Source organism: Varibaculum vaginae, assembly GCF_900604285.1.
Lineage (GTDB): Bacteria > Actinomycetota > Actinomycetes > Actinomycetales > Actinomycetaceae > Varibaculum > Varibaculum vaginae.
In genome coordinates, this window is record NZ_UWNY01000001.1 from 1,209,932 (window position 1) to 1,267,602 (window position 57,671).

Here is a 57,671-nt window from a genome sequence, read left to right on the forward strand (position 1 = left end):
GCCGGGCTTCGCCTCCGAGAGCGGTATGCGCCTGAGCTCCTCGTACTGGGAACCCGTGTAGTGGCTTATGCGGATGCCCGCCTGCGCGTAGCAGTACTGCGTGAGCCCGCTGCAGTCGAGCGCCTTGCCGGGGGTCGAGCCTCCCCACACGTAGGGCACGCCGAGCTGGCTGTACGCCGCCTCGACGATCGCGTTCCCGTTCGCGGCCGGGTACTTCAGGTCCTCGACCGTCATGGAGTCGAGCCGGTAGAGGCCCCATTGCGCCATGATCGACTTCAGGGACTCGACGTAGGACGAGTCGGTCGCCCAGCCGGCGTCCTTGAGCCCCTCGGCCATCCTGTCCGAGTCGTGCCTCTCGATCGCCTCCCGGATGAGGGCGTTGCCCGAGTAGCGCTCCGCCTGCAGGAAGACCCTGCTGCGGAAGCGGATGCACTCGGCGTCGCCGGTGAAGCGGATGAAGCTCGCCGTGATCTGGGTGTGCTCGCCGGGCACGTACTCCTCGCTGGTGGCCCAGTTCGCCTTGCCGGCCACCTCGGGGCAGCCCGCGTAGCCCGACCACCACTTCATGCCGAAGAGGTTGTGGTCGCGCTCTGCGAGCTGGCTCATGCGGTCGCCCTGGCCGGACTCCTGGATGATCTGCGCGATGGTGCAGCCCGCCGGGTGCCCGTACTCCTCCTGGCACTCGAGCGCCGCCTCGACCATCTCGTAGGTGATGTAGGGCGGCAGCCCCTCGAGGCCCTGCTTGGAGGCCGCGTCGTCCCAGAAGCCGAACAGCGCGCTCAGCAGCTGCGCGACGGCGAGCGCGCAGGCGACGAAGGCCACGATGCCGGCCACCGCCCCGAGCAGGGCGGGCGCTGCGCCCGAGACCGCGCCCGCGATCGCGGAGGCGGCGCCCTTCGACCCCGCGGCTCGGGCCGCCTCGCCCGACGCCTGCGCGGCCGCCTGGGCCGCCTGGTGCTTGGCCGGGGCGGTCGCGCCGGCTGCCTCGGGGCCGCGCGCGCCTCCCTTTGGGGCGCCGAGCGCGGTTGCCGCCTTGCGGCTGCCTTGGGCTGCTTTCTTCGCCTTCCTCTGCCGCAGCCTTCCCGCGGCCTTCTTGGCCGCACGCCCCGCGTCGTACATGCCCGAGGCGCCCTCGAGCTCCTCCGAGTCGTCGAGCTGGGAGACGGCCTCCCGGGCGATCGCCAGCTTCGCCGCATCGACGCGCGAGCGCATCGCGGCCGCCGCGCGCCGGTCGCCGGCTGGTTGGGACAATTTGTCCCCGAGCCCGCCTTCCGGCGCGTCGGGCCTGGAAGGGCGCCCCTTCGCCGTTGCGGCGGGGCCTCCCGCCTCGTCGAGCGGGCCGGCGCCCTCCGAGACGTTTCCCAGGGCGTCGCGCTCGGTCTCCGCGACGTCGCCCGCGGTGAGCACGTCGCGGCGCTGCGCCCCGACCACCTCGAGCATCCCGCCGCCCTCGCTCGGGCCGGCCATTCCTATTCCTCCGCCTCTCGCGCCGCCCGGCGCATCTCGCGCTCGGCGACCTCTGCGGGCTTGGTGTTCCACAGGTCGTAGAGCGGGCCTTTCGGGAAGTCGTCGGTGATGGGCACGCGGATCCCGGCGCTGATGAGCAGGCCCTCGCCGGGCTTGACGGCGTCGCCGATGTAGCCGCGCTCCGTGGCGGAGAGCTGGAGCATCTCCGCCCATGCGTCGAGGTCGGCGGTGGACTGCTTGTGCAGCAGGAAGAACTCGGAGTTGAGCACCATGTCGCGGGCCTCGGCGTTGGCCAGCATGTGGCTCGTGTTCTGGCTGATGCCGGTGCAGATGAGGCCGAACTTGCGCCCCTCGCGCCACAGGCGGGCGAAGTACTCGACCACCGTCGGGTGCGCGAAGAGGCTCTGCACCTCGTCGATGTAGAGCCAGGTGTAGTTGGGGCGCGGCGGCGTTACCATCACGCGGTTGCGCACCATCTCGAGCGCCGTGATCATGCCGAACACGCGCATGTTCTGGCCGAGGCCGTGCATGTCGATGTTGGTGATGCGGTTGTCGAGCGCCACGTTGCTCTGGCCGTTGAAGAAGGAGAACGCGCCCTTCACGTAGCGCTCGTAGCGCAGCGCGATGTCGGCGGCCTCGGGCTCGGGCTGAGCGAGCAGCGCCGCGTGGAAGTCGCCGAGCGTGGGCAGGCGGCCGTCCCTCGCGCACTCCCGGTACGCCTCGCCGACGCAGCGGGCGATGATCGAGCGGTCGCGCTCCGGCAGGCCCTCGCGGCCCTCGGCCATGAGCGCGCTCGAGAGCGCGAGCACCGCGTCGGTCTTGTACGCGAGCTTGGCGGCGTCGGCGCGGTCCGCGACGTCGGCGGTGTCGAGGGGGTTGAGCACCGCCGAGCATCCCGGGGCGAGCTCGACGTTCGCGCCGCCGAGCGCGCCGACGAGGTTGCCGTACTCGCCGGCCGGGTCGAAGATCACGACCTCGTCCTCGGGGTGCGCGAGCACGGTGTTGGTTATCTCGCGCTTCACCGAGAAGCTCTTGCCCGATCCGGGCTTGCCGCACACGAAGCCCATGGGGCTCGCCAGGCGCTTGCGGTCGCACAGCACCAGGTTCCCGCTCTCCCTGGACTGCCCGTAGTAGCCTCCGCCCGCCTCGTCGAGGCTCTGGCTGGCGAAGGGCATCTGCATGGCCACCTGCCCCGTGGTGAGGTAGCGGCTCACGGTGACGTGGTTGTCCCCGAGCGGGAGCACCGAGTTGAGAGCCTGGCGCTGCCGGAAGTGGAGCGGCTCGAGGCCGATCGTGCAGCCCTGCGCGACGCTCGTCACCTGCTGGACGCGGCGGTCGAGCTCCTCGAGGCTGTCGGCCCAGGTGTAGACGAGGCCCGTGTAGACGAACAGGCGCTCGGACTTGTTGCGCAGGAAGTCGAGCAGCTCCTCGGCCTCCTCCTTCGAGAAGCGCAGCTCGGGCGGCAGGATCTGGTAGTCGTAGCCCTTCTTCACGGCGCTCATCTGCTCGTCGATGATCTCCTTGTCCATCCAGTCGATCTGGCGCTTCACGAGCGCGAGCGCCTCGCTCTGCGCGATGGGCTGCACGTGCAGCGTCACGTTGAGCGGCAGCGGCAGGTCGATGATGGAGGCGAGGTAGGTCTCCTCGATGACCGACCCGAAGCTGCGCACCGCGAGCACCGCGCCGTAGCGCCCGTCGCTGCGGAAGCAGTCGGACCTGCCCTCGGGCTTGAAGTCGAGCGTGGAGGGCATGACGAAGTCCTTCGTGCGCGCTCCCGACGTCGGGGACAATTTGTCCCAGGAGAACTCGAAGCGCGACCCCGGGCGCAGCTGCCCCTGCAAAAGCTCGAGCCTCTCGACGCCGTCGAGGGCGCGCGACGAGCAGCGTATGCGCGCGAGCGTCTGCTCCACGTCGCCCCGGATGCGCGCGAGCTTGGGCACCGCGGCGTCGACGTCGTCGGCGCCCACGGCGTAGGTCAGGTAGCGGTGGCGCACGAGGTTCGAGACGCCCTCGCGCATCTTGTCGTTGAGGATCCGGTTGTACTCTTCGGCGAGCCCGGCGGTGGCGCGCTCCCCGGGCTCGAAGAAGACCTTGCGGCCGACCTCGTCGGCGGGGATGGGCGCGTTCACTACCTGGAGCTGCACGTGGGAGTCCGCCGGGAAGTAGTTGAACAGCGAGCTCATCACGGTGAAGGCCGTCTCGCGCGCCTCCTTGCGCGCGGACTGGTAGCTGATGTCGGAGAACTCGACCGTCTGGCTGAACACCCCGGGCATCACCTGGGCGATGCCGTCCCTGTACATGGCGTCGTAGCCGACGTAGGCGGCCATCTCGCGCGAGCGGTCGCGCTCCCGGCGGCGCCTCTGCCGCTCGGCCTCCGCGCCCTTCGAGGCGTCCTTGCGCCCGCCCGTGCCGCCGAGGAGCAGCCCGAGGGTGCTCGGGCGCTTCGGCCTATTCTCCTTGTTGCTTCTTGCTCGGCTCATAGAGCTCGGCTCCTTTCTTCCTTGCCCTGCGCCTCGCGCGACGTCCCGGGCGGCCCGGGCGCGGCGAGCCCTCGGGGAGGCTCCCGGCGAGGCAGGGCTCGTACGCGAGCAGCTGCGGGGAGAGCTCGTGTGCCGCCAAAAGCGGCAGCAGCTCCTCGGCGCGCATGCCGAAGGGCCGCCAGAACCCGGCGAGCCAGAACGGCATGCTGCAGAGCATGATCGGGAAGGCCGCGTCCGCGACGTCGGCGTGCAGGCCCAGGTGGACGAAGGCCGCCGCCCCGACCGCGCTGCCGAAGCCGAGCGACACGCATGCGAGCGTGCGCAGGCTCATCTTCCCGACGATCTTCTCCTCGTACTCGCCGATGTCCTTCTGCACCGGTATCCGGAGCGCCATCCGCGACGCCCCCTATGCCGGCAGCCAGGACGTGTCCAGCTGCCCGAAGTAGACCGACGCGGCGATGATGATCGCGCCGCCGGCGATGGTGGAAATGGCGGTCGCGATCTGCGGGCCGCCCTGCTGCTCCCTGATGGCCAGGCCGAGCGAGACCGCTCCCCACACGACCAGGAAGCCGCCGAGGAAGGTCACGCAGCCCGACACGAGCTTGATGACGTTTGCGAGCATGCTGTTCTCCTTTGCTTTCGGTTGACGATGTTCCTTGCTGTTCCTCCCCCGCGGCGGGGGAGGCCCGCGTCGTCGCGGCCCCGTCACGAGGCGCCGTCCTTCCGCCTGCGGTACTCCGCGAAGTCAAACGGGCCGCGGCGCGCGGCCTCCTCGAGCAGGCTCGAGCGCGGGTGGCGCTCGAGCCGGTACTTCCGGTCCATGAGCGGCATGCACCCGTTCACGAGCACGAGCGCGTCCTCGCGCGGCATGCGCGCCACCTCGGCGGGCTGTATGAGGTCGCGCTCGGAGATGCCGCGGTTCACGGTCCGGGTCCAGCCGGCGCCCCGCGAGTCGCTCTGCGTCTCGCTCGCCACCGTCTGCTTGCCGGCCATCTTGCTGATCTCCTCGTTGGTCTCGTTCGCCTTGCCGCCCAGGTAGAGCAGCGTGTCGCAGGCGTTCACGATGGTCTCGGCGTTGTTGTCGCCGTAGGTCTCCTTCAGCTGCGAGAGCGACTGGACGATCATCGAGACGGCGATGTTCCTGCTGCGGGTGACGGCGATGGTCCGCTCGAAGTCTGGTATGCGCCCGATGTTGGCGAACTCGTCGAAGACGAAGTGCACCGTCGTGGGCAGCGAGCCGCCGTGCGCCTCGAGCGCCTCGGCGCAAAGCGCGCTCACGGCTGTGTCCATGAGCAGGGCGAACAGGAAGTCGAAGGTCGAGTCGGTGTCGCTCATAGACGCGAAGAGCGCGACCTTCGCGCCCTCGTCGCCCATGTGGGCGAGGTCGAGCTCGTCTTTGGAGGTGAGGTCGCGCACGGCGCGGATGGAAAGCGGCTTCAGGCGGACGTTGCAGCTCGAGAGCATCGACTTCATGGTGTCGCCGGCGGCCACGCGGAACTCGCGGTAGCTCGCGAGCGCGAAGTCGTCGGGGGGCGCGGGCTCGCGGACCTTGACCCACTCCCACGCGCCGTCCTCCTCGGCGAAGCCGCGCAGCGAACCGCCCTCCGCCGAGGCGCCGCCGCGCCTGACGTAGCGCTCGCCGGTCTCCAGCTCGCGGAACACCATGTCGAGCGGGCTCATGTAGCCCGGGTCGTCGCGGGCGTCGGCGAGCGAGAGCAGCGTGAGCAGCCCGTCGAGGTTCCGGTCGGCGGGCTCGCAGTGCATGACGAGGTAGGCCGTGAGCGCGGTGTAGACCAGGCGCTCGGCCTTCTCCCAGTAGGGGTCGCCCTTGTGGTCGGCCTCGCCCTCGGTGTTGGCGACGATGCCGCGGGCGAAGCGGATGACTCCCGCCTCGTCGCTTATGTAGGCTATGGGGTTGAAGCGCATGGAGCGCGTGAAGTCGATGGTGTCGAACGCGCGGATCTCGTAGCCGAGCTCCGCCAGCGCGCCGCCCATCTCGCGGATGAGCGTGCCCTTCGGGTCGGTCACGAAGAAGCTGGCGTTGGCCTGCAGGAGGTTCGGCTTGACGTAGTAGCGCGTCTTGCCGGTGCCGGGTCCTCCAACCACGAGCACGTTGTCGTTGGTGTCGGTGGAGAGGTCGAACCTGCGGCTCACGAGGCGGATGCGCGCGTTGTCGGTGAGGATGATGTTGTTGTCGGGGTCCTTGGGGTCGCCGAAGGGCGCGATGTCCTTGCGCGTGGCCCACCTGGAGCTACCGTGCTCCTCGCCGTCGCGCCGGGCCCCCTTGGTCCCCAGTGAGCGGGCCCAGGCGAAAAGTGCGCCGCACGCGCAGGCGGTCCCGGCGCACAGGGGAAGCGCCTCCGCGGAGAAGACGTGTCCCGCGCGGAGCGCTGCCGGGATCGCCGCCATGGCGGCCTCCGGGTCGAGGATCGGGTTCGCGCCCGACGCCGCTATTGCCGCGGCCGCTGCGTCTCCCATGGCGAACGCGGCTGCGGCCAGCGCGGCCGCCGCCTGCCACCTCATCTCTCGGGCCCCTCGATCTGGCGCGGGCCGCGGTCCCGGCCGATGTCCTGGCTGTGGGCCCTCGACGCCTCGCGCGCACGCTCCGCGCGCTCCGCCAGCCGCTCGGGCTCCTGGCGCCTCTCGGCGATCTCGGCTAGCCGCTCCCTCGCGCGGTCAGCGGCCTTGCCCGTCTCTTGCTCCAGCTGGCGGAAGGCCTCGTCGACCTCGGGGGCGTCCTCCACCTTGAAGAGCAGCCAGTCGCGGCCCTCGCCGGGGATGATGTGGTGCTCGACCGACGCGGCGCGCAGCTTGTCGGAGACGACCTCCTTGATCGTCGCGTACTCGGGAAGCCCAGAGAGCTCCTCGAGGCTGAGCTTCGCGTAGGTCGGCACGCCGTCGGCCGCGATGGCCTCGGCGCGCCCGCCGGCGATGGTCCCGCGGATTCCCGCGAGGCGCTCGGAGAGCTCCCTCGCGCTGCGCGCCATTGCCTCGGCGCCGGCCTCCTGGCCGATCCTCAGCATCCAGTCGAGCAGCTTGCCGCCCGCCTCGTCCCCGTAGTCGCTCGCCATCCCGCGCCTCCCTTCCAGTCGAGATGAAAAAGGGGCGCCTTCGCGCCCCGGTCGTCCCTATTCGGCCCCGACGGCCCTCTCGCGCGCCATTGGGGCGCGGGCTTCCTGCCCGGCGTGCGCGCGGCTCGCCTCGCGGGCGGACGCGGCGCGCTGCGCCAGCGGCTCGGGAGACTTCTCGTGCAGATGGGCCCACTCGCCGCTGCGGCACTGCTCCGGCGTCGCCTCGCACATGTCGCGCATGGCGCGCTCGAACCGCTCGGGCTCCTGGGCGATGGCGCCGAAGCTCCAGCTCTCGAAGCCGGTCCACGCGTCGCCGTCGCGCTTGAGCGTCCACCACTCGTCGCCGCCGTTCACCTGCTGGATGAACGCGAGGTCGCGGTAGCAGAACCCCTGGCGTATGGCCCAGTTGCCCGAGCCCAGCGCCTCGCGGAGCCTGTCGACGCTGTCCGTGCGGGAGAACTCGTAGGGGTACTCCTCGAGGAACGGGTCGTCCTGCCAGTCGAAGCCGCCGACCTTGAGCCAGCCGTTCTCCTGGCACTTCTCCACGAGCCCGTCGTGCTCGCGGCCGGTTATCCTCTCGAAGCCGTCCATGGGCCCTCCGCCTTTCGTTTGTTGCTTGGCGGGCGGCGTCCTCGCGATGGGGGCACGGTGCGAGTCGGAGCAGACGTGCGTGCTGGCGCGTCGGCGCCGCCCAAGACGTGTATAGCGATTTCAATTGCGTCGGAGGGCGGGGCCGCCCGCGATGGGTCGAGCTGGGTCGAGCCGTCCGCGCCTCCACGGGAAGCGCACAGGTCAGCCGCGCCGGCGCCTGTCCCTTCCGCCCAGGTAGACGGGCCTGCAGGTCTGGGAGATCCTGCTCGCGATGGCCTCTGCCGTGACGCGCTCGCCGCGCCTCGCGAGCCTGTCCGCCAGCGCGCCGGGCGCGTAGTTCGACGTGACGATGGTCGGGCGCATGTCCTCGTAGCGCGCATCGAGCACGCTGAACACGGTGCCGACGGACCATTCGGTCGCGTCCTCCTTGCCGAGGTCGTCGAGCACGAGGACGTCGCACTTGGCGTACCGCGCGACGGCGGCCTCGGTGCCGCCCTCGTCGAACGTCGCCTTCACGCGCTCGAGCATGCCCTTGGCGGTCGTGAAGGCGACCTCGTAGCCCGCCTCGGCGAACAGCCTGGCCATGGCGGAGGCGGCGTGCGTCTTGCCGGCACCGACGCCCCCGTGTATGTAGAGCCCGGCGCCACCGTTGCCCGCGAACGAGGCGATGTACTCGGCGAACTCGGGGCGGTCTGCCTCGGCGGCCCAGTAGCGCCTGGGGATGCCCGCGCGCGCGAGCACCTTCTCCCGGCGGGCCTCCTCCTCCTTGGCGGCGAGGTTGGCGCGCCTTCGCGCCTCGGCCTCCCGCTCGCTGACCGCGCCCTCGCACGGGCAGGGGGCGGCGGAGACCCAGGCGACCCTGCCTGCTAGCGCCGCGCCGAGCGGCTCGAGGGCGGCGCCGCAGTGCGGGCACGCCCTCGGCTCCGGCTCGTCGAAGGAGAGCCCGGCCGCACGGGCCTGCTCCAGGGTGATGAGTCCCGCTCGGTCCATCGGGCGCCCCTTCCTTATCTTCTGAAGTCCTTGTTGTCCCTTTTGCTTATTGGGTGGCATATCGTCAGGGGTTTCCCTGTCATCTCGTCAGGGGTTCGGGCTGCGAACCCTGACGGTTCGTCATCCTTGTTCGCGGTGAACCCTGTCATCTCGTCACCCTTTCGCGCCGGGAACCCTGACGAATCGTCAGGGGTTGCCAGCGCTCCGGGCGGCAGCCTCTCGCGCACGATGCGGTACCGCTTGGTTGCGTGCCCGCGCGCCGGGGCGTGCACGCCGCATTCCTCGATGAGGCCCTGCTCGAGCAGGTCGCGGATGGCGCGGTATGCGCTGCGCTCCTGCACGTTGAGGAACCGGGCCAGGCCGCCCTTGCTCTCGAAGTAGCCGCACCCGGCATCGCAGAAGCCGAAGATGCGCGCGTAGACGAGCAGGGGAAGGCCGGAGAGGCCCAGGTCCGCCATCATGAAGTGCCGTACCGTCGTGAACTCGCGCGGGGAGGGGCCGTCGCGCCCCCTCGGGCCTGCGGCCGCCATCGGCGCTAGCCCCTTCTGGGCGAGCCGACGACGCTGTTGCGCTCGACCCATGCGACGAGCTCGTCGTGCAGCACGATGCCGTCGCGCGTCTTGCCGCCGATGTAGCGGATTGGGAACGGGTCGTCGGGGTCTTTTGCGAGCCGGTACATGGCGTCGCGGCTGATGCGCAGCATCGCGCACGCCTCGTCGGCGCCGAATATCGCGTTGGTCGATGCGATGAGCCTCACCTGGCTCCTGCTAGTGCTCTTGGTCATGGTCGTCCTCGAGCTCCTTTCGTCTCGAGGCTCCCTCGCGTGCCCGGCCGCGGGCGGCTCCCGGGGCGGTCGCCGCCGTCATTTCCTGCCGCTCCTCGATTCGATGTAGGCGTCCACGGACGCCCTCGAAACCAGGAGCTTCCTTCCGAGCCTGTACGAGTCGATCTCTCCCGACCAGATGAGGTCGTACGCCTTGTTTCTGCTCGCCCTCATGTACTCCTGCATCTCGATCACCGTCATCCATTCGTCGCGGTCCTGGCTTCCCTCGGGCGCGGCGCATTCGGCTGCGCGTGCCATGGTTCCTCCAATCTTCCCGTGCGGCACCGCGCGGGCACGCCGCGCGACACCGTGTGCCTCTTCGTCTGCGCGACGATTGAACCGCCTGATGGCGATCTGCGCGCCCGACGGGAACGGAGACGGGTCGAGGTGGGTCGAGCTGGTCGGGCCTCCACGAAACGGCCATGAGCCACGTGCCTTAGCTCTCAGCTAAGTCCCTGAAAAGAAAAAGGCGCCCATGCGGGCGCCTGCCTAGGATCGAAGATTGTTCGGTTGTGGTCGGAATGCTCGTCTTCCGCGGTGCTGTCGTCCGGGGTCCGGCATCTGTCGTTCGCCTCTTCTGTCGTGTTTGATGTTGCGTGTTCTGCGAGCGACCTTGCGCGGGCCTGCCGGCCCGTTGCCCCAGGTGCACCCGGATAAATGGTACCCATCCGTTGGGACATGGCCTGTTGCGGTTGGCGATTCGGCTGAGCGGGAGCAGACGAACGGCGAAGGTATGCGCAAGGACGCCCCGTAAGGCTCGGTGGCCTTTGCGTTGCTTTTTTGGAACCCATCTGCAATACAAGAATTCCCTTGCTAGGCTGGGTTCTTCTCCGCCATTGCTAGATGGCGAATCCCCAAAGCCGGCGCGTCACGCCGCGAGCGGACCTTCTTATCGAGCGGAACAGAGAAAGAATGGGCTCGTAGCTCTTCTCGGAAGAGCCGCTTCTCGTCCCCCTAAGCAGGACGGCATCGTCAGTCCCGAGGATGTAGCTCCAGTAGAAACCGTCGTAGATCATCCACGGGCTTTCCCCGCGCTCGCCATAGTGGACGCCTTCGCCGATGGTGGCATAGGGCGCGAGCTTGGCCGCGGCAACCCTGAATCTGGCGGCGGGAAGGTCGCGTTTCCTGGAGACGTACTCGATTTCGCACCAACCCGTGACCAGATCGCAGCTCATGTCTATGTTGTCCTCGAGGGCAGGTCCCCACGTCCAGAACCGCGCCCACGTCGCCTTCTTGCCGACGCCTCCCGCAAGGGGCTCCTCACGGGAGACGGGCGCGGGGAGAAAGCCCACCTTGGGTTCGCCGTCGGCACCGTTGTACCATCGGGCGTAGGCGAAGCGGGTCCCGTAGAGCTTTGCGACCTGCTCGTCTTCGCGTGCCGCGAAAAGGCGCTCGAACGGTTCCGACTCCTCCTGCGGGATCAGATAGCCCCAAAGGTTGGGGCAGGCGATGTCCGTGTGGCCCTCCGGCCCGTATTCGGCCGGGTAGAACGTGCCGTCTGCCTGGTCCTGAAGCGTCTCGATTGCGTCGAGGATTGCGTCGTCTTCCCAAAACCAGCTGTCGCGCAGGCCCAGATACGCGCCCATGGCTATTTTCCCTGTTGCTTGGCGGGGAGGGGCTTGTCCCACTTTGCGGTATCGGGATTCCAAGCGGCTGTGAAATCGTCGTCCATTCCCTCGCAGGTGAGGCTTACGTTCCCTGCGGAGGGTTCAGGCTCCAGCTCGAGGAGAACTCGGTTGCCGCCCCTGCCGGTATTGAGCTCGAAATCCAGGGAGAACGAGAGCCCCGCGGCTTCGAACCCGCAGTATACGCTTAGAATCTCGGCGTCGAGGGCGGGTACGTTCTCATAGCTGAACCTGAGCTTCGGCGGGATGGTATGTGCCGGCAGCGCCTTGAAGAGGATGCCGGCAATGGTGTCGGCGATGATACCATCGTGCTCGTCTCGCCAGTCGCGGTTCTCCGGTGAGGCCTCGTCGTCGAACATCCCGTTTGCAGCGGCGTCTTTGCGGTGCCAGACGTCGTAGTCGAGGACGAACGGCAGCCCTTCTTCCTTATAGTCGTGGCGGCTCATGTCGAGCTTGAGGCCATGGGCCTCGGAGAGCAGCATGATGGCCGCGTGCAGGTCGAACAGGTAACGTTCGGCAACATCGACATGGCATCCAAGCTGCGCTTCCAACTGGCGGTAGGTCGTGGTATTGAAACCGTCGGGCGCCTGCTCGAGCGCGAAAAGGATCGTCTCCGCATCCCTGCGCGTCTCAAGGTCGATGGACATCAGCTCATCCAGTCCTTCTCTGTCCATGTGCGTCCTCCTTGCGATTGTCGCTATCGGTTCGAGCCATGCCAGTTGCTTCTCTGCTACGGGCATTCTTATCTTTCTTGCTGGTATTATCTCACCGCGTTGCAGCTGCCGCCACATCGTGCGATGGCCAAGACGGGCCCGAAGTCCAGACGACGGAGATGCCTCGGCTGCGCGCCGAATCGCGGTGTCGATTCAACTCATGGGCAAGCCACCCGAGACTACTCACTTTGTTCACCGATGGTGAGTGCCAGCGACCTGCGGTTTTGCGAAACGCCTGCAAGCCACCTGCGTTGATTCACTTGCGATTGCAGCTGGCGGCTTGCGGGCTAAAGGGCGGTTGAGTTTCAAAACGGGCGTTTTCGGCGCTATCGAGCCTCCAAAGGCGGCCAATCGCGGCCTTTGGGACAAAAACAAAAACTCAAAGCCCTGAGTTTGAAAAAAGTTTCTGAAATTGTCCCGACTTTTGTCCCCAGAGCCGACGAAACACGACATGGTGTTACTTGGCGGCACTCTGTTCGAGTCGGCAGCGAAAACTGGGCGCAACTGGAATGACGAGGCGGCAGAACCGAAGCCATCGAGTGGGAATAGCCGAGTCTCTAATCGACTACTGCGTTTCTTGGGAATTATTTGTCTCATCGGGGCTCATCGGGGCGGATTTCAAAATGAAGGTCTTCCCCGCTGATTCCAATTTTTTCAAACACTGCTTCCAGCACCCGAATTTTTGAGGCGGTCGGTGTTGATAGGAATGCATAAAGGTTCCTGCCGATATTGACCCATCCTTCCTGTGGGGCGTCCATAGTGGTAATGAAGGAAGCAGGGAAGTCGTCTTGGGATGCGATGCGGTAAATTTCGGCAGTGTTTGATTCAAATATTTGTCTTAAGACCCCTGCTGTAGCATCTTTCCAAGTAGTGACATTATGTTTTCCCTCCCTAAATGTGTAGGAAGAAATTTTAGTGCCGGTGAAGTCATAGTCGTCATCTAGGGAATAATCGGGATTATTCTCCACCATGGGTTGGAAATCGATTTCTGGAAATGGCCATAATTCGAGGAACCGCTCCGCCAGGAAGTCACTGCGGGCTTTCAACTCATGCAGAGTCCACTTTTCCTGCTGGCCTATCCATTTATTCAAAGGTAGCGGAGAATCAATAAAACCATCTTTCATGGTGAGTTTTTCTTGGAAGGCGCGATTGCTGTACTCGCTGTTATAGGCAGTGAGCGCGAGGTTAGCGATGCGGTTTTTCCAAGTTTTGTGAATATCTGCGAAATCTTTTCCGAGCTCTTTTTTCCAGGTTTCGGTAAGAGTTTGAGGCATGATGTGCTCTACTGACAGGTTGTGTTCTTTAGCTACCATCGCTTCCGGGACATTGATAGTTTCATACGAGTCGCCGTTTTCTAACCGGTTAAAATAATAGATTTTATTTTTTGTTCGCATGTTGTAGAAGTCGCGGCTACGTACACTGGCCCCGAATTCCTGGTTATTTGGGAACCTACCCGAAACGGTTTTCTGTTGGAGGACGTAAATAACAGAATTTGCATAGTCTTCCTCGTCGTGAAGTAGCCGGATGGCATCATTCTTTAGGGTCGCGAAAATCTTGTTGAGGGAGTTGGTGGGAACTTCGCAAACCAGCCGTCTAAACAAGTAGCTTTCGATGGTCTTGAGGACTAAGCAGGTCTGGATTTCATTTATCTTGCCGTCATGAAATCTACCTAGCAATGCGAATAAAAAGGGATTCACTACCGTCATCTCTAGTAGTCCTAGCCTCTTCAAGATCACGTCCAGACGGCAAACGCCGGTGGAGGCATTCATTATTTGTGCATAAAATCTGGCGTGCGCCAGCAGATCTGTTAATAGCTCCTCAATTTCTATCTTTAAGCCGGTTACATACTGTTTGAAAGTATGGTAAACCCCGTTGATCTTAGGCCATTTACCATGCTTATAGGTAAGGTATTGTCGGACGAACTCGCTAACTTGGTAACCGGTTAGTTCTTCAATCTTGTTCCAATATTTCTCGTATAGCTCTTCTTGCTCTCGCTGATCAAGCCCCATTAGGATATAGTTTCTGATCTTGTCAGCCTCGTTTAAGTCCAGGCCAGTTGAGTTAAGGCTTTCGAATATCAACTGGGGATCGTCTCCGCGTTCAAGCGTAATGTCAATTACCACTAGCTTCCGCAATGCTCTAAAAAGCTCGTCAGCATCTACAGATGAACCTGGAATTGCTTCGTAAAAGAATAGATAGTTTTGCGTAATGTTTGAATCAGGAAGGTAGTCAGCTTTTTGATTGAAAAGACTATTGAAAGCTTTCATATCATTCTTTACAGGTTTCAGTTTAATTTTTCGTTCCTCGGGCTGCCATTTATCGATCAGGTAGTCCTCTCTGATTTTTTCATTGAGACGCTCTACAGTACAGGGAAGTTTCTTCTCTTCGATGAGATTCATCAGTGCCAGCAGTAACAATGAAACAGTGGTAAGACGTTGTTGTCCATCGATAATCAGGTAGTCGTCACCTTAAGTTTTGGAGACAATAGAACCAAAGAAGTGAGATGACCGCTGGGTTTTAGCCACATCTATGAGATCGCTGAGTAGTTGCTGGCAGTTCTCTTTTTTCCAATCATAGTTTCGTTGATACACGGGGATTACAAAACGTTTATCCGATCCCTCCATAAATTTGAGGAGTTCCTTAGAAGTGCCTTTCATTATGCTGCTCTCTGTAGATACTAGGTTTGCGGTACGAATGCCAAAATTATAGAGGCGTCAGGTCTTGAATAGTTAAAAATAATATTGCGAGAGCAAAGCCGGGGAATGAGTAGGATAAGGGCAGGCTTTGGGGAGCTTGGACGAATATTTCAAGTGTTCTGCTCAATAAAATTTACGATGCTAGAATTTGTGTATAGCAATAGTTTGAAAGGAAATACATTGAGTAATTCACCCCATTTCCAGCCTGATGAAGAAGCTCAGAAGCTTGAGGGATCGGAAACTCAGCTAGCTTCCAGTGACAGCTCTGGTGCCGCAAAAAGCTCGCTTTCTCCCTCGGCTAGCTCCTCACAGCAATCTGTCCCGGCTAACGGAGTAAATCCTCCATTTCCGCCTGCTCCGACAATGGGGATGAATCCGCCATATCCGTCAGCGGGCTACCCGCAACCGATGCCTCCCGCTGGCTATCCGCCTTATCCACCGCAAGGGACAACTGGAATGCCGCACCCCCTTATTCCTGCAGGTTCTGGTCCCCGGGCAGAAGCGAGTTTCCCTCAGGCAGGCTATCCACCGGTAAATCCGGCAGCGATGCAATCTCCTTACGCCGCTAGCCTCCCTGGTTATCCGCAACCCCCAAAATCAGCTAACGATTTTGTACTTGCCTTAAAAGCTATTTGGCCTACTTTTGTGGGACTGCACAAATCTGAAGGCCAAGTGAGGGTGAAAGCCAACTCCCAGTTGAAACACTGGTGGTGGGTAATGATGCTGGTATTTTCACTGATGACTGGACTTAGTTCGTCGGTGGTGCTCGCCCGTAGCGCGGATATTTTCTCCGGGGGATTGCTCGGTGGCTCTGGGTATGGGGCTTACAGTGTGCTTTATTTCGGTTACTGGTTCCTTTGCTTTTTCGTATTCACTCTGGTGGCATTCGCGGCAGTTATCCTGAGGGCAGCGTTAGCATTAGCTGCTGCGCGCACCAAGCAAAGTGCCATCACCTTTACTCAGGTAGCTTCCATAGTTGCTACGGGGCTGGTTATGCCTTCCTTTGCGTTGGCATTAATGTTTTTGGTTTCCCTGCTTCCGATTCCGGTTTTGCCACTGATATTTATAGCTATCCTACAAATATTGTTATCGGCCTCCTTCTTGATTATGGAGCTATTGATTTTCGGAGGCTTAAAAGAGCTCTATCCGAAAGATAAAAGCCCGGAGATGCGCCATACCATTTTCTTTATTATTTGGACACTATGTGCTTCCCTAGTAATTGGGATAGTTGCGGTTCCTACCGGAACTTATGCCGTCGCCTCCAGTGCCAAAGCTGCGGTAGAAGATACAGTGCAAAGGCAATTTGATGATATGCAGGATCTAAAGCGGCTTTTTGATAACTAACCCGTTAGTTATCCAGTAATTAGCAGATAGCCTCACCTACCAGGACAGCAGAATGCTAGCGTTTAGTTGTATTCGGAATAATTGGTGATTTCAAATCCTTGTATCGACATTTCCGATATTAATTCTGGGCTTCCTGACCCGGTCATGGGATCAGATCCGTAGATATTCACCCTGCCGGGGCTAACTATTTTCACTAGCCCCGCTTCCATAGCTGGTCCGATGACTGACAAATAGGGGTGATTGGGGTCGCCGGGATCGAAAATTGCTAGGGTGAACTCGGTCGCTTCATAGTCGTTTAAAACTAGAAGTGCGTCTAAGTATCCATCGGCATTAGCGTCCCCATATCCAACTGCATAAGATTTTGTGGGATCCGGTTTGAAGCTTGCAGAATCGAAAAGATCGCTAATTTGCGGGTTTGCTAGTTTTATCGCGTCGAGCTCGGTCTCTGGGTGCTGAGGGGAGAAACGAAACTTCTCCACCGAATTCCCGTTTTTCATAGTTGCCCAACATTTACTAGTTCCTTCAGGCATTTTATTGGCAATCGGAGTTCTATCCGATTCTTGCCAGAAATTTTTGTTCGGACACTTTGGGTCATTAAAGAGGCGGCACCAGTGGGTTTGCTGGGGGATGGGCTCCCGGGGATATAAACGTTCCGGCAGAATATTGCGGATAAGTTTGTGTATGAGCTGAACCCTGCGGGGAGGGAGAATGGAACGTGCCACTACTAAGGGACATCCCCTTAGGGTTACCTGCCCGCTGAGGAGCTAACCCGGAATCAGGAATTCGAGCGGGCTCAGCAGATCCGTCATTTACGCCTTCATCAGGGGAAAACTTAGACATAATTCCACTCTAACAAGCCGAAGCCGTCCTCTACATGAAATCTGAACAGTTAACTAAAAGGCACTAATCTCGCGAGGGCAATCCCTGTTTAGCTGAATCGGTATAGCAGCGGTGAACTAGCTAAAACTTCTAGGCAAACCACGCTAAGAAGCAATCGTTTAGCCAGCAAATATTCTGAGAAAATTCAGCTGCTATCCTGCTTTGGGTTCGTGGTTTACATAGTTGGTGATTTCGTATCCACTAATCGATATTTCTGAGAGTACTTGCTTAGTTTTTGAGGGAGTTATAGCTGCTGGATAGAAAATAGTAATTTTTCCCGGGCTCTCAATCCTTACCGTTTTTGGTTCTTGCGTACCCCCGATTATCGAAATATAGGGATGTTCGGGATCTTCGGGATCAAAAAGAGCCAACTGGAATTCAACCGCCTCTAAATCATGGGTGATGAGCAGTGCGTCGAGGTAGCCATCACCGTTTGCATCTCCATATCCAACGGTATAGAGCTTGGAAGCATCTGCACTAAAACTCTCGGAATCGAAAAAACTGGAACCATTTCCTTCATTGTCTGACAGCTTGAGTGCAGTAAACTGTTCTCTCGCATCCCAGGGAACAGTGACTTTTTCGATTGATTCTCCGTTTTGCATAGTGGCCCAACAGGGGGTGGTTTCGCTGGGCATTTTTCTAGATATGGGAGTGCCATTGCTTTCACGCCAGAAATTTTTATCTGAACAGTCTTCAAGTCCATATACGGGCAGGTAGGCCTTGGCGAAGTCAATGTTTTTGATAGCGTCCTTGGCTACTTGAGGTTCACCTGCTTTGCTCTGGCCAGGGCTTAACTCTTTTTCGGGATTTTGTTGTGGATTAGAACTGCCGGTCAACGTCATGACTTCCAGCTCGGTCGCTTCCTTTTCTGTCGGAGAATTAGATTCTTCAGATTCTCTATTTTCGTTACTGTCTGCGGACTTTAGGGTAGGTTCTGAGGGCGAATCTCCAACGGTACTGGTGGTATAGACTTCTTTACCGTCACAGGTGACGGAGGCGGGCTTTTTCAAGTTCTGCACCCACAATAGCTTGTTACTTTCGGGGTTATATGCCACGATTTGCTCCGCATTTGTGGCGGAGGGACTAGCTCCAACTAGCAGGTGTTTATCGGCATAGATTTGTTCTTTGAACTGGTATTTCTTATTCTGATTGGCTTTTACGGTGTCTTTCTTGGCACATGCGATTTTTCCGCTCACAGTCAAGAAGGGCTGTTGAAAGGCGTTATCGCATTTTGGCAAGGCGATGAGTTTACCGATTTTAGCTCCAGTTTTAGGGTCTAGAAATTGTCCTACGCCACTGCCATCTTTGAATGGTTGCAGCAAAAGCAGCTTGTCTTTTTCCGGCTCGTAAAGCGTATATGCTTGCCTGGGTTCTTTTTTATTTCTATCACTACTTTTGACGGTTTACCCCACGCTGGGTTTACCCCCACTGCGAGAGAGCCCTCTCCGGTGAATACTTTGAAGAGAGTTATTCCCAGGACGCACAACGCGAGCACTAAGATCACGCAGAGAGTAACTATTAAACCCCGCCGTGACTTACCCTTTCCACCAGCAGCCGGTTGCCCCGGAATGTTAGGAGACATCGATTGCAATACAGGATAAGCAGGAGGCAACGGTTGCGATCCTCCGGGCATCGTTTGCCTCGGGTAGGTAGGGGGCGTCGGTACAGATCCCACTGTAATTGGTTGTGCCGGAAAGTTAGGAGCTAGCGGCTGTCCCGGATAGCTAGCAGGTGTCGGTTGCCCCGGGGAAACCGCAGGCACAGGCGGGGTAGCCAGGATATTGGCATTAGGAGATCCGTAGGAGCTACCAGCATGATTACTATCGTCAGGGGAAAACTTCGACATATCTCCACTTTAACAAGCCAACAAACCGCAATATTCAAAATTCGTAAATCCAGCCTAAGAGACGGGTAGAGCTATCGGTAATCTCAAAACAAAATAAACTGCTCAACGCTGGTAGCGATATTTTGCAGGAAGTCCTGCATCTTGGAAAAAGCCTGGCTACCATGGAAAGTAAGATTTTCGAAGGCGAGTAAGAAAGGAAAATCATCATGGCAGTGCATGACAATGGACCGGAGCCCTATAGCTTCGATTTGGAAACCGAAACCAAAGAAAACACCAATTATCGCACCACCGCCTGGACCGGGAAATACCTGCAAGTAACGCTAATGTCTATTCCGGTAGGTGAATCTATCGGGCTGGAAGTTCACCCGGACAACGACCAGTTCCTGCGTCTGGATGCCGGTAAAGGCAAAGTAGTAATGGGGGATGCGAAAGATAACCTGACCTTTGAGCAAGAGGTTAGTGACGGCTGGGCAGTAATGGTACCGGCTGGCAAATGGCACGACATTATCAATGTCGGGGATGAACCGATGAAGGTATATGCGATTTACTCTCCTTCTCACCATGCGCAGGGAATCGTGCAGGAAACTTTCGCCCTGGCAGAAAAGGACGAGGAATCCGGCAAGGATGTTCCTCCTGAATGGACAGTGCAGCTAGGTAAATAGCTCACTTATATTAGAAGCTGGCTCCCAAAATAGCCTCATAAAATCGCTATTTAAACTGGAAGGCTCTGAACATAATCTTTAGTGGCGTCACTCCGTTATTGGGGTGGCGCCACTAGGTTTTGTAGCAACCGGTTATAGCTAAAACTAGCTTTCGGACTGCAGCCTGTTTAGAGCGGCATCTAGGCGGGTAAGTTTCGCGGTCATTTCACCTTTGCGGCCAGGGCGGATATCCGCTTTCAGTACTAAAGATACCCGGGGGGCGAAGCGGGAAACTGCGTCACAGGCCTCTTTTACTACCTGCATACATTCATCCCACTCGCCTTCGATGGTGGTGAACATGGAATCCGTGCGGTTCGGCAGTCCCGAGTCTCGAACCACCTGTACCGCGGCAGCAACAGCGTCATGGACTCCGCCTTCAGCATCGGAGTTAGAAGGAGTAATAGAAAATGCAACTAACATGCTTTTACTCTAGCCTCTTTGATAGTAAAACTGGCCAGAAGCTGCGCTTGTAAAATCATTTTTTCCTCAATTCTTGCTGTTAAGCGGCGCGGTTTAAAAGATTGGAGCGTTTACCCCGAGCCTGCCGAATTTGAGGAAAAGGTGAGAAATATTGCTAACTGGTTTCTGGCGGCTGATTAGTACGCTGGGCACTGCCCCTGCTAGGGTTAAAGGGTAGCTGATTGTTCTTGATTTCCTTAAAGGGTTCATTAATAGCCAGCTAACAGGCTCCCCGGGCAACTGGTGAAACCAGTGGTCAGGGGGATGCGGTTGGGCAGTGGGTGAGAATTCAGACGACTTCCTGCTGTCGCGCGCAAAATTTCATACCGGGCAGCTATTTCATATAAGGGAAGACTTTGAATAAGCGGATTTTCGTAAGAAAAAAGAACGATACTACCCAGTTCAATGTCTATGACATTTTCGGCCTTGATACGGCTGCGCTGGAACAAGCCAAATACACGGTATTCGCCGAGGTTAATCAGGATATTGTTCTTGATCAGATTGATATTGAAGACTTTTACGTCCTCGAATACCTACCTGGCCAGTTTGATCAACGCGCAGATGCTGCCGAAAAATGCCTAGCGCTCCAAGGCTATACGGCTACTGTGAAATGCGGATACGGACGTACAGGGCGGGTTAAATTCAACCCTATCGAAATGCGCCTCAAAGATATGTCGGTGCTGGAAAACGAAACTTATGTTCCCAACCGGCAGTTGCCGCCCAGTGTTGAAATCACTGCAGACTACTACGAGCAATCCTCCTTGGCGATGACCAAGGAGGATTTGCTTTTCATTAAAGAATATTTTGATAGCATCGGGCGTCTTCCCACCGAAACTGAAATCAAGGTAATAGACACCTACTGGTCAGACCATTGCCGGCATACCACTTTTGAAACTGAACTTACAGAGGCTACTTTCATCGGCCCCTATGCGGCTCGCCTACAGGAAGAATGGGCTTGCTATCTCGCTGAACGCAACCCCGATAAACCGATTACCCTGATGGATCTGGCTACTCTGTCGGCAAAACGTGAAAAGGTGAAAAATCAGGAAGTCTCTAACGAGATCAACGCCTGCTCGGTGTATGTAACCGTGGGGGGTGAACGCTATATCCTGCAGTTCAAGAACGAAACTCATAACCATCCCACCGAGATCGAACCTTTTGGGGGTGCTTCTACCTGTATCGGAGGAGCTATCCGGGATCCCTTATCGGGACGCACCTTTGTTTACCAAGCAATGCGTATCTCCGGTAGTGCTGATCCCCGAATAGAAGACCCGATAGAAGGTAAACTTTCCAGTAAAGAAATTACTCAGGGAGCGGCCGCCGGATATTCCTCTTACGGTAACCAGATTGGGTTAACCACAAACTATGTTAAAGAAATTTATCACCCCGGTTACCGGGCAAAACGCCTTGAATTAGGGTTCGTAGTGGGAGCGGCTCCCGCCGAGAATATTATTCGCGAGGAACCTGCTCCCGGGGACTTGATTCTGTTAATCGGAGGGCGTACCGGACGTGACGGAATTGGGGGAGCCACCGGCTCTTCCAAAACTCATACTCGGGACTCCTCGCAAACTTGTGGAGCCGAGGTACAAAAGGGTAACCCCATTATTGAACGCAAGATTCAGCGGCTCTTCCGTCGCGGTGAAGTCGCGAAACGAATTAAGAAATGTAATGACTTCGGTGCGGGGGGAGTGTCTGTCGCCATCGGAGAACTAGCTCCTGGACTGGAAATCGAACTGGACCGGGTGCCAGTAAAATACCAAGGGCTAAACGGAACCGAGTTAGCGATCTCTGAGTCGCAAGAACGCATGGCAGTCTGTATAGACCCCGCGGATCTGCAATTCTTCTATGATGCGTGCGCAAGTGAAGACGTAGAAGTAACCCACGTGGCTACCGTTACCGCCGATAAGCGCCTAGTTATGCATTACCTGGGAGAAACCATCGTCGATATTTCCCGGGACTTCTTGGACACCAATGGGGTACGTTCCCACACGCAGTTCGCGGCAGTCTCTAATGGGACAATCACTCCCGAGCGCAAAGTTTCCGGGGATAATTTGCAGCAAAAACTAGCAAATAACCTGGCGGACTTAAATATTTGTTCCCAGCGCGGCTTAAACGAGATTTTCGATTCCTCGATTGGCGCCACCACCTTGACTTTGCCCTACGGAGGCAAATTTCAGCGCACCCCCTCCCAAGTCAGCGCGCAACTAGTTTCGGTTGAAGAGGGACAGGCCGAGGTGGCCTCGGTAGCAGCCTATGGATTTGAACCTTCGCTGGCGGAACTGAGTCCTTACCACAGCGCGATCGTTTCAGTCGTGCAATCCATGTCACGTCTGGCAGCAGCTGGAGTAGATTACCGGGATTTGTATTTCACTTTCCAAGAGTATTTCCCTCGCCTGGGCGAAGACCCTGAAAAGTGGGGGACAGTGGTAGAAGCGCTTCTGGGAGCAAACCGGGTATTACGCCACTTCCATCTCGCTTCCATCGGAGGCAAAGATTCTATGTCTGGCACTTTCGAAGATATGAATGTGCCGCCCACTTTGGTTAGCTTCGCAATTGGGATGCAGGAAGCAGCTAAGTTACGCACTCCGGAGTTGAAAGCTCGCAATCACCGTCTCTATCTGTTGAAAGTTAAAACAGATGAGCTAGGAACGGTTGATTTAGAATCCTTCCAAGAGAATTTAGATCAGCTACAAAAGATTAATCCGCTCTCGGCCTATGCGTTAGGGTACGGAGGAATTGCCGAGGCGCTACCAAAAATGGCCTTCGGGAACCGGATCGGTTTCGAAATTAACACTGAAGAGGATCTCTTTGCTTCTCGCTATGGCAGTTTCTTGATTGAGACTGACCAGCATTTAGATTTGCCTTTGCTGGGATACACCGGGAGCTGGGCGAAAACCGTTATTAACGGTAATCAGCTGAAGCTGGATGTTCTACAGGAGGCATGGGAACAGCCTTTAGCAGAGATTTTCCCCACCGCTGGGAAACGGATTAACCAAAAAGTTGAGCAAGTTAGCGATGCTTGTTTGAACAAAACTTGTCACGCGCCCTATCGAATACAAAATCCCCGGGTGTTTATCCCTATCTTCCCGGGCACTAACTGTGAATACGATATGAGTCGGGCTTTTACGCGCGAAGGGGCGCAGGTGGTAACCGGGGTTTACCGGGATGCCACTTCGTATGCACGTCAAATTGAGCAGGCTGATATCTTTGCACTGCCTGGGGGATTCTCCGTGGGAGATGAACCAGATGGTTCTGCAAAGTTCATTGTTTCAGTGCTCAGGCAGGCAGAAGTAAAAGAGGCCGTACATTCGTTACTGCGTAAAGGAGGCCTAATTCTGGGAATCTGTAATGGTTTCCAGGCGTTAATCAAATCGGGTTTGCTGCCCTACGGACAAATTCGGGATTTAGAACCTGATTCGCCCACTCTGGCAGCAAATGATAGTGGACACCACGTGGCCAAAATTGTGCATACTTCAGTATCTTCGGTGGCTTCTCCCTGGCTGAGCTCCTTTGACGTGGGAGAAGTCCATCAGATACCGATTTCTCATGGTGAAGGACGGGTAGTGATGAGCCAGAAGGACTATCACAAGTACCTGGCGTCCGGCCAGATAGCTACCCAATATCTGGGGGAAAACCCCAATGGATCTTCCTTCGGAATCGAAGGGCTGTTGGCTCATCAAGGGCAAATCCTGGGCAAGATGGGTCATTCAGAAAGGAGCGGTAGCGGTTTATACCTCAACTACTGCCCCGAAATAGAACAAAACCTATTTAGAAACGGGGTTAATTATTTCCGATGGATGTAGCAATCATTTTTGGTTCCGCCTCCGATAAGGAAAAAATGGCGGGAGCGGCCAAATGTTTAGACGAATTCGGATTGGAATATAAAGCTTATATCGCTTCGGCACATCGGGTACCGGAACTTTTAGAGAAGATTCTAAAAGAGGCTGTGGACTCGGGGGCAAAAGCCATAATCGCCGGGGCTGGCCTAGCAGCGCACCTACCGGGGGTAATCGCCTCTAAAGTGACGATTCCAGTAATCGGAGTGCCACTAGATGCGGCTTTAGGTGGGCAAGATGCCCTTTACTCAATTGTGCAAATGCCGAAGGGTATCCCGGTTTCAACAGTAGGAATTAATAACTCTTACAATGCAGCCATGACCGCGGTGCAGATTATTGGTACCAGCAATGAAAAGGTAGCCGCACAACTCAAAGAATACCGCACCAATATGAAGAAAAAGTTTACTGCCGATCCGGTTAGTTTTTAAAAGAAAAATTTAAAAAAGAAGGCAAATAATGGAAAAGAAAGAATTCCTTTACGAGGGCAAAGCCAAGAAAATTTATGCTACTGATGACCCAGATAAGGTCATTGTTTATTACAAAGACGATGCCACCGCCGGCAATGGCGAAAAGAAAGGTACCATTAAAGATAAAGGCATTATCAATAATGAGCTCACCAGCTATCTATTTGAAATGCTAGCGTCACACGGGGTAAAAACCCACTTCATTGAGAAGCTGAACGATCGTGAACAGTTGTGCTGGAAACTAGATATCGTTCCTCTAGAGGTAATCACTCGTAACATTATCGCGGGTTCAATGGCAAAGCGGCTAGGGATAGAAGAGGGCACCGTCCCGAAGAAAATGATTCAAGAGTTCTCCTATAAGGATGATGACCTGGGAGATCCCCTGATTAATTCCGACCACGCGGTGGCCATTGGGGCTGCTACCGAGGAAGAGGTGGCAGAAATCTTGCAGGTGACCGCGAAGATTAACCAGATTCTTTCTGAAGCGTTCAAGAAAGAAGGTGTTCTCCTGGTGGACTTTAAGATCGAGTTTGGCAGGGATAAGGACGGAAATCTGCTGCTTGCTGATGAAATTACTCCTGATACTTGTCGGCTGTGGGACGCGGAAACTAAGAAGAAATTAGATAAGGATCGTTTCCGGCGGGATCTAGGCGGCATTGAAGAAGCCTATAAAGAAATCCTGCATCGCATTACCAAGAAATAGTTTTTACTGCTAAATCCTGGGGCGGAGGAAGCCCCTCCGCCCCAGGAAAATAGTTATACAGGGCAAGGGAAAATAGATAATATGGTCAGCTATAAAGATGCCGGTGTCGATAAAGAGGCAGGATACGAGCATGTTCGCCGGCTAAAGCAAATGGTAGCCTCCACCCAAAATAAACAGGTTTTGGGGTCACTGGGATCCTTTGCTGCTCTCTACGAACTCGGAAAATATCAAGAACCTGTCCTGGTTTCCGGTACTGACGGGGTAGGTACCAAGCTGAAAATCGCCTTCGCCCTAAAAAAATACGATACCGTAGGCATCGATCTGGTGGCCATGTGTGTAAATGATGTACTCTGCCATGGAGCCAGACCCCTGTTCTTTTTAGATTACCTGGCTTGTTCCCAACTAGATGCGGAGGTGTCTTCACAGCTAGTGGCGGGAGTGGTTTCGGGATGTAAACAGGCGGGTGCGGCTCTAGTCGGGGGAGAAACTGCGGAGATGCCCGGATTCTATCAAAGCGGTGAATACGATATGGCCGGGTTTGCTGTAGGGGTAGTAGAAAAGTCTGCCATAATCGATGGGTCGGCGATTAAAGCCGGTGATTTAGTGTTGGCGCTGCCTTCTTCCGGATTACATTCTAACGGATTTTCACTGGTGCGGGCAGTCTTTAAAGATGATTTCCCAGCGGAATTGCTTACCCCCACGAGAATCTATGTCCCCGAGATCCTGTCTTTGCTTGACCAGAGAATCGAAATTCACGGCCTGGCGAATATCACCGGGGGTGGGCTAGAAGAAAACGTTCCTCGGATCATTCCCCCAGGGTTGTGCGCACGGATTGAAAAAGGAAAAATTCGTATTCCCGCTATCTTTAAACGCGAAGAATTCGCGGCAGTACCCGAAAGTGAAATGTGGGGAACCTTCAATATGGGAGTGGGATTCACCCTGGTAATTCCCCCCGAAGAACTGCCGAAAGTAACCGCTGCGTTGCCCGAGGCCTATCAAATCGGAGAAATCCTTAGCAAAGAGCAATGCGATGACCCTGCCGAAAATAAAATCTGTCTGCTCTAACCGCAAGTAACCAAGCCAGCTAGGAAAGAGAAAATACTAATGGCCAAGATTTTGATAGTAGGCAACGGGGGACGTGAAAATGCGATTAAACGTGCCCTGGAAGCTCACGAAATTGCCCAAACCACTTCCTCTGATATGCAGGAAATTTTGCGGATAGCCCAGGAATTCGCCGCAGATTTAACGATTGTGGGCAGCGAAGAACTGCTGGTAGCGGGGATTGAGGATTTATTTAGCCAGGCCGGGATGAAACTCTTTGGCCCAGGTAAAGCGGCGGCTCGCCTGGAAGGCTCTAAAGCCTATGCCAAAGACTTTATGCGCAAATACGGGGTTAAAACTGCGCGCTATGAAACCTTCACTGATCCGCAGGCCGCCATCGCGGGGCTAGCTGATTTTAACTTGCCGGTAGTGGTTAAAGCCTCCGGGCTAGCCGCCGGTAAAGGCGTGATTATTTGCCAGAGCACCCAGGAAGCACGAGACGCAATCTCGGAAATAATGGTGGAGCAACGATTCGGGCAGGCCGGCGAAAAAGTAGTGCTGGAAGAATTCTTGGTAGGTAAGGAAGCTTCGATTCTTAGTCTGGCTAATGAAAAGGGGATTTTCCCGCTAGTCTCCGCCAAGGATCATAAGAAAATTGGCGAGGGGGAGACCGGCCCTAACACCGGGGGGATGGGAACTTTTGCTCCGAATCCTTTCTACACGGCGCAGCGGCAAGCAGAGTTCGAACGTGATATTTTGGCTCCCACCTTAAAGGGAATCCAAGCGGAAGGTCTTGAATTCGCCGGTTGCATCTTCTTTGGGTTGATGCTCACCGATAACGGCACTTACCTGCTGGAATACAATATGCGCTTCGGGGATCCGGAAACTCAAGTAGTGTTGCCTCTAGTAGAAGGGGATTTTTATCAGTTATTGGTTACCTGTATGCAGCGGCGTCTGAAACCTGCTGATATTAAAATCCGCGATCAAAAAGCTATTTGCCTGGTGTTGGCTTCCGGAGGATATCCGGGGAGCTACGAGAAAGGCAAAGAGATTACCGGACTAGAGGGTGTGGATTATCTCGATGCCGGGGTGCGGCACGAAAACGGGAAAGCCTATACCGATGGCGGACGGGTGTTGAACCTTGTGGCTCGCGCGAACACTTTAGAGGCTGCTCGCCAGGTGGTTTATGAAGCCGCGCAAGAAGTGGATTTCCAGGGAAAAACCTATCGGAAAGATATCGGTGCAGATGCGATTTAGGAGCAAAAGGTGAAGGCACAAATCGTTAATAACCTAGGGGAAGAGTGTGGAGTTTTCGGGGTTTACGGTTCTCCCGATGCCTCCAGCCTGATCTACTACGGTCTACATGCTTTACAGCACCGCGGTCAAGAGGGAGCGGGGATCGCGGTAGCCGACGGGGAAACTATTCGGGTTAAAAAAGCTAAAGGACTGGTTAGCGAAGTTTTCGATGATCCCATACGGTTAGCAAAGCTCAGTGGTAACTGCGGAATTGGGCATGTACGTTACTCGACTTCCGGTAATAACTGGAGCTGCAATCTACAGCCCTTTGTATTCCACATGCATAACGGCAATATTGCCCTAGCCCATAATGGCAACCTGGTGAACTCGCCAGATTTAAAAATAGAGTTGGAACGGCAAGGAGCAATTTTTAATTCCAACTCCGATTCTGAAGTGCTGATGCACCTGATAGTGCGGGAACAAGGTAGCTTTTATGAAAAACTCTGCGCTGCTTTACAACGGTTGCGGGGAGGGTTCAGCTACCTAATCATGACCGATGACACCATGTATGGAATCGTGGATCCGCACTGCCTACGACCGTTGGTAATTGGGAAAATGAAGACTCGTGGCGGCTGGGTGATTGCTAGTGAAACCTGTGCTCTGGATTTAATCGGAGCCGAGTTCTATCGCGACCTGCGGGGCGGGGAAATTGCGGTTATTAATCAGGAGGGTCTTCAGATTGACCGCTATTGCCCTCCTGCTGAGACTTGCGTAGCCGCCATGGAATATATTTATTTCGCTCGTCCTGACTCCAATATCTTGGGTAAAAATGTGCATGCTGTGCGTAAACAGTGTGGGATGACTCTAGCTCACGAACAGCCTGCTCCCGGTGCTGATATCGTTATTGGGGTTCCCAACTCTTCCCTGTCGGCCGCCTCAGGTTATGCAGAGGCCGCGCACCTGCCCTACGAGATGGGGCTGGTAAAGAACCAATATGTGACCCGCACTTTTATCCAGCCCAAACAGTCTCTGCGGGAAAAAGGCGTGCTGATGAAGCTATCGGCGGTCAAGGGGATCGTGGAAGGAAAATCGGTAGTGATGGTAGACGACTCCATCGTGCGCGGTACTACTTCCCGGCGGATCGTCAAGCTTCTAAAAGATGCTGGTGCTCGCGAGGTACACGTACGAATAGCTTCTCCGGAGTTTATTTTTCCCAGCTTTTACGGAATAGATGTTTCCAATTCTGCGGAACTAATCAGTGCCCATATGGATGTCGAGGAGCTACAAGTTCATTTAGGAGCAGATTCTCTGGGGTATTTGTCGATACCAGGACTGGTGGCGTCGGTGGGTTTGAATCTGCCTGGTACCTACGGAGGTCTTTGTATGGATTCTTTCGCCGGTCACTACCCAGCAGGTCTAGGTAGCTATGAGCAGACATACCTAGAAACCCAAACTCAGATTCAAAAGCACTTTTCTGCCTAGCGGCTAACGGTACGCTTACCTCGCGTTATCTACGCAGTGTGCTCCTCTGTTAAAGGGGAGTGAAGGGCTTTATTCTTTTGCTGTGCGGATTTTATCGCGGGCACGGTAGGCAGGGATTAGTTCCGTGGCCAGCATGGCGGAAACTACTAAGGTGCCTCCAATAACTAGCCGCAACGTCACGTCCTCTCCTCCGAAGAGGACGGCAAAGACCGCTGCGAACACCGGCTCCACTGTCATGATTACTGCGGCTTTAGTAGGGCGTAGGTGTCGCTGCGCCCAGGTCTGCATAATCAAGGCTCCGATTGCTGCAAATATTACGGTATAAAGTAAAGCCGACCATTGCTTGGCGTTTTGGGGCAACTCGATTCCATAAGGTAATGCCGTCAAAAAACAGAAAACTCCAATGGCAATCAATTGAATGGCTGCCAAGGTTATGGGATCATCCTGGGCGGCCCAGCGGGCAGTGAGTACGATGTGGAGCGCAAAAAGAACCGCACCTAACAGCGATAATAGTTCACCAATTCCCAGGGAAATTCCTTTTAAGCTCAACACCATTAACCCCGCCATGGCCACTAGCGCTGCCACTAGGTTCACGGGTTTAATCTTTTCTTTAAACAGCAACCACACCAGCAGGGGAGTGATCACTACATAAAGTCCGGTAATGAAGCCGACAACGGAAGCGTCGGCAGTTTCTAAGCCTTTAGTTTGCAGGATTTGAGCCGTGGAATAGACGGCTCCAAGGGAAAAAGCATGTTGCCAGACTTTCCGGTTCGCCCTCATCAGACGGGGCGAAAATATTAGTGCCGAGAGTGTGCCGGCGATTATGAACCTAACCCCCAGGAAAGACAAGGTGGTCATATTGGTTAGTAGGTCTTTAATTAAGAAGAAAGTAGAACCCCAAAAAGCGGTGGTTAGTATCAAAGCTAGAACTGCTAGAGACTGCAGATAGTAGCGATTGATTCCTTTCAATTCTTCCTCCTTGGCTTTGACCGTCATTCGATTTTAGGGGGCTTTGTGGGGAGAAATCTATCTGCGGCGATGTGTACTCGCGCACCTTGAAATACTTAACGGCGAGAAAGAGAACACAAATTTACCGCGAGCTGGATTATACGAGTCGATCGATGTGTCCGTATGCTATTGTTCCATTCAGGAAAACGTTAGGAGCGTGATGAGAACCAGACGGCGGCGGCAACTACCTGAGGTTTCTATTTCCAATTTTACCCCGCTGCGGCGGGGTATTTTTTTATCTAAAACACTCATTTGGAAAGGGCAATAACATGCCGGAAGACTATGATTTCCCGCGTTTTGGGGTAGGGCAACACCTGATTTCAGTGGGACAGTTCGATCGCGAAAACCTTGGCGAGCTGTTTGATTTAGCCGAGTTTTTACGTCCGATAGCCCAGCGGAAACAGATTTGCACGGTACTAGATGGCGCGGTACTTTGTTCCCTATTTTTCGAGCCGTCCACCCGTACTCGTCTATCCTTCGAATCTGCTTTTCTACGGCTAGGAGGGGAAGTGGAAACTACTACTGGTTTTACTTTCTCTTCCATGGCAAAGGGAGAATCCATTGCCGATACTTCCCGAGTGGTTTCCGGATTCACCGATGTCTTAGTGGTGCGCCACCCTGATGCCGGATCTGTGGCGGAGTTTGCCCGTCACTCGGTAGTGCCGGTACTAAATGCGGGAGATGGTTCTGGAGAGCACCCCTCGCAGGCTCTACTGGATGTGTTTACCATGCGGATAGAACTGGAAAAAAGGGGTAAATCTCTCGACGGCTGTACTATCGCGATTATGGGGGATCTTAAATACGGACGTACCGTACATTCCCTCATGAAACTGATGAGCCTGTATGAGGGGGTAACTTTCCGGCTATTTTCTCCGCCCTCGCTAGAGCTACCTCGGGAAATCGCCGAATACGCACTTTCTCGGGGTGGTGAAGTAATCGAATGCGATAATCAGATTGAGGCGTTAGAAGGGGCCGATACGGTTTACGCAACTCGGGTGCAGCGAGAGCGTATGACTGAAGAACTGGCTAAATCCAAGGAACTGCAAGGATGCCTGTTAGATAAAGCTATGCTAGAGGAGGCGGGTGCGAGAGATATTATAATTTGTCACCCGCTGCCGCGAGATTCCCGCCCCAACGCCCTGGATCTGTCTACTGACGTGGATGATCTGCCCGGCTTATCAATTTTTAAACAAACCGATAATGGGGTCTTGGTGCGGATGGCGATGTTCTTAACCACTATGGGGGTTAGTAAAGAACTAGTACAAGCTAAAACCAAACAAAAGATTTGGAAAGTCAGCCCCGAAGGCTAGATTTACTGCGTATTTATGAAATCACCGGCAGGGATTGTATGTAATCCCTGCCGGTGAAACTATTGAGATAGATTCCAGGACTAAGCTGAACTATTTCTTAAAGAGGGTTTTACGTGCATAAACCGGTTCTGAAGTAACCTGCAAACCAAGTTGCCGGAAAATTTGGGTGTCTACCGAACCTAAGATGGTAGTGGTGTGCACTTCACTACCACGCAAATGCTCCAATTCTTCAAGCGCTTTGCGCGCATTTTCATCGGTATCAGCTGAAACTGAAAGCGCAATCAAAACCTCATCAGTGTGTAGGCGCGGGTTGCGTGCCCCTAAATGGTCAACTTTAAGGGTTTGGATGGGTTTGATTGACGAGGGTGCGAGCAGCTGTACTCCCTCATCGATGCCTGCCAATGTTTTCAAGGCATTAAGCAGCATAGCGGAACAGCATCCCAACAGAGGAGAAGTCTTACCGGTAATAATCCGCCCATCACTAAGCTGCATAGCTGCTGCTGGAGCTCCAGTTTCGCTTTCGAGATCTAATGCCGGTCGTACCACGTTCCGATATTCGGTAGTGATTCCCAGTTTTGCCATAGTCATCGCAATTCGGTGTGATTCTAGGGGGTCTGCATGTGTGGCAGCCTCGTCACCCAAGGCGTGATAGTAACGGCGTACTACTTCTTGTTTTGCGGCCTCCTGGCAAACTAAATCATCACTGATACAAAAACCAGCCATATTGACTCCCATGTCGGTGGGTGACTGGTAGGGACACGAACCTGCAAGTTGCTCCAGCAGGGAGCGCAGCAGCGGGAAAACTTCCACATCCCGGTTGTAATTCACAGCCTGTTTACCGTAAGCCTGCAGGTGGAAGGGGTCAATCATATTAACATCATCCAGGTCAGCGGTCGCGGCCTCGTAAGCGAGGTTGACCGGATGATCTAGGGGAAGATTCCAAATTGGGAAAGTCTCAAACTTTGCATATCCCGCTTTTATTCCCCGCTGATATTCGTGGTAAATCTGCGACAGGCATGTTGCCAGTTTTCCGGATCCTGGGCCGGGAGCAGTTACTACCACTAAATCACGGGTAGTTTCTGCATATTCGTTGCGTCCGAAGCCATCCTCCGAAACAATCAGGTCGGTATTGGAGGGGTAACCGGGAATTGTGTAGTGCCGTGCAACCTTTAGCCCGGAACGTTCTAGACGCTCTTTAAATAACTTAGCATTGTGATTATCGTCCTCCATCTGCGTTAAAACGATGTTTTCAACTAGAAAGCCTCGCTCGCGAAATACGTCAACTAGACGGAGAACATCCTGCTCATAGGGGATTCCCAAATCTGCGCGAATTTTTTGACGGTTCAGATCCTTGGCGTTAATCGCCACGATGATTTCCATCTCATCCCGTAGACGCTCCAGCATAGAAATCTTATTGTCCGGGGTGAATCCTGGTAGTACTCGAGAGGCGTGAAAATCATCAAAAAGCTTGCCGCCCATCTCAAGGTATAGCTTGCCGCCTATTTCTTTGCGGCGCTCATCAATATGCTCTGATTGTGAAGATATGTAACGTTCAGAATCAAAACCGATCCTCATAAAGGCCCTTCCTGTCTCGCAACTTAATGGGGGACAAGGCGCCCTTACCAATAATAGTGTTTGTGGGGCGAGAGGTTAAACTCGCAGAAAATAGCGATTTCAATATCTATTATTCGATTGTAGGAAGCAGAGTGTTTTGGGTTTTTCAAATGAGTTGTATCGTAAATTACATTGTTTGCCAGTTCATTTAAGCTGGCTACCCCGAGGTTGAAACCGTAAAACGTGACGGGAAATACGCAATTCCTGGCAAGAAAGGCTAAATCTGGATTAGGAGGGTAATCCTGATTGCCCAGTAATCGGCTGCGAGCTTTGTCCTCTGGCATTCCTTTGTCTATTAAACTCAAGAGGTGAGCATTAAGTTAAGCAACATTGTGAAGCGTCTTGAGGAAGCATATCCTCCCGATTTAGCCGAAGAATGGGATCGGGTGGGTTTAATCGTGGGGCGGCCTTCTTCCCCGATAGATAAAGTTTTAGTGGCGGTAGATCCAGTAGACACGATACTTACGGAAGCGATTGAGCGCAGAGCGCAACTAATCGTCACCCATCATCCGCTCTACTTGCGGGGAACCTCTTTCGTAGCCGCTACGGATCCGAAGGGAAGCCTGGTACATCGGTTAATAGAAAATGGGATTGCGCTATTCAATGCCCACACTAATGCGGATTCCGCTGCTGGAGGGGTAGCCGATTGTTTGGCTCAGGCAGTGGGGCTCGAAGATACTCGTCCATTGATCCCGCATACTGAAAATACCGGTAGTGGTCGGATTGGGCGTTTAGCAGTACCGATGCCTCTTAGGGATTTTGCTAACAAAGTGGCGCAAAGTCTTCCATCATGTCCGGCAGGAATTCTAGTGGGGGGAGAGCTAGATGCTTCAGTAAGTACCGTTGCCGTTAGTGGAGGCAGTGGGGACTCTTTCCTAACGGATGCCCGTCGTGCGGGCGCGGATGTCTATATTTGCGCGGACTTGCGCCATCATCCGGCCTCCGAACATTTAGCGGGCGGCAGACCCTACCTGATTTGTGCTACTCACTGGGCAAGTGAATGGCCGTGGGTGCCAAGATGCGCGCGTATGTTGCAGGAAAGTTTCCCAAAGCAGCTAGAAGTAGAAATTTCTCGGATTTGCACCGACCCGTGGGAGATGCGAATTTCCCCGGAAAATGAGAACAGATAAAGGAGATTGTGATGGAAGCATCCTGGAGGGACCAGCTAACTTTACTGGATTTGCAAGAGTTAGATAGCAAAATGGCGAAGTTGCAGTTTCAGTTAAAGAAAATGCCGCAGCTAGCCCAACTAACAGACGTGAAAGAAAAAGATCAGATACTAGAGACTAAAAAAACTAAGCTTGCGGTGCTACAAGCCGATAAAAAAAGAGAAATTGTGGGCTTGGAAAATGACTTGGCAGCTATTGAAAATCGGAAAGCAGCCCAGCAACAGCGCCTGGATAGTGGACAGGGCTCGCCCAAAGAATTGGTGAATTTACAAGAAGAAATCCGGCAGATGGATAAACGCTCTCGAGATTTAGAAGAGCAAATGCTAACCGTAATGGGCGAAATGGAGAACCTTGAGAGTATAGAGGCAGAAATCTCTCAGCGTAAAGCAGCGTATGCCCAAGAAATCGTGCGGCTTGAAAGTGAAGTAGGCTCGGAAAATTCTGAGATTAGCTCTCAGCTTCAGCAGTTAGCAGGCCAGCGGGAACAGAAAGCCGCTGGCGTGGATGCGGAACTGCTAGATCTGTATGAAGAGGTTCGCGAACAGACCGGAGGGGTTGGTGCGGTGAAAGTTGTTGCCGGTAGGTCGGTAGGGTTTGATCTCTCTTTTTCGGTTGCCGAAATTGCGCGGCTGCGGGCAGCTAAACCAGAAGAAGTTATTACCTCCGAGGACGAAGGCTATCTGCTGATTCGCTGCCCGCAGTAGTCGCTTATTTACTTTTAGACGATGCCTTGTTCGGTCATGGCGCCCGCAACTTTGAGGAATGCATTGATATTTGCTCCCATCACGTAGTTGCCCGCATGTCCATATTCTTCAGCGGTTTGCGCGCACTCATCGTGAATGTTGTGCATAATCTTGGTGAGCTCTTGCTCTACCTTTTCGAAACTCCAAGAAGCTCGAGCAGCGTTTTGACTCATTTCCAAGGCGGAAGTGGCTACCCCTCCGGCGTTGGCCGCTTTGCCGGGAGCAAATAGTACTCCGGCGTCTTGGAACAGAGCTGTCGCGTTGGGTGTACAAGGCATATTGGCGCCCTCGGCGACTACCTTGACTCCGCCATCTAACAAGCGCTTCGCATCCTTCGAGGTTAGTTCATTTTGGGTGGCACAAGGCAGCGCAATCGTTCCGCCAACTGCCCAAGGTTTAGAACCGGAATGGTAGCTAACCCCCGGTTTACGGTTTGCGTACTCGGTGAGCCGGGCGCGTTCTACCTCTTTGACTTGCTTTAGCAACTCGACATCGATTCCATCTTCGTCAAGTACCCAGCCGGAAGAATCAGATACAGTCACTACCTTTGCCCCTAGTTGCTGGGCTTTTTCAACTGCATAGATAGCTACGTTACCTGCCCCAGAAATCATGACTCGCTGGCCTTCCATATCGGCTCCCCGGGTTTGCAACATCCTTTGAGCAAAAAGTACCGTGCCGTAACCGGTAGCTTCTGTGCGGGCTTGAGAGCCGCCCCAAGATAGGGACTTTCCGGTTAAGACACCTGATTCGAAGCGGTTGGTCAGTCGCTTGTACATTCCGAAAAGATAACCGATTTCGCGTCCACCAACCCCAATGTCGCCTGCGGGGATATCAGTGTGTTCACCGATGTGACGGTAAAGTTCGGTCATGAATTGTTGGCAAAAACGCATTACTTCGGTGTCGGAGCGTCCGTGGGGATCGAAATCTGATCCACCTTTGCCCCCTCCGATACCTTGACCGGTGAGTGCATTCTTGAATATCTGTTCAAAACCTAAGAACTTCAGGATGGAACGGTTGACGGAGCGGTGGAAACGTAAACCACCCTTGTAGGGGCCAAGTGCAGAGTTGAACTCGATGCGGTATCCCCGGTTAACTTGTACTTCTCCGTTGTCATCAACCCACGGAACCCGGAAAAGAATCTGGCGTTCCGGCTCTACCAACCTATCTAGAAGTTTGGTTTCAACGAACTCGGGATGTTTTTCTACCGCCGGACCAATGGATTCTAGGATTTCTCTAACTGCCTGGTGAAACTCCGGTTCGTTAGGGTTACGGTCTAGAACCTCGTCGTAAACGGCCTCCACAACACTGCTCATCAGCGGCTCCTTAATTTTTTCTGAGCCTCGTCCACCTTTACGGGACGAAGCGCTTTACCCCTGTAGGATTACATTTTTCGCGGAAACTTTACCACCACCATCCACATTTTGACTAAAGCATTAACTTTTTTGCTTTTCTCACATTTCTTCAGGGGTAGGGCGGGACTTAGGACGCAAGTTTTAGCGGAAAAAGGTATCTCACGCTGAGGCATAAAATTTGGAGGCGCTTAGCTAATAGAGATAAGCCAGGTATCCTGGAGCATATGGCTGACCCTGCATCTTACCGGCCGAATCCGGCAGATATTCCCCCCAGTCCCGGGGTCTATCGCTTCCTAGATGAAAATGGTCGAGTTATTTATGTCGGTAAAGCTGTTAACCTACGTAACCGTTTAGCTAATTATTTTCAGCCGCTAGAATCTCTGCATCCACGAACTCGGAAAATGGTAACCACCGGGGCGGCAGTTAAATGGATAACGGTTGATAATGAACTTGAGGCGCTGTCTTTGGAGTATTCCTGGATCAAAGAATTTACTCCCCGCTTCAATGTAATGTATCGGGACGATAAGTCCTACCCCTATCTGGCTTTAACTATGGGGGATGAGTATCCGCGTATTCACATTACCCGGGAACGTCGGCGGCCAAACTCCCGCTATTTCGGTCCGTATACTCAGGTGTGGGCGATTAGGGAAACCATGGATTTGCTGCGTAAAGTTTTTCCTTTACGCTCATGTACCAAAGGAGTTTTCAATCGCGCAAAAGTATTAGGGCGTCCTTGCCTGGAAGGCTATATTGATAAATGCTCTGCCCCCTGTGTGGGAAGGATATCCCCCCAGGCCTATCGGAAATTAGCTACGCAAGTAAGCTCCTTCCTGGATGGAAAAACCGAGCCATTCACATCTAGGATCCATAATGAAATGGAGGAGGCTGCTTCCCGTCTCGACTTTGAGCAGGCAGCGAAACTACGAGACCAGTTACTCGCCCTCGAAAAAGTTAGAGAAAAAAATACGGTAGTGCTAGACGAGAGCGTAGACGCTGATGTGTATGCCCTGGCCAAGGATGACCTAGAAATGATTGTGCAGGTATTTTACGTACGTGCTGGTAGGATTCGCGGTGAACGCGGGTGGGTGGTAGAAACCCCGGAGGAAAGTGATCTGCCAGAGATGCTTGAGAGCTTCTTAGAGCAGGTATATGGCGAATATCGGCAGCTAAATCAAGCGGTAGCTGCCGCGAAAAGTGTAGACGACGTTGAACATACTCCCACCCAGGCGATTCCCTCCGAGATATTGATGCCGCTCATACCGCAAAGAGCCGCTACCCTGAGCGCCTGGCTTAGTGAAATTCGGGGGAAAAAAGTCCAGATAAGAGTGCCTAAGCGAGGGGCTAAACGTTCTCTGATGGAAACTGTTGCCGCAAATGCTTCCCAAGCTTTGCGGCTACATAAAACCAAACGGGTAGGGGATTTAACTCAACGTTCCGAAGCCCTGCGGGAATTACAGGAATATTTAGAATTGGCGGATGCCCCTCTGAGGATAGAAGGCTACGACATTTCCCATACCCAAGGTGCGCATCAGGTAGGATCAATGGTGGTGTTTGAGGACGGTGCGCCCTTAAAACGTGCCTATCGCAGTTTTAATATCCACAGCACTCCTGCAGATTCTGCCGATGATACTAAGGCTATGAATGAAGTGCTAAAGAGACGTTTTGCTAGGTTGCGTCAAGAAGAACTGGATGTGCAACGAGAGCTAGTCAGCGCCGAAACTTCTGGGGAACCAATTTTACGACGTTTTTCCTACTCTCCGGATCTGATCGTAGTAGATGGGGGAGCGCCTCAGGTTAATGCAGCTCAAAAGGCTCTCGAAGAAGTAGGTGCCAATGTGAGTGTCATCGGATTAGCTAAGCGCCTAGAGGAAGTATGGCTGCCGGGAACAGAGTTTCCAGTTATTTTTCCCCGCACTTCGCCCGCGCTTTACCTTTTACAGTATTTACGCGATGAATCCCACCGTTTCGCGATTACCGCGCATCGGAAAAAACGGGGTAAAACCGTGCGAAATTCACTCTTGGATAGCATTCCCGGTTTAGGCCCAGTTCGGCAAAAGGCCTTATTAAAACATTTCGGTTCCCTCAAACGCCTCCGAGAAGCGGAAGAGGGGGAGATAGCGGAAGTTGACGGTATCGGAGCGGTAATGGCCAAGCAGATTCGCGATTGTCTCGCCGATAGCCGGTAACTGAGCTCACTTCGTAGCATACTTAGAACATGGATGAAGCTCAGCCGCATTATTTATCTTCCCCGCCTACGGTGCCCGAGGGAGTGCCGATACTTGATGAAACCGCTCCTCCGCGTGAGGCCAATGTTCCCGAGATGATTATTATTACCGGGATGTCGGGGGCTGGTCGGTCACGGGCTGGAAAGGCTCTGGAGGATCTGGACTGGTACGTAGTCGATAATTTGCCTCCGGCTATGTTGCTGCCGTTTGCCGATATGATGACCCCTGAAGGTGAAGGTATCCATCGGCTGGCCGCGATTGTTGACGTACGTAGTGGGGAACTGTTCTCCAAGTTTCAGCGTGCTTTGGATGAACTATCCCGACGGCATATCCGTTACCAGTTAGTGTTCCTAGATGCTGATGAGCGAGTTTTAGTGCGCCGTTACGAGTCCAACCGGCGTCCTCATCCTTTGCAAGAGGGAGGACGAATTTTGGACGGAATTCGTGCGGAACGGAGGATACTAGCTCCGATTCGTACTCGCGCCGATGTTTTAATCGACAGCACCAATATGAACGTTCATGACCTTAACCGTCATATGCGCGATGTGGTGGCCGGGGAAGGCGATCGCCCCATGAAACTCACCGTAATGTCCTTCGGATTTAAAAATGGAATTCCCCTAGACGCCGATTGGGTTTGCGATGTGCGTTTCTTAGCTAATCCCTATTGGGTGAGCGAGCTGCGGCATTTAACCGGCCGGGATGCACCGGTGGCAAAATATGTTCTTGATCAACCGGGAGCAGAAGAATTCGCGCAAAAATTGGTGGACATGTTGACCCCAATTTTTGCGGGCTACCTTACAGAACTCAAACCTTTTGTTACTATCGCGATCGGCTGTACCGGCGGACAGCACCGTTCGGTGGCCTTAACGGAAAAAATCAGTGAACTTTTCCGTGCCCAAGGGCTGCCGGTGCGTACCGTACATAGAGATCTGGGGTTGGAATGAGAACCTTATTAGATTCAGATGGTTGGATGACCCGTGGTTGGACTGGCCCCAGCATCGTGGCATTGGGAGGGGGGCACGGTCTGTCTGCCACTTTGCGTGCCTTACGCCATATCACGCGACAGCTAACTGCGGTAGTGACCGTAGCTGATGACGGAGGCTCTTCGGGCAGATTACGCAAAGAACTAGGAGTGCTCCCTCCCGGGGATTTACGGATGGCATTGGCTGCGCTATGTGATGATACCGATTGGGGTCTTACCTGGCGTGATGCTATGCAGCATCGTTTTAGTTCCGACGGGCCTCTTGACAATCATGCTTTGGGGAATCTCCTGATCGTGACCATGTGGGATTTGTTGGGAGACGTAGTTGAAGGTCTGGATTGGGTTGCCAGGTTGCTAAATTGTGAGGGTAAAGTACTCCCGATGTGTGCCGACCCTATGCAGATCGAGGCTGATTTAGTCTTAAATGGTAAAAAACGTACCGTTCATGGGCAGGCCAAAGCCGCGAAAGCTCCCGGGAAAGTAGTTGATGTGCGTCTTAGCCCTGCCCATCCGCGAGTTTGTCCCCAAACTATCCAAGCTATCCGGGAGGCAGAGGGGATTGTTCTTGGTCCGGGATCTTGGTATACCTCGGTTATTCCGCATTTGCTAGTTCCCGAACTGGCCACGGCTCTACAACAGTCCTCGGCGGGGAAAGTAATGGTGATGAATCTTGAGCCTCATACTGAGGAAACCGAAGATCTGACGCTATCGGGACACATAGAAGCGTTTCGGCATTTCGCACCCGAGATGAAAATCGATGTGGTGATTGTCGATCCCACGGCGATTGATGATGACGATGAACTGGAACGAGCTGCCGAATCTGTGGGTGCAAAACTGGTAATACGTCAAGTTAGAGCCGGATCTGCCTCGGAGCAGCATGATCCTCTGCGGCTCGCAGCTGCTCTTCGAGATGCCTTTCAGGGGTATTTGTCGGAAGTGGGAGTGTCCGAGTTCTAGTTAGAATGACGGCTAGAAAGAAACCAGACCATTTAGGCCGGAAAGGGAAAATAAAATGTCGTTGACCTCAGATATAAAAAATGAGCTAGCGGAAAAAACTATAGCTAAGCAGTCTGAGGCTAAGGCGCAAACAGCTAGTATTTTGCGTTTCGCGGGCGGGATTCACCTGATTAACCGGAATATTGTGGTGGAAGCGGAGGTGGACAACGTAAAGGTGATGAAAAACCTGGTGGTCAGCCTAGAGAATCTATTTGATGCCCACCCCGATGTGGTTCGGGTAGGAGCCGGGGGGATTCGCGCCGATGACCGCTACGTGGTACGAACGGTTGAGAATGCCGGAAGTCTAGCCCGCCTTACTGGTTTGATTGATACTGCCGGCCGACCTATCCGGGGATTGTCTCCGCGGTTAGTATCTGGGGATATGGGGGTGGCTAAGGCAACCTGGCGGGGTGCTTTTATGGCACGCGGATCCTTATCGCAGCCGGGTCGCTCTGGATCTTTAGAAATTACTTGCCCCGGCCCCGAGGCTGCACTGGCTTTGGTAGGGGCAGCGCGCCGCTTGGGGGTGAGCGCGAAATCTCGCCAAGTGCGTGGGCAAGATCGGGTGGTGGTACGCGACGGGGAACAAATCTCTAGATTACTGACTGCCATGGGAGCTTTCCGTGCCCAGGAAATCTGGGAAAAAAATCGGGAAACCAATCAGGTACGGGGGTCGGTTAATCGTTTAGCAAACTTCGATGATGCTAATCTGCGACGCAGTGCCCGGGCAGCGGTGGCTGCCGGGGCGCGAGTACGCCGAGCATTCGAAATTTTAGGGGACGATATTCCCGCGCACCTTTTGCAGGCTGGCCAGCTACGTTTGCAGTATAAGGAAGCCTCCCTAGAAGAATTAGGGCAAAAAGCTGATCCGCCGCTAACTAAAGACGCGGTAGCTGGCCGTATCCGGCGCCTGCTGGCGATGGCGGATAAAGCTGCGCATGATCGGGGAGTGCCTTCTACCCAAGAAGCGGTGGAAGCAGAGGGCTTGCAATAATCAATCAATGGTGAAAGTCACTATTGGAGTTTTCCCTGCCTAATAATGGGATAAATAACGACAATAGACCTAAGCGGAAATACCTCAGCCCGTGTAAAGTAAAGCTAAGAGGACGGCTCAAGATGGTCGTCCCCAAGATTGAGGCTGGCGGTTCTTGTCAGCTGGCCAAGGATCTTGACCTAGTAAGTAGACTCCGCTGGTTAAGCCAGCAGTTCAGGAGGATAATAGTGACCATCCGCGTAGGAATTAACGGCTTTGGCCGTATCGGGCGTAACTTTTTCCGGGCTATTCGGGCTCAGGGCGCCGACATTGAGGTTGTGGCCGTTAACGACCTGACCGATAACAAGACTCTCGCTCACCTGCTGAAATACGATTCGATCTTGGGTCGCCTCGATGCCGAGGTAACCTTCGATGAAAAGTCGATTACAGTAGGTGGCCACAAGATCGTAACTTTCGAAGAGCGCGATCCCGCAAACCTGCCTTGGAGTGAAGTGGGAGCAGATATTGTAATCGAATCCACCGGTTTCTTCACTGACGCCACTAAGGCAAAGGCACACCTGGAAGGGGGCGCGAAGAAAGTTATTATTTCCGCTCCCGGCAAGAACGTTGATGCTACTTTCGTAATGGGTGTGAACCACACTGATTACGATCCGGCAAAACACAACATTGTTTCTAATGCTTCCTGTACCACCAACTGCCTGGCTCCCATGGCGAAGGTACTTAACGATAACTTCGGTATTGAGCGTGGCCTAATGACCACGATTCACGCCTACACCGGCGACCAGCGTCTACATGATGCTCCGCACAAAGATTTGCGCCGCGCTCGCGCTGCTGCCCTGAACATTGTTCCCACCACCACTGGTGCTGCTAAGGCTGTATCTCTGGTGCTCCCGGAACTTAAGGGTAAATTGGACGGCTACGCCCTGCGGGTACCGGTACCTACCGGCTCCGTTACCGACTTGACCTTCACCCCCTCCAAGCCTTGTACCGCTGAAGAAATCAACGCGGCGATGAAGAAAGCTGCCGAGGGTGAGCTGAAAGGTATTCTGGCCTACTCCAATGACGAGCCGCTAGTTTCCACCGATATCATGACCGATCCGCACACCTCGATTTTCGATTCTGCTTTGACCAAGGTAATCGACGGTCAGGTGAAAGTGGTTTCTTGGTATGACAACGAATGGGGTTACTCCAACTCTTTGGTCAACTTGACTAAACTGGTCGGCGAGAAGCTCTAAAGTAATGCGACACGATGCATAAGGTATGCCCGCCTGCCTGTTTCAGGCAGGCGGGCATAGTCTTGTTATCCACTAACTTCATGCCCACAGCGGCAGAAAGGTAAAGCAAATAATGGCTCTAAGAGGTATTGAGTCTTTAGGAGACTTAACCGGACGTAAGGTTCTGGTGCGCTCCGACTTTAATGTGCCGTTAAAAGACGGTAAAATCACTGATGACGGGCGTATCCGTGCCGCCTTGCCAACGTTAAAGGCATTGGTAGATGCCGGGGCGAAAGTAGTGGTAATGGCGCACCTGGGACGTCCTAAAGGACAGGTAAACCCGGAATTTTCTTTAGCTCCAGTCGCGAAGAGACTAGGAGAATTACTGAATCAGGATGTAGTCCTGGCGAAAGATACGGTAGGCGAGGATGCAAAAGCTCAGGCAGCCGCGTTAGCGTCCGGACAGGTGCTACTGCTTGAAAATGTTAGATTCGATGCCCGAGAAAACTCCAAAGATGACGCGGAGCGCGCGGCTTTGGCTAAAGAATATGCGCAGCTTGCTGAGTGCTTTGTTTCTGATGGGTTTGGAGTGGTTCACCGTAAGCAAGCGTCGGTATACGATATTGCTAAACTGTTGCCTTCAGCAGCGGGATTCCTAGTAAAAAAGGAAATCGAGTCTTTACGACGGGCAACTGAAAACCCGGAGCGACCCTACGGAGTTATCTTGGGGGGATCTAAGGTTTCGGACAAGTTGGGAGTTATCGCTAACCTGTTAGAAAAAGCGGACTTTTTGGCTATCGGTGGCGGTATGGCCTACACGTTCTTGGCTGCTAAGGGCTACGAGGTAGGTAACTCGCTTCTAGAAACTGATCAAATTGAAACCGTTAAAGGGTATATGAAGAAGGCTGAAGAGCGCGGGGTAGACCTATTACTCCCGGTTGATACCCTGGTCGCTCCAGAATTTTCGGCAGATGCCCCTGCCACTTTGGTGGATTGCGACAATATGCCTGCCGGTCAGCTGGGTCTTGATATTGGTCCTAAGACCGCTCAACTATTTGCCGAAAAGATTAAAGCAGCGAAAACCGTTGCTTGGAATGGCCCCATGGGCGTATTCGAATTTGCGACCTTTAGCGAAGGTACTAAAGCGGTAGCACAAGCACTAGCCGATTCGGAATGCTTTAGTGTGATTGGCGGGGGAGATTCCGCTGCCGCAGTTCGCACCCTGGGATTTGATGAAACTAAGTTCAGCCATATTTCAACTGGTGGCGGAGCTTCTTTGGAATTACTAGAAGGTAAAACCCTGCCGGGTATTGCCGTATTGGAGGATTAAAAATGACTCGTACCCCATTGCTTGCTGGCAACTGGAAAATGAATATGAACCACCTCGAGGCGACTCGCTTGGTTCAGGAACTAGCTCTAGATCTGCAAGATCATAACTTTGACTACCGCAATGATGTGGTGGTAATTCCACCTTTTACCGATATTCGTTCGGTGCAGACCGTGGTGGAGTCAGATAACTTGAAAATTACCTATGGTGCACAAGATGTTTCCGTGCATAAGTCCGGCGCTTACACTGGTGAAATCTCGGCCTCTATGCTCACCAAACTGGGTTGTTCCTGGGTGGTAGTTGGACACTCTGAGCGTCGCGAATACCACCATGAGAGTGACGAGCTGGTGGGGCAGAAAGCTGCGGTGGCTTTGGAAGCGGGTATGACTCCGATTATCTGCTGCGGTGAAGGCCTAGAGGTACGTAAAGCCGGTCAGCATGTAGCTCATGTGGTGAAGCAGATTGAAGGTGCTTATAAAGGTATTTCCGCTGATGATGCAGTTAATACCGTGGTTGCTTACGAACCGATTTGGGCCATTGGTACCGGTGAGACCGCAACCCCCGAGGACGCTGAAGAGGTTTGTGCTGCAATTCGGGCGAAGCTAGCTGAGCTCTATTCAGCAGATGTTGCCGAATCTATTCGGGTTCTCTACGGAGGGTCGGTAAAGTCGGCAAACGTAGCTGAAATTATGGCGAAGCCGAACGTTGATGGTGCCCTAGTTGGGGGAGCATCTTTGAAGGCCGAGGAATTCTCGAAAATTGCTCGTTTCGACGACTAGCTGAATTTTATAAATATAAATCAACCGCTTTAGCGCGGTGAAGTTGCTAACGATTGGCGGCGGGTCTACTGTGACCCGCCGCCAATACGTTATAGTAATGACAGGTTAAACTTTTTGGGGAGAAGAAATTAGTGCAGACCGTAATCGAGATTATCGCGGAAGTAGTGCTGGTGATATCCAGTTTGTTTCTGATTCTTACCATTTTGATGCATAAAGGATCTGGTGGAGGTCTTTCTGACATGTTCGGAGGGGGACTGACCTCTAGCGCTGGTTCCTCTGGCGTCGCCATGCGTAATCTTAATCGCATCACTATTGTCACCGCGGTTATTTGGTTAATCAGCGTAATCGTCCTGGGTCTTCTACCTAGGATATTTGCATAAAGCCTGACTGGTTTAAATTAGGTTATAAATAAAGTTGTTCCCTGTGAACCGTAGAAAATATTCTCATCTAAAGGCGTGCTTGCTGTTCTAGATTTGCTTCGAATACTTTCCGGTTTAGCGGTAAAGAAAACCCGGCAAAATCTGCTGATAGTCCCGGTTACCAGGGAATAAAAGTTTGTCTGCTCATTTCATCTCGAGATTTCTTCTAGTTCCCTAAACAGTTGGTAGGTGAGCACACTAAGTGGTACCCGGATATCTGTACGAAATTTTTAGGGCATAGCTAATTATCCTGGAAGCAGGAACTTCCTCAGCAGCTCATGCCGCCACGAAATTGGTAGGCTCAAAATGAAAACTTTTATTCTTGTGTGGGTACGCTAGCTCACATCCGAGCCTAATCATTTCCTGAAAGTCGCGCTGTGCCTTAAGATTATCAGCGTTGCAATTTATTCAAACAGGTGAATTCTGCCGGCTAGAGGCAGGGCGCCGTAGACAAGCCGCGGGAGCGTATTTGTGAAAACAGACGTGGAAAAGCTGGAAGAAACCAGGGCTAAATTGACCGTCCAGGTACCGTATGAAAACCTTAAATCGGAAATAGACAAGGTATACAAGCAGCTAGGGAAGCAGGTATCGATTCCTGGTTTCCGCCCCGGTCACGTTCCTAATCAGATAATTGATCAGCGGATTGGACGCGGCTATGTACTGGAGCAGGCTATCAATGAGCGTCTAGGGGATTTTTATGGCCGTGCTCTGAACGAAGCTGAACTGACTCCTCTGGGACAACCGGAAGTTGAAGTTGTAGAAACTCCGGCTGTTGAAGGCAAACCGGGTGGCGATCTGAAGTTCACCGCAGAAGTAGATATCGTTCCAGATTTCGAGCTGCCTTCCCTGGAAGGTGTTTCCCTAGAGGTAACGAAGCTAGAAGTAAGCGATGAGGATGTAGAAAAAGAGCTAGACCAGCTTCGTGATCGTTTTGCCTCCCTGAAGACCGTCGAGCGGGCGGCGCAAGACGGTGATTTCACCTCCATTGATATGGTTGCCAAGATTGGGGACGAGGAAGTTGATTCCGTTTCTGGGGTTTCCTACCAGATTGGTTCCCAGTCGATGCTTGCGGGCATGGATGAAGCTCTAACCGGGATGAAAGCTGAGGAAACCGCCGATTTCAAATCTGTTTTGAAAGGCGGAGAGCACGAGGGGGAAGAGGCCGATGTTACTATTACCTTGCATAAGGTAAAAGAGCGGGAACTGCCCGAGGCAGATGATGATTTCGCGCAGATGGCATCGGAATTCGACAGTATTGGCGAACTGCGTACCGATTTGCGCGGCACTGTAGAGAAGATGCGCCGTCAGCAGCAGGCTCTGGAAGCACGTGAGAAACTACAAGACTACCTGGTAGATAATACGGATTTCCCGCTGCCGCAAAAGTTCATTGATAGTGAGGTTGATCGCCTAGCTGAGGGACAAGAAGACGCGGATCGCGAAGAACTTGCCGAGTCAGTTAAGAAACAGGCTAAGCAACAGATTGTGGTTGATCGCATCGCTAACGAGCGTGAGGTAGAGATTGACCCCAACGAGCTCTACCAGTCTATTTTTGAGATTGCCCAGATGTATGGGGTTGATCCCATGCAGATGCTGCGGGATCAGAACCAAGTTGCCGCTATGGGGCAAGATTTGCGCCGTAATCGTGCGTTGGTATCGGCTCTGCGCGAGGTAACCGTCAAGGATGAGGACGGTACCGAAGTCGACCTTTCGGAATTCACCAAGGATCCGGCGGAAGCTCGGGCGGAACAGGCGGCAGCTGCCGCTGCTCAAGCTGCAGAGGAAGATAGCGAAGCCGCGGATAGCGAAGAAGAAAACTAGTAGCTAACGCTATCAAGTAATCCTTATAGGCGGTGGGGCGGAAAGTGAGAGCTTTCCGCCCCACCGGCGTTTATTTCTAGCTAAACTGATTTCCAGGATGCTCATTGCCTAATTTTCATGCGCTTTAAGCGTAAAAGGGTATGGCAGAGAAGAAAACCGTCTCCAAAGACGGTAGTTTGATAGAGAACCATTTTTAAGTCCCACAGATAAGGAACATCCCGTGCAAACTGCGGCAGTAAAAAATGAGGGAGCCCAGCCTAGCTCCCTAGCTTTAGGCGATCATGTTTTCAATAAGCTGTTAAAGGAGCGGATTATTTGGTTGGGTTCCGAAGTTGCAGAAGGCAACGCCAACCAGATTTGTGCCCAGATGATGTTGTTGGCGGCTCAGGATCCGGAAAAACCAATTTTCCTCTACATTAACTCTCCGGGTGGCTCGGTAACTGCCGGGATGGCCATCTATGACACTATGCAATACATTGAACCAGAAGTGGTGACTGTGGCCTTGGGAATGGCAGCTTCTATGGGGCAGCTGTTGCTCACTGCCGGTACCCCCGGTAAGCGCTATGCAACTCCGCATGCGCGGATTCTGATGCATCAACCCTCGGGGGGAGTGGGAGGCACCGCTTCTGATATTCGGATTAACGCTAACTTAATTTTGCAGATGAAACAGGAACTGGCGGAAATTAACGCCCAGCGTACTGGGAAAACGGTTGAAGAAATCCGGGAAGATTCTGAACGTGACCACTGGTTCACTGCTCAAGAGGCTCTTGAATACGGTTTCATTGATCATGTTATAGAGTCGGCTCGCAACCTCGGCGCTGATGGAAAGGAACTATAAAAATGGCTTTTTCGCCTCTATATCCAGCGGGTGCGCCGCGTCTTGCTACGAATATGCCTATTGATCGTTATGTGCTTCCCGAGTTCGAGGAACGTACCTCTTACGGTTTTAAACGCCAGAACCCCTATACGAAACTCTTTGACGAACGGATTATTTTCCTGGGGGTACAGGTTGATGATTCATCGGCTGATGACGTGATGGCTCAGCTGCTGGTGTTGGAATCACAAGATCCGGATTCCCTTATCACTATGTACATTAATTCTCCTGGTGGTTCTTTCACTGCGATGACTGCGATTTACGACACTATGCAGTATGTAAAGCCCCATATTCAAACAGTTTGCCTGGGGCAGGCAGCTTCCGCGGCGGCAGTGTTACTGGCGGGGGGTTCTCCAGGAAGCCGATTGGCTTTACCGAATGCACGAATTGTGATTCACCAACCTTCAATGCAAGGCTCGCAGGGGCAGGCTACCGATATTGAAATCATTGCGGAAGAGATCGATCGGATGCGTACGTGGCTAGAGGAAACAATTGCCAAGCACTCAGGACAAACCGCTGAGCAAGTACGTAAAGATATCGAACGCGATAAAATTCTTACTGCTCCCGCTGCCAAGGAATACGGTCTGATTGACCAAGTCTTAGAATCTCGTAAAACCCCGCTAAAGCCATAGAACCGCGTAGTTAGCGTGTTGGGCACCGCCTAGCTGCAACCATACCTTTAGGCTAAGAGGTGCAGGTTTGATTTAGGAGGAAATGGGTGGACGAAGAGGCAGAACTGCTCAAGTGTTCGTTTTGCGGAAAGACCCAACGGCAGGTGCGTAAGCTAATCGCGGGTCCGGCTGTCTACATCTGTAATGAGTGCGTTGATCTTTGTAACGAAATTATGGAAGAGGACACCGCTAAACATTCGCGGGATAAAGCGAAACCCCTACCTAAACCTAAGGAAATCTATAGTTTTTTAAATAGCTATGTAATCGGTCAAGATCAAGCTAAACGAGCACTCTCAGTCGCAGTATATAACCATTACAAACGGGTGCAGGCAAAAGAGCGCGGCCAGAATATCGACATGTCCTTAACGAAGTCGAATATCTTGCTGTTAGGTCCCACTGGATGCGGTAAAACTCATTTGGCGCGTTCTTTAGCAAAATTATTAAACGTACCTTTCGCGATTGTGGATGCTACTGCCTTAACTGAAGCTGGATACGTGGGCGAGGACGTTGAGAATATTCTACTCAAGTTAATTAATGCTGCCGATGGAGATATCAAACGCGCAGAACGCGGCATTATCTATATCGATGAGATTGATAAAATTTCCCGCAAGGCAGAGAATGCTTCTATTACCCGGGATGTATCGGGGGAGGGCGTGCAGCAAGCGCTGCTAAAAATTATTGAGGGTACGGTAGCCTCGGTACCTCCGCAGGGGGGACGCAAACACCCCCATCAACAGTATCTCGAGATAGATACCAATTCGATTTTGTTTATAGCGGCAGGTGCATTTGCCGGTATTGATGAGATTGTTAAATCCCGCTTGGGGCAACATTCGACTGGATTTGGCTCTTCCTTAAAATCTTCTGCTGAACATGGTGATCTTTATGCGCAGGTAAACGCAGAAGATTTACATCGTTTTGGTTTAATCCCTGAGTTCATCGGACGTCTACCGGTGTTGACTTCGGTTAAAGAACTCAGTGAATCGGACTTGGTGCGAGTACTAGTAGAACCAGAGAATTCCTTGGTTGCGCAATATTGTTCTCTGTTTGAACTTGATGGGATTGACCTGAAATTCACTGATGGGGCGATTAGGGCAATTGCCCGTATGGCGCAAGAGCGAGGCACCGGAGCCCGCGCGCTTTCCTCCATCATGGAGGAAGTGCTAAAGGAAACTATGTTCGAGGTGCCTTCGCAACCCGATGTTCGTTCAGTTACGATCACTGAAGAAGTGGTGAACCAGGGGGCAAAACCCACCTTGCTCGAGTCAGTTTCCCGCTCTAAGACTGCCTAGCTTGGACAAGGCTCGCCCACGGCCGCATCCTCGTTTATCCTTATTTCATGAGCAGCGAACAGGACAAACCAGCCAAGGGTACGATTCCACCGGAGTTAGCGCAGGCGCGTGCTACTATCGACAACATTGATGCGGCACTGATTCATATTTTGGCAGAACGATTTAAATGCACCCAAAAGGTGGGATATCTTAAGGCGAGATTAGGACTTAATCCTGAAGATAAAGGCAGAGAGAAACAGCAAGTCGCAAGGCTGCGAACCTTAGCAGAAGAGGCCGGCCTTAACCCCGTATTTGCCGAAAAATTCTTGAACTTTATCGTGGAAGAAGTAATCCGGCACCATATTGATATTGCAGAACAACAGCGTAATTAGCTTTACAGACGCACCTCCTGGGAGGGAAGGCAGATCCTGCTAGATTTTAGTCCTCTTCCAGGGGGCCACCATAAATAGCGTTAATCTCATTTTCAAAACGTTTCAAGACCACCGCACGTTTAACTTTTAGCGAGGGAGTCATAGTTCCGTTTTCTAAAGAGAAATCGGTGGTTAGTACCCGAATTTTACGGATAGATTCGGCGCGGGAAACCTTTTGATTAGCTCGCGCGACTGCTCGTTCCAAAGCCTTTAGGACAGCTGGATGGCGGGCAGCACCAGAAATATCCATTGGCGGCAGGTTATGGTTGCGTAGCCAACCAGGTAACATTTCCGGATCTAGGGTTACTAACGCCGCGATAAAGGGGCGGCGATCCCCAACTACCACCACATTTGAAATTAGGGGGTGACCTCGCAGACCATCTTCTAGTACTTCCGGAGAAACATTTTTACCCCCAGCCGTAACAATAATTTCTTTGATACGTCCGGTAATATGCACGAAACCGTCAGCATCAATCCAGCCTTTATCTCCGGTTCGCAGCCAGCCGTCCTCGGTGTAAAGTTCGGCGGTTTCCTCCTGGAGGTTGAGATATCCAGGAGACATGGGATCTCCCTTAAACTGCACTTCGCCTTGCTCAGATATCCGAACCGCAACCCCGGGAACCGGCTGTCCAACCGAACCAATCTTGGCGCAATCAGGAACATTCACGGTAGCCGGACCAAGAGTTTCAGTCAGACCGTATCCTTCGCAAACCGTAACCCCAATGCCGCGGAAGAAATGACCTAAGCGGGTAGAGAGGGGGCCACCTCCAGAAATGATATATTTCGCGTTTCCACCCAAAAGACTAGTAAGGCGGGATAATACCAGTTGGTAAAATACCTGTCGCCGTACTTTTAACGCCCATGACGGCCCTTGGGGAGTGTCTAGAGCTCGAGAGTAGTCAATCGCAGACTTGGCTGCTAAGCGGAATAAACGCAGTTTAATACCGCTTCCTGCCGAGGCGTCAGCGGCATTGTAGATTTTTTCTAGAACACGGGGTACCGCCAGCAGATAGGAGGGTTTAAAAGCCGCCAAATCTGCAAGTAGATTCTTGGTATCGGGTACCAGTCCAAGTACTCCAGGCCCAAGTAGCGCGCCCCACGATACTAGGCGAGCTAGTGCGTGAGCCACCGGTAAAAACAATAGACAGCGAGTGGTTTTCTGTAGCCCAATCTCTGTTAAATACTCCAAAAGGTTTGGTACTAAGGCAGTGGCATTGCGCTGTGTAATGATTGTGCCTTTAGGGCGCCCGGTGGTTCCAGAGGTGTAAATAATAGTGGCAATGGTGTCCCCGGTAATTTGGGCGTTATAAGAATCAATAACTGCCGGTGCAATTTGCCGTCCAGCTTCGATAATCGTAAGTAAATCCCCTGCGGCAAGCGAATATATTCGGCACTTGTGGTCTGCGCGCGCGGCAACTGCCTGAATCAGTTCCTGAGAGGCCTGGTTAGAAGCGATTGCGTAGCTAATATCAGAATCTTGTAAAATCCATTCGATTTGCGCAGCCGAATCCGTTTCATAAATTGGAACGGTCACAATACCGATCGCCAAGGCAGCCATATCGATCAGTGTCCATTCATAGGAAGTGGAACCGTGTATGGCCAGGCGGTCACCGGGCTTTAAACCGATACCGAGTAGTCCTCTTGAAACTGAACTGATTTCATCCCAGAACTCTCCAGCAGAAACTTTGCGCCACTTTTCCCCTAGCAGACTTTTTTGCTCGATTACGGTCTGCGTTGGATCCTGGTTGACGCGGCGGCGAAACATGGCCACGATATTGTCATGCTCGGAACGAACCTTGGTTGCCGGCATGGAAAACTGGGTTAAGGTTCCCGGAGTTTTGCCGGCTACTGCAATCGTTCCTGGTGGAAAAGTTATGCTTTTATCTGTGTCCACTTGTTTCTCCTTAAACCAGTTAATCACGGCTTTAGCCTACCCTAAGTTAGTTACGTGGTTTCTTGGGGGGAGGGGTACCTAGCACCGCGTCCTGCGTCGTTACCGGCGTGTTTGCCTCTGGATTAACCTGTACTTTTACCGTCCCAGATAATGACGCAGCTGCATCTAAATCAGCTCGCACTGCCGGTAGATTTTCTGCTGACCAATCGTCGGCGTAAACAATAGTTACCTGTTCGAACGGGGTACGCTGACCAACCTTAGCTTCCGACTTAACCTTTCGCAGTACGCTTAGCGTGTCGCCGGCCAGTTTTAATAGTTGCGCATCTCCCGCGGCAGCTTGCAGGGCGGAGGTAACCTGCGGCCAAGGAGCAGTATGGACGGAGCCAGTGCGGTACCAGGACCATACTTCCTCTGCAGCGTAAGGTAGGAACGGAGCCAGAAGCCGGGTTACATTATCGACTACCAGAGCAAGGGCGGTGCGGGCAGAATCTTGCAGGTCAGTTTCCCAAATACCTGCGAAGTTATGAGCACGATCTTTGACCAGCTCGAGGTAGTTATCGCAAAAATCCCAGAAGAACGATTCTGTTTGCTCTAGAGCACGCGTGTGATCGTAGTTATCAAAAGCAGTGGTAGTCGCGGTAATAACTTCGTTTAGACGGGCGATCACAGCTTTGTCGAGAGGAGAAGTTACCTTTGCAGGGTCGAGGCAGAGGCCGGCGTCCTCGGTCATCGAAAGTGCAAACTTAGAGGCGTTCAGCAGTTTCATAGCGAGGCGTCGCCCAATCTTCATCTGGGCTTCCTCAAACGCCGTATCGGTGCCCAGGCGAGCCGCAGCTGCCCAATAACGTACTGAGTCCGATCCGTGCTTTTCTAGCAGCCCCATGGGGGTAACTACATTGCCTTTAGACTTCGACATCTTCTTGCGATCCGGGTCCAGGATCCAGCCCGAAATTGCAGCGTTTTTGAATGGTAGAGCACCAAACTCCAGGTGTGCGCGCACTACCGTAGAGAACAGCCAGGTGCGGATAATGTCTTGACCCTGTGGACGCACGTCCATGGGGTAAACTCGCTGGAATAAATCTTCATCTCGCAGCCAACCGCCTGCAATCTGGGGAGTCAGCGAAGAGGTCGCCCAAGTGTCCAAAATATCTACTTCGGCGGCAAAGCCGCCGGCTTTACCGCGTTGATCTGCGGTGTATCCCTCCGGAATGTCGCTGGTGGGATCTATCGGCAAAGATTCTTCAACGGGCATCAGTACCTGGTCGTAAGCGACTTCGCCATTCTGGTCGATGCGATACCATAGCGGAATCGGCACCCCGAAGAAGCGCTGACGCGAAACCAGCCAGTCATTATGTAGGCCGTTTACCCAATTTGCGTAGCGTACCTTCATAAAATCGGGATGGAAATTAAGTTCCTCGCCGCGTTTAAGCAGTTCGCTATTCAGGTTTGCGGAGTGACCGTTCAGGGTATAGTCGCTGCCACCATTGCGGATATACCATTGGCGGGACATCACGATCTCTAAGGGGCGGTCGCCCTTTTCAAAGAAGTTGGTTTGCCGCATAGTTTTTTGCGGTTCTCCCCGTAGCTCTCCGCTTTCTTTCAGAGCCTCCACTACGATTTGCCGCGCTGAGAAAGTGGTCTTTCCGCGGATAGCATCCATTAGTTCTCTACCAGCGGGATCGGTAATCCAATCAGTCTGCTCGTGAGTAATCCGGCCATCTTTAGCCAAAATCACTCGGGTGGGTAGCTCAAGGTCGCGCCACCACTGAACGTCGGTAACATCACCGAAAGTACAACACATGGCGATACCGGCGCCCTTGTCCATTTCGGCTGCCGGGTGAGGCAGCACCGGAACCTCTACTTTAAAGCCCGGACTGGTAACAGTTTTGCCAAATAGATGCTGGTAGCGTGGGTCATCTGGATGTGCCACCAGACAGCAGCAAGCTGCCAGTAGCTCCGGACGAGTGGTTTCAATTATTACGTCATCGCCGCCTGGCAGGTGGAAAGCCAGCGCATGATAGAAGCCAGGGTAGTCACGAGCCTCGAGTTCGGCTTGTGCTACCGCGGTTTGGAAAGTTACATCCCATAACCCCGGAGCTGCCGCTTGATAGGCTTCCCCGCGTTTGAGGTTGCGCAAGAACGCTGCTTGCGCAACTCTTTGGGAATCTTTAGAAATGGTTTGGTACTGATGGTTCCAATCCACGCTGAGGCCTAGACGACGCCACAGTGCCTCAAAGGATTTCTCGTCCTCTTTAGTAAGTTCTTCGCACAGTTCAATGAAGTTCTTACGAGAAATCGGTACTTGATCACGAGCCTTAACCGACTTGGAATCCCCGTGATGAGGTGGCTCAAAATCTGGGTCATAGGGCAGGGTGGGATCACAGCGCACCCCGTAATAGTTTTGAGCACGGCGCTCGGTGGGGAGTCCATTATCGTCCCAGCCCATCGGGTAAAACACCGCTTTGCCCCGCATTCTTTGGTAGCGGGCAAGGCAATCGGTATGGGTATAGGAAAACACATGTCCAACATGCAGCGAACCGGAGGCCGTGGGCGGAGGAGTGTCAATAGAGAATACTTGAGAACGCGGTGCCTCGCGATCAAAAGCATAAACCTGTTGATCTTCCCAAATCTTTGCCCAGCGATCTTCGAGGCCGTCTACGCTTACTCGCTGAGGTACTTGGGGTGCGGGTAAATGTAGATCTGCTAAATCCCGGTGATCATGGGGATTATTCATCGGCCATCTCCTATTTTGTATTTTCCCTCTTTAGCAGGCCTGCCCCCTATCTGGGCCAGAACCCGGCGATTACATACCTTACTAAAATACTCGGTATCGCAGGCCAAACCCAAAATATTTTGGACAACCTTAGCCTAGGGAAATTCCTGAAAGGCGAGGTAAACTTAAGAGCCTGCCACCCGTAAAACCTTAATCAAGCTAAGGGAATCTGGGCGGCAGGCTCTGGCTCAACGCCTCGGTAAGCAACTGCTAATTATTTTGCAGTTTTCCTCCATTTTCGCGAGCAATCTGCTGATTGTAGGGAGTATCCCAATAAACTTCCTGCTTAAAGGGACTACGTCCTGTTGAGCGCACCTTATAGAGGTGGTAGCCGAACACCACCACATTGGCTACTAGCGCCGCTGCCGAGAGTAAGAACATAGCAGTCGGATTGTGGGCGCTGCGGTGAGCAAACAGAGAATCTTGCATGAAATGCGGGAAGGTTAGCACTATCGCTGACCAGAAGGTCAAGGTGTAAGCCCGGTATTGAATCCAGGCACCTTTCCCGAAGGTCAGGAATGCGGGAATCGTACAAGACGCCAACAAGGCTACCCCCGAATACCAGGCACGGTCAGCCAGGCAGTTGTAAACGTAGGCAACATTCCACAGGTCGTAGGCGATAATCCATCCGATGGTTAGGTCGCCCCAAATAATCTGTTTATTTTTACCTTTGGATACATAGATTCCCATCCAGCCCGAAATCATTAGGAAGTTTAAAATTCCAGCGATTCCGTTCATGATGTTCCAGGGGCCGCCCCAGGTGACCATGCCTTGCGTAGGGTCTACCCCGTGGATGCCGTAACACTGGAAATCGCGAATTACTGCCTCGATAATGTTGACTGCCAAGATAAACGGGGGAATGCACAGGTACCAGTGTTTATCACGCAGCTTCGGGAAATATTGCAGTGCCACCAGTGATAACGACCCGATTAGTGCCGAATATTGCTTTACTATCGGGAACCAGCCGTCCGAGTTAGTACCAGCGCGCGAAGTTGGCCACCAAAAAATCGTCAGCGCCACCGGGATCACAATGAACACGGCGATCGCCACCCATTTATAACGGATTGCTAGCCATGCCAACGCTGCCAGCCCTACCACAACCACCAACAGCATTAGGTAGTCGTACCACTGACCAAGTTCAAAAAAGAATAAAGTGGGATAGTCCGGTTTCATCAGCTACTTCGCCGCCTTCTTCCCCCAACCAGGCAAATAGGTTTTTTCTTTCTTTTGACGGATCTGTTCCTCCCACGAAAATTCGGGTTCTTCCCAATCGGTGAAATACTCGCTATCAACTACCTCTGCCCAAGGGGAATCCGGGGAGGTAGGAGGCCAGGCGGGGTTATCGGTTACGGGGGGACGTACCTCGTTTACCGCTGGGTCTTGGCGGCCGTAGCGCAACCACTGGTTATGGGTGCCTTCGTAAAGCTCCGTGCCATCCCAGCGTCCTGCCGGGGTGTCATACCCGAAGAGCTTGCCCCCTAATACTGCCCGCTTAATCCGACCCTGCCATTGTGGTTTCTTCCGAAATTCGGCAACCCTTTTCACGTAGAGGTTCTGCAGGTGGGCCATGCATCCGCCGATAAGTTCAATATTTATCCAGTTAATGGCGGCAGCAAACTTGGTATCTGGTTCAAAACCGATTCGCCAATGGTTGATTAACCGGCAGCGCTCACCCTTAAGAGGTATTAGGTAGAAACATCAGGCAGCGGCATAGTGTTTCATCCCCGGATAGCGGAAAGCGAAAGAACCTGGAGCCCGCGGCGGGTGCTTGGTGTCGACCCATTGAGAAAGATACTTACCGGGTACTACGTCCGCCCATTCCATAGACATTCCGGTGTAGTCGAAGGCAGCGATATCTCCGGGCTGCAAAGATTCTGGGCCTTGCCACTGTTCTTGAATTTCGTAAGAGTTAAAGAAAGGGAGTCGTGCAAAGGTACGTTCTAGAAATTCCGAGGAATAAGAACCTGCCTTATCGCATCCCAGCTGTTTTAAGTGCCGATATACCGCATATGCGGGAGCGTCAATATTGATCGCGTAGGTAGAGGAACGTCCATTGGAATAGCAGCGGTCAATCAAATCGTCGGAAGGGTAGTGCCACGCATTTTCTTCTTTAGTGGCTTTGCCCGAAAACTGACTGAAGGAGAGCATTCCGCCGAGGGCTACGCTGCCCCCTAAAGCGCCTAGGCGCAACACCTTCTTCATACGGTCATGGTAATTAGACATTTTGATTCTCCGTAGTTGTGTATTTCTTTGTTTAAACAGGTAACACCGTTGTTAAACCTGAGTTAATATTTAACTTATCACTGTCTGGCGGATTGTAAGTCCTTTTGAACGGGTATTTATTATGACGTATCCGCAGGTGGTGTAATTTTAAATCTGAATAAGTAAGGTCAAAGTAATCGGGCAGCGCGGCCTGGTTGAAAAGGAACTCTGATGGGATTTTTGTGGGAAGTAGGTCCGGTTTGGGTCTACCTTTTTTGGATTCTGATTTTTGCGCTCCAGATGCTGGTGGCGGAAATACATCGCCGCTGGACCTGGACTGCTTTCGCGGTATGGACAATCGGTGGGGTACTGCTGATTCCGTACGTCATTATTCACGGGGTTCCCATGGTGGGGTGGTTCCCCTTCGGCAAATTTATAATTATGCTCGCCACCGCTACGATGACTGCTTTCCTATTGCATTGGGGAAAACGTAATCCGCTAAAAGCACGACGCTACGCAATTTGGTTTGGCGTTGCTCTATGGATTGGGTTGGCAGTAAACATTATGGAAGCAAATATTCGGGATATAACTATTTTCTTTGAAGCCGATACCTACCGAGCATGTGCCACTAACTTTCAATGCCTAATGGATATTGATAGTTCCCGTTCTATTTCCATGATCGAAGGGCTGCCAGAAACTCGAGGTATCACTGCTGCTAGTGGATCGGTAGCCTGGTATCAAGCAGCTGCAGAAGCTTTCAAGGCCAGTGGAGTAGGAATCGACCCTGCTACCGGGTTCCGTACCATCGGCGGATATTGGAATCTACTTTCCGCCGCAGCCGGGGTGCTAAACATTATCACTATTACTGGGCTAGGTAAGATCTTTATTTCCTCGGCGAAAAAAGGAAAAGTGCAGGGGCTGATCTGGGCAGATATGGCTTGGCCGTGGGTAATTGCCTACGATCTTTGGAATCATTCCTTCCTGTATAACTCGCTCGCGGACTACACCTGGTACTGCACCTTGGCATTGCTGTTGGCATGTACAGTTCCTGCCTTCACCTGGGCAAAGGGGCAATGGATTTGGTTCCGTTGTTTCACCTTGATGTTCTGGATTGCCGCCAACAATATTTTACCGGAGTTGCTGGTACGTCCGTCGATAATG

The 57,671-nt window shown here is 53.5% G+C and carries 49 protein-coding genes and 2 pseudogenes (2 of these 51 running past the window's edge); 25 read left to right on the top strand and 26 right to left on the bottom strand.

The genetic code is table 11. The features are described 5' to 3' along the window. The 15 genes and pseudogenes from EFB02_RS05180 to EFB02_RS08830 all read right to left on the bottom strand — a co-directional run. A protein-coding gene (locus EFB02_RS05180) for an NlpC/P60 family protein (RefSeq protein WP_200831542.1) crosses the window boundary here: on the bottom strand, positions 1 to 1,467 show its 5' portion. The gene continues 135 nt to the left of window position 1, outside the view; 1,467 of the gene's 1,602 nt are visible here — the first part of the coding sequence; the start codon lies at positions 1,465 to 1,467; its stop codon lies off the left edge, out of view. 2 nt (positions 1,468 to 1,469) lie between these two features. After that, positions 1,470 to 3,947 (bottom strand): VirB4-like conjugal transfer ATPase, CD1110 family, encoded by a 2,478-nt coding sequence (locus tag EFB02_RS05185; protein ID WP_073293312.1) that lies wholly within the window; start codon positions 3,945 to 3,947, stop codon positions 1,470 to 1,472. Further along, complete coding sequence (locus tag EFB02_RS05190; protein WP_073293314.1) at positions 3,916 to 4,341, bottom strand: PrgI family protein; 426 nt, start codon at positions 4,339 to 4,341, stop codon at positions 3,916 to 3,918. Before EFB02_RS05190 ends, EFB02_RS05185 begins: the two co-directional genes overlap by 32 nt. 12 nt (positions 4,342 to 4,353) lie before the next feature. After that, positions 4,354 to 4,569, bottom strand: a complete 216-nt coding sequence (locus tag EFB02_RS05195) for a hypothetical protein (protein WP_006234636.1) — start codon at positions 4,567 to 4,569, stop codon at positions 4,354 to 4,356. Between the two features lie 83 nt (positions 4,570 to 4,652). Then, positions 4,653 to 6,470, bottom strand: a complete 1,818-nt coding sequence (locus tag EFB02_RS05200; RefSeq protein ID WP_075279310.1) for a VirD4-like conjugal transfer protein, CD1115 family — start codon at positions 6,468 to 6,470, stop codon at positions 4,653 to 4,655. Further along, positions 6,467 to 7,018 carry a hypothetical protein gene (locus EFB02_RS05205; protein WP_075279311.1) on the bottom strand — a complete coding sequence of 184 codons (552 nt, stop codon included), beginning with the start codon at positions 7,016 to 7,018 and terminating at the stop codon, positions 6,467 to 6,469. The genes EFB02_RS05200 and EFB02_RS05205 overlap by 4 nt, the downstream gene beginning before the upstream one ends. A 57-nt stretch (positions 7,019 to 7,075) precedes the next feature. After that, entirely contained in the window at positions 7,076 to 7,609 is a 534-nt protein-coding gene (locus tag EFB02_RS05210; RefSeq protein ID WP_006234633.1) for a hypothetical protein, read from the bottom strand. A 201-nt stretch (positions 7,610 to 7,810) separates the two neighbouring features. Beyond that, the gene (locus EFB02_RS05215; protein ID WP_075279312.1) at positions 7,811 to 8,599 is read right to left on the bottom strand and encodes an ATP-binding protein; all 789 of its coding nucleotides are present in this window, start codon (positions 8,597 to 8,599) and stop codon (positions 7,811 to 7,813) included. Positions 8,600 to 8,613: 14 nt separating this feature from the next. After that, the gene (locus EFB02_RS05220) at positions 8,614 to 9,129 is read right to left on the bottom strand and encodes a hypothetical protein (RefSeq protein ID WP_075279313.1); all 516 of its coding nucleotides are present in this window, start codon (positions 9,127 to 9,129) and stop codon (positions 8,614 to 8,616) included. Positions 9,130 to 9,134: 5 nt separating this feature from the next. Then, positions 9,135 to 9,383, bottom strand: coding sequence for a helix-turn-helix transcriptional regulator (locus tag EFB02_RS05225; RefSeq protein WP_071129839.1), 249 nt, complete (start codon positions 9,381 to 9,383; stop codon positions 9,135 to 9,137). 78 nt (positions 9,384 to 9,461) lie between these two features. After that, positions 9,462 to 9,680 (bottom strand): helix-turn-helix domain-containing protein, encoded by a 219-nt coding sequence (locus EFB02_RS05235; protein WP_101677789.1) that lies wholly within the window; start codon positions 9,678 to 9,680, stop codon positions 9,462 to 9,464. A gap of 581 nt (positions 9,681 to 10,261) precedes the next feature. Beyond that, positions 10,262 to 11,008, bottom strand: a complete 747-nt coding sequence (locus tag EFB02_RS05240; RefSeq protein ID WP_101677790.1) for a hypothetical protein — start codon at positions 11,006 to 11,008, stop codon at positions 10,262 to 10,264. 2 nt (positions 11,009 to 11,010) lie between these two features. Next, positions 11,011 to 11,721 (bottom strand): hypothetical protein, encoded by a 711-nt coding sequence (locus tag EFB02_RS05245; RefSeq protein WP_101677791.1) that lies wholly within the window; start codon positions 11,719 to 11,721, stop codon positions 11,011 to 11,013. Positions 11,722 to 12,353: 632 nt separating this feature from the next. Beyond that, positions 12,354 to 13,769 carry an HNH endonuclease family protein gene (locus EFB02_RS08825; protein ID WP_327395334.1) on the bottom strand — a complete coding sequence of 472 codons (1,416 nt, stop codon included), beginning with the start codon at positions 13,767 to 13,769 and terminating at the stop codon, positions 12,354 to 12,356. 15 nt (positions 13,770 to 13,784) lie between these two features. Further along, positions 13,785 to 14,417: pseudogene (locus EFB02_RS08830) on the bottom strand (DUF262 domain-containing protein); the annotation flags it as partial. Between the two features lie 219 nt (positions 14,418 to 14,636). Here EFB02_RS08830 and EFB02_RS05265 point away from each other — a divergent pair. After that, complete coding sequence (locus EFB02_RS05265) at positions 14,637 to 15,800, top strand: DUF3824 domain-containing protein (protein ID WP_122820476.1); 1,164 nt, start codon at positions 14,637 to 14,639, stop codon at positions 15,798 to 15,800. A 62-nt stretch (positions 15,801 to 15,862) separates the two neighbouring features. Here the strand turns inward: EFB02_RS05265 and EFB02_RS05270 are convergent, their stop codons facing one another. From EFB02_RS05270 to EFB02_RS05275, 3 genes are all read right to left on the bottom strand, one after another. Further along, positions 15,863 to 16,297, bottom strand: coding sequence for a hypothetical protein (locus EFB02_RS05270; protein WP_160115375.1), 435 nt, complete (start codon positions 16,295 to 16,297; stop codon positions 15,863 to 15,865). Between the two features lie 97 nt (positions 16,298 to 16,394). Further along, complete coding sequence (locus EFB02_RS08665) at positions 16,395 to 16,640, bottom strand: hypothetical protein (protein WP_147471037.1); 246 nt, start codon at positions 16,638 to 16,640, stop codon at positions 16,395 to 16,397. Positions 16,641 to 16,831: 191 nt separating this feature from the next. Beyond that, complete coding sequence (locus EFB02_RS05275; protein ID WP_147471038.1) at positions 16,832 to 17,875, bottom strand: hypothetical protein; 1,044 nt, start codon at positions 17,873 to 17,875, stop codon at positions 16,832 to 16,834. Between the two features lie 856 nt (positions 17,876 to 18,731). On the opposite strand from EFB02_RS05275, the gene EFB02_RS05280 reads away from it, so the two are divergent. Continuing rightward, the gene (locus tag EFB02_RS05280; protein ID WP_122820479.1) at positions 18,732 to 19,187 is read left to right on the top strand and encodes a cupin domain-containing protein; all 456 of its coding nucleotides are present in this window, start codon (positions 18,732 to 18,734) and stop codon (positions 19,185 to 19,187) included. A 144-nt stretch (positions 19,188 to 19,331) separates the two neighbouring features. On the opposite strand, the gene EFB02_RS05285 is transcribed toward EFB02_RS05280, so the two are convergent. After that, entirely contained in the window at positions 19,332 to 19,646 is a 315-nt protein-coding gene (locus EFB02_RS05285) for a thiamine-binding protein (RefSeq protein WP_122820480.1), read from the bottom strand. Positions 19,647 to 20,041: 395 nt separating this feature from the next. On the opposite strand from EFB02_RS05285, the gene EFB02_RS05290 reads away from it, so the two are divergent. The 6 genes from EFB02_RS05290 to purF all read left to right on the top strand — a co-directional run bounded on the left by EFB02_RS05290 (position 20,042) and on the right by purF (position 28,447). Beyond that, positions 20,042 to 23,488 carry a phosphoribosylformylglycinamidine synthase gene (locus EFB02_RS05290; protein WP_122820481.1) on the top strand — a complete coding sequence of 1,149 codons (3,447 nt, stop codon included), beginning with the start codon at positions 20,042 to 20,044 and terminating at the stop codon, positions 23,486 to 23,488. Further along, a complete protein-coding gene (gene purE / locus EFB02_RS05295) occupies positions 23,479 to 23,949 on the top strand; it encodes a 5-(carboxyamino)imidazole ribonucleotide mutase (RefSeq protein WP_122820482.1) in 471 nt (156 codons plus the stop codon). The genes EFB02_RS05290 and purE overlap by 10 nt, the downstream gene beginning before the upstream one ends. Positions 23,950 to 23,977: 28 nt before the next feature. Beyond that, complete coding sequence (gene purC, locus EFB02_RS05300; protein WP_122820483.1) at positions 23,978 to 24,688, top strand: phosphoribosylaminoimidazolesuccinocarboxamide synthase; 711 nt, start codon at positions 23,978 to 23,980, stop codon at positions 24,686 to 24,688. An 81-nt stretch (positions 24,689 to 24,769) separates the two neighbouring features. After that, positions 24,770 to 25,753 carry a phosphoribosylformylglycinamidine cyclo-ligase gene (gene purM, locus EFB02_RS05305; protein WP_122820484.1) on the top strand — a complete coding sequence of 328 codons (984 nt, stop codon included), beginning with the start codon at positions 24,770 to 24,772 and terminating at the stop codon, positions 25,751 to 25,753. 39 nt (positions 25,754 to 25,792) lie between these two features. Then, complete coding sequence (purD, locus tag EFB02_RS05310) at positions 25,793 to 26,986, top strand: phosphoribosylamine--glycine ligase (protein ID WP_122820485.1); 1,194 nt, start codon at positions 25,793 to 25,795, stop codon at positions 26,984 to 26,986. Between the two features lie 9 nt (positions 26,987 to 26,995). Continuing rightward, positions 26,996 to 28,447 carry an amidophosphoribosyltransferase gene (gene purF / locus EFB02_RS05315; RefSeq protein ID WP_234992742.1) on the top strand — a complete coding sequence of 484 codons (1,452 nt, stop codon included), beginning with the start codon at positions 26,996 to 26,998 and terminating at the stop codon, positions 28,445 to 28,447. A gap of 69 nt (positions 28,448 to 28,516) precedes the next feature. Here purF and EFB02_RS05320 read toward each other — a convergent pair whose 3' ends face one another. Further along, the gene (locus EFB02_RS05320) at positions 28,517 to 29,416 is read right to left on the bottom strand and encodes a DMT family transporter (protein WP_234992743.1); all 900 of its coding nucleotides are present in this window, start codon (positions 29,414 to 29,416) and stop codon (positions 28,517 to 28,519) included. Between the two features lie 308 nt (positions 29,417 to 29,724). Between EFB02_RS05320 and pyrB the strand changes: the two genes are divergently transcribed. Next, positions 29,725 to 30,765 (top strand): aspartate carbamoyltransferase, encoded by a 1,041-nt coding sequence (pyrB, locus tag EFB02_RS05325; protein ID WP_122820487.1) that lies wholly within the window; start codon positions 29,725 to 29,727, stop codon positions 30,763 to 30,765. A gap of 90 nt (positions 30,766 to 30,855) precedes the next feature. On the opposite strand, the gene EFB02_RS05330 is transcribed toward pyrB, so the two are convergent. Then, entirely contained in the window at positions 30,856 to 32,340 is a 1,485-nt protein-coding gene (locus tag EFB02_RS05330; protein WP_122820488.1) for a DUF1846 domain-containing protein, read from the bottom strand. Positions 32,341 to 32,687: 347 nt separating this feature from the next. Here EFB02_RS05330 and EFB02_RS05340 point away from each other — a divergent pair, with 347 nt between their 5' ends. Together EFB02_RS05340 and EFB02_RS05345 are read left to right on the top strand one after the other, a co-directional pair. Further along, entirely contained in the window at positions 32,688 to 33,509 is an 822-nt protein-coding gene (locus EFB02_RS05340; RefSeq protein ID WP_327395269.1) for a Nif3-like dinuclear metal center hexameric protein, read from the top strand. A gap of 11 nt (positions 33,510 to 33,520) precedes the next feature. Then, positions 33,521 to 34,252 (top strand): zinc ribbon domain-containing protein, encoded by a 732-nt coding sequence (locus EFB02_RS05345; protein ID WP_122820490.1) that lies wholly within the window; start codon positions 33,521 to 33,523, stop codon positions 34,250 to 34,252. Between the two features lie 14 nt (positions 34,253 to 34,266). Here EFB02_RS05345 and gdhA read toward each other — a convergent pair whose 3' ends face one another. Next, on the bottom strand, positions 34,267 to 35,604 hold the full coding sequence (gene gdhA / locus EFB02_RS05350) for an NADP-specific glutamate dehydrogenase (protein ID WP_122820491.1): 1,338 nt from the start codon (positions 35,602 to 35,604) through the stop codon (positions 34,267 to 34,269). Positions 35,605 to 35,867: 263 nt separating this feature from the next. Between gdhA and uvrC the strand changes: the two genes are divergently transcribed. The 13 genes from uvrC to EFB02_RS05415 all read left to right on the top strand — a co-directional run bounded on the left by uvrC (position 35,868) and on the right by EFB02_RS05415 (position 49,602). Beyond that, positions 35,868 to 37,829, top strand: coding sequence for an excinuclease ABC subunit UvrC (gene uvrC, locus EFB02_RS05355; RefSeq protein WP_122820492.1), 1,962 nt, complete (start codon positions 35,868 to 35,870; stop codon positions 37,827 to 37,829). Positions 37,830 to 37,858: 29 nt separating this feature from the next. Then, a complete protein-coding gene (gene rapZ / locus EFB02_RS05360; RefSeq protein WP_122820493.1) occupies positions 37,859 to 38,812 on the top strand; it encodes an RNase adapter RapZ in 954 nt (317 codons plus the stop codon). After that, a complete protein-coding gene (locus EFB02_RS05365) occupies positions 38,809 to 39,807 on the top strand; it encodes a gluconeogenesis factor YvcK family protein (protein ID WP_122820494.1) in 999 nt (332 codons plus the stop codon). The genes rapZ and EFB02_RS05365 overlap by 4 nt, the downstream gene beginning before the upstream one ends. Positions 39,808 to 39,862: 55 nt before the next feature. Next, positions 39,863 to 40,840, top strand: coding sequence for a DNA-binding protein WhiA (whiA, locus tag EFB02_RS05370; protein WP_122820495.1), 978 nt, complete (start codon positions 39,863 to 39,865; stop codon positions 40,838 to 40,840). A 227-nt stretch (positions 40,841 to 41,067) separates the two neighbouring features. After that, on the top strand, positions 41,068 to 42,075 hold the full coding sequence (gap, locus tag EFB02_RS05375) for a type I glyceraldehyde-3-phosphate dehydrogenase (RefSeq protein ID WP_122820496.1): 1,008 nt from the start codon (positions 41,068 to 41,070) through the stop codon (positions 42,073 to 42,075). 112 nt (positions 42,076 to 42,187) lie between these two features. Further along, positions 42,188 to 43,384 (top strand): phosphoglycerate kinase, encoded by a 1,197-nt coding sequence (locus EFB02_RS05380; protein WP_122820497.1) that lies wholly within the window; start codon positions 42,188 to 42,190, stop codon positions 43,382 to 43,384. Between the two features lie 2 nt (positions 43,385 to 43,386). Then, positions 43,387 to 44,160 carry a triose-phosphate isomerase gene (tpiA, locus tag EFB02_RS05385; RefSeq protein WP_122820498.1) on the top strand — a complete coding sequence of 258 codons (774 nt, stop codon included), beginning with the start codon at positions 43,387 to 43,389 and terminating at the stop codon, positions 44,158 to 44,160. Positions 44,161 to 44,291: 131 nt separating this feature from the next. Beyond that, a complete protein-coding gene (secG, locus tag EFB02_RS05390; protein WP_122820499.1) occupies positions 44,292 to 44,540 on the top strand; it encodes a preprotein translocase subunit SecG in 249 nt (82 codons plus the stop codon). A 510-nt stretch (positions 44,541 to 45,050) separates the two neighbouring features. Next, entirely contained in the window at positions 45,051 to 46,397 is a 1,347-nt protein-coding gene (gene tig, locus EFB02_RS05395) for a trigger factor (protein WP_122820500.1), read from the top strand. A 220-nt stretch (positions 46,398 to 46,617) separates the two neighbouring features. Further along, complete coding sequence (locus tag EFB02_RS05400; RefSeq protein WP_122820501.1) at positions 46,618 to 47,235, top strand: ATP-dependent Clp protease proteolytic subunit; 618 nt, start codon at positions 46,618 to 46,620, stop codon at positions 47,233 to 47,235. Positions 47,236 to 47,237: 2 nt separating this feature from the next. After that, positions 47,238 to 47,903, top strand: a complete 666-nt coding sequence (locus EFB02_RS05405; protein ID WP_122820502.1) for an ATP-dependent Clp protease proteolytic subunit — start codon at positions 47,238 to 47,240, stop codon at positions 47,901 to 47,903. An 86-nt stretch (positions 47,904 to 47,989) separates the two neighbouring features. Beyond that, positions 47,990 to 49,231 (top strand): ATP-dependent Clp protease ATP-binding subunit ClpX, encoded by a 1,242-nt coding sequence (gene clpX / locus EFB02_RS05410; RefSeq protein WP_122820503.1) that lies wholly within the window; start codon positions 47,990 to 47,992, stop codon positions 49,229 to 49,231. A 47-nt stretch (positions 49,232 to 49,278) separates the two neighbouring features. After that, positions 49,279 to 49,602: a chorismate mutase gene (locus tag EFB02_RS05415; protein ID WP_122820504.1), complete on the top strand. Its 324-nt coding sequence runs from the start codon at positions 49,279 to 49,281 to the stop codon at positions 49,600 to 49,602. 46 nt (positions 49,603 to 49,648) lie between these two features. On the opposite strand, the gene EFB02_RS05420 is transcribed toward EFB02_RS05415, so the two are convergent. From EFB02_RS05420 to EFB02_RS05435, 4 genes and pseudogenes are all read right to left on the bottom strand, one after another. Next, positions 49,649 to 51,535: an AMP-dependent synthetase/ligase gene (locus tag EFB02_RS05420; protein ID WP_147471039.1), complete on the bottom strand. Its 1,887-nt coding sequence runs from the start codon at positions 51,533 to 51,535 to the stop codon at positions 49,649 to 49,651. Between the two features lie 46 nt (positions 51,536 to 51,581). Continuing rightward, positions 51,582 to 54,269 carry a valine--tRNA ligase gene (valS, locus tag EFB02_RS05425; RefSeq protein ID WP_122820506.1) on the bottom strand — a complete coding sequence of 896 codons (2,688 nt, stop codon included), beginning with the start codon at positions 54,267 to 54,269 and terminating at the stop codon, positions 51,582 to 51,584. A gap of 249 nt (positions 54,270 to 54,518) precedes the next feature. Next, on the bottom strand, positions 54,519 to 55,481 hold the full coding sequence (locus EFB02_RS05430; RefSeq protein WP_122820507.1) for a DUF5692 family protein: 963 nt from the start codon (positions 55,479 to 55,481) through the stop codon (positions 54,519 to 54,521). A gap of 3 nt (positions 55,482 to 55,484) precedes the next feature. Further along, a pseudogene (locus EFB02_RS05435) lies at positions 55,485 to 56,510 on the bottom strand (hypothetical protein). Between the two features lie 231 nt (positions 56,511 to 56,741). On the opposite strand from EFB02_RS05435, the gene EFB02_RS05440 reads away from it, so the two are divergent. Further along, on the top strand, positions 56,742 to 57,671 hold the 5' portion of the coding sequence (locus EFB02_RS05440; RefSeq protein WP_122820508.1) for a DUF5692 family protein. It continues 411 nt past the right edge of the window; only the first 930 of its 1,341 coding nucleotides appear in the window; it begins with the start codon at positions 56,742 to 56,744; the stop codon falls past the right edge of the window.

Bases quoted from the DNA above. Each gene is read 5' to 3' on its own strand.
- gdhA (WP_122820491.1), bottom strand. From the start codon at position 35,604: ATGAGCAGTGTTGTGGAGGCCGTTTACGACGAGGTTCTAGACCGTAAC.
- EFB02_RS08665 (WP_147471037.1), bottom strand. From the start codon at position 16,640: ATGTCTAAGTTTTCCCCTGATGAAGGCGTAAATGACGGATCTGCTGAG.
- EFB02_RS05285 (WP_122820480.1), bottom strand. From the start codon at position 19,646: ATGTTAGTTGCATTTTCTATTACTCCTTCTAACTCCGATGCTGAAGGC.
- EFB02_RS05415 (WP_122820504.1), top strand. From the start codon at position 49,279: ATGAGCAGCGAACAGGACAAACCAGCCAAGGGTACGATTCCACCGGAG.
- EFB02_RS05190 (WP_073293314.1), bottom strand. From the start codon at position 4,341: ATGGCGCTCCGGATACCGGTGCAGAAGGACATCGGCGAGTACGAGGAG.
- EFB02_RS05215 (WP_075279312.1), bottom strand. From the start codon at position 8,599: ATGGACCGAGCGGGACTCATCACCCTGGAGCAGGCCCGTGCGGCCGGG.
- EFB02_RS05200 (WP_075279310.1), bottom strand. From the start codon at position 6,470: ATGAGGTGGCAGGCGGCGGCCGCGCTGGCCGCAGCCGCGTTCGCCATG.
- EFB02_RS05210 (WP_006234633.1), bottom strand. From the start codon at position 7,609: ATGGACGGCTTCGAGAGGATAACCGGCCGCGAGCACGACGGGCTCGTG.
- whiA (WP_122820495.1), top strand. From the start codon at position 39,863: ATGTCGTTGACCTCAGATATAAAAAATGAGCTAGCGGAAAAAACTATA.
- EFB02_RS05225 (WP_071129839.1), bottom strand. From the start codon at position 9,383: ATGACCAAGAGCACTAGCAGGAGCCAGGTGAGGCTCATCGCATCGACC.
- pyrB (WP_122820487.1), top strand. From the start codon at position 29,725: ATGCCGGAAGACTATGATTTCCCGCGTTTTGGGGTAGGGCAACACCTG.
- rapZ (WP_122820493.1), top strand. From the start codon at position 37,859: ATGGATGAAGCTCAGCCGCATTATTTATCTTCCCCGCCTACGGTGCCC.
- tpiA (WP_122820498.1), top strand. From the start codon at position 43,387: ATGACTCGTACCCCATTGCTTGCTGGCAACTGGAAAATGAATATGAAC.
- EFB02_RS05235 (WP_101677789.1), bottom strand. From the start codon at position 9,680: ATGGCACGCGCAGCCGAATGCGCCGCGCCCGAGGGAAGCCAGGACCGC.
- EFB02_RS05430 (WP_122820507.1), bottom strand. From the start codon at position 55,481: ATGAAACCGGACTATCCCACTTTATTCTTTTTTGAACTTGGTCAGTGG.
- EFB02_RS05245 (WP_101677791.1), bottom strand. From the start codon at position 11,721: ATGGACAGAGAAGGACTGGATGAGCTGATGTCCATCGACCTTGAGACG.
- valS (WP_122820506.1), bottom strand. From the start codon at position 54,269: ATGAATAATCCCCATGATCACCGGGATTTAGCAGATCTACATTTACCC.
- EFB02_RS05220 (WP_075279313.1), bottom strand. From the start codon at position 9,129: ATGGCGGCCGCAGGCCCGAGGGGGCGCGACGGCCCCTCCCCGCGCGAG.
- purM (WP_122820484.1), top strand. From the start codon at position 24,770: ATGGTCAGCTATAAAGATGCCGGTGTCGATAAAGAGGCAGGATACGAG.
- EFB02_RS05195 (WP_006234636.1), bottom strand. From the start codon at position 4,569: ATGCTCGCAAACGTCATCAAGCTCGTGTCGGGCTGCGTGACCTTCCTC.
- EFB02_RS05240 (WP_101677790.1), bottom strand. From the start codon at position 11,008: ATGGGCGCGTATCTGGGCCTGCGCGACAGCTGGTTTTGGGAAGACGAC.
- EFB02_RS05365 (WP_122820494.1), top strand. From the start codon at position 38,809: ATGAGAACCTTATTAGATTCAGATGGTTGGATGACCCGTGGTTGGACT.
- EFB02_RS05330 (WP_122820488.1), bottom strand. From the start codon at position 32,340: ATGAGGATCGGTTTTGATTCTGAACGTTACATATCTTCACAATCAGAG.
- EFB02_RS05205 (WP_075279311.1), bottom strand. From the start codon at position 7,018: ATGGCGAGCGACTACGGGGACGAGGCGGGCGGCAAGCTGCTCGACTGG.
- EFB02_RS05270 (WP_160115375.1), bottom strand. From the start codon at position 16,297: ATGAAAAACGGGAATTCGGTGGAGAAGTTTCGTTTCTCCCCTCAGCAC.
- purC (WP_122820483.1), top strand. From the start codon at position 23,978: ATGGAAAAGAAAGAATTCCTTTACGAGGGCAAAGCCAAGAAAATTTAT.
- purE (WP_122820482.1), top strand. From the start codon at position 23,479: ATGGATGTAGCAATCATTTTTGGTTCCGCCTCCGATAAGGAAAAAATG.
- EFB02_RS05280 (WP_122820479.1), top strand. From the start codon at position 18,732: ATGGCAGTGCATGACAATGGACCGGAGCCCTATAGCTTCGATTTGGAA.
- EFB02_RS05405 (WP_122820502.1), top strand. From the start codon at position 47,238: ATGGCTTTTTCGCCTCTATATCCAGCGGGTGCGCCGCGTCTTGCTACG.
- EFB02_RS05345 (WP_122820490.1), top strand. From the start codon at position 33,521: ATGGAAGCATCCTGGAGGGACCAGCTAACTTTACTGGATTTGCAAGAG.
- purD (WP_122820485.1), top strand. From the start codon at position 25,793: ATGGCCAAGATTTTGATAGTAGGCAACGGGGGACGTGAAAATGCGATT.
- EFB02_RS05380 (WP_122820497.1), top strand. From the start codon at position 42,188: ATGGCTCTAAGAGGTATTGAGTCTTTAGGAGACTTAACCGGACGTAAG.
- uvrC (WP_122820492.1), top strand. From the start codon at position 35,868: ATGGCTGACCCTGCATCTTACCGGCCGAATCCGGCAGATATTCCCCCC.
- EFB02_RS05185 (WP_073293312.1), bottom strand. From the start codon at position 3,947: ATGAGCCGAGCAAGAAGCAACAAGGAGAATAGGCCGAAGCGCCCGAGC.
- EFB02_RS08825 (WP_327395334.1), bottom strand. From the start codon at position 13,769: ATGGGGCTTGATCAGCGAGAGCAAGAAGAGCTATACGAGAAATATTGG.